Genomic DNA, 57,671 nt, shown 5'->3' with positions numbered 1-57,671 from the left:
CCTTGGTCACCTTTAAATCAGAAGCAAACAGTTCAAAGAGAAATACCGACAAATCTTCAAGGCGTTCCGGTGTCAGGTCATTGGTATCGCTAATATAAAATGGATTGATGCCCAAGTTTTTTCCGCTTTCGTAGCGGAGTACGGTGTATTGTTCAGGATAAAGTTTGGCAAATTTGGTATACGAACCACCCAAATCGATAATGACCAAGCGCACATCACTCTCAAAATATTGGCGCAGGATGTTATTAGCCAAAAAAGATTTCCCTTCACCTGTCGGGGCGAAAATGGCAAAATTTCGTGCCTTAATGCGCTTTTTTTGCTCGTCCCAGACATCTTTAAGCACAGGAATATTATGTTCCCTATCGTTAAATATGATTCCGGTGGAATCTGATTTGTAATTACTGTTGTTAATGAACAGGCAAAGTGCGTGTTTCAGGTCCGTTACATATAAGTCATTATTCGAAAAATTAGAAGAAAAACAGCAGTAGCTGTTCAGAATATAATTCTTCCGTTCCTCACCTCTTGGGTAATAAGGAATAATGTCCAGTTCCTTAAACTCCGTTTTAATTTTAGAGCTGATGCGGCTGAGGTTCGCGGGATTTTTATCCCAGAAAATGATGTTTAAGTGTCCGCGTATAATCCGGGCATTGTCATCGGCATTGATCTGATCCAAGATGTGCTGAATTTTTCCAAGAACCACTTTGTTTTGTGAGCCGAAATTCGAGCTCTTGTTCAGTTCCTCGACTTTCTTATCAAGCAACTTGCGCCACTTGTGTTTGTCATCCAGATACAAGATTTGGTTGACAATATGGTTCTCGTTTAGCGTTAGCCCTAAACCATCAATAAACCCTTGATGAAATACAAAATCGTCTGAAGTGAATTTATCATTGGTTTTGCTACTCTGTACACTTTCGCCAAAGCACAGTTCGCTGTTGATGGCCAGGGCATCAAAATAATTTTCGCCTATATTGACGTTTTTCTTGTCTAGTATGATATCGGTGTCAAAGCCTTCATTAAAGCCATTGAAGTATTCTTTGGTTATCGCTTGAATTTCTTTAGAGTCAAGTGGAACAAATTTCATTTTCCTACTATTATTGATAAAGGAAACTGAATCACTTACGGCATTTATAAAACGCTGTACATTATCATCCAATTCTTGTATGATACCCTTTGAAACCTTGCGGAAAGGATTGACATATTTAAGATTGTTCAGCGCTTTATTTTTGGTCAGGGTGAAGAAGAGATAGCATTTGTGGTCAATATACTCGCGGCCTTTAAAATGATCGTGTGTGGCCTTTTCCAAAAATGTTTTATTGGAAAGCTGTTCAGAGGTATAATGCTTTTTGAGATAGACATCTTGCTTGTGAACCACGGTACCAACAGGCAATGATTTCAATGCTTGAAACCAAGCACTGTGCATATCTTCAAAGTCCTTTTCCGATAAGGAATAAATTTCTGGTAGGTTTCCTTTATAGCATACCACTACATTGCCATTATTGGCAAATAGGATATTGTCTTGTATATCCCCAATGGGTTGATAGGTAGAAAGGTTAATCTTATTCATAATCGAGACCGGAATTTCTTTTGTTACTGATGCTTTTTGGGAAAGATTTTGCCATCTGGAATAGCTGCGGATTGCTTGTAATTCGGGTGAGGGCGATATATAAGACTGAATTGAGAATCAATACGCCAATGATCACTCCAAAACTGAACGAGAAGATAATGACCAATAAAGAAGTAATTATGGAAATGATCATCACCGCAAAGAGGGAAATAGGCAATCCAAAAATGACTGCCCTTTTCCTGATGTTTTTATAGACCTCGAACCGTTTCATTATACTACGATTCCAATGAGGTATGTGAAAATACCCACTACTGCACCGGCAATAAGGACAAAAACAAGCACACGGGTAATCCCTTTTTTTAGGTCTGCATTTTCTCCAAAGAAATGGCCTGCGTTAAAAAGAAAGCCGATTAAGAAAATTACCCCCAGGATTATGGGGAAAATGGTTCTAATGGTATTCGACACATCATCAACAGAATCTTCAATGCCGCCAATTTGTGCAAAAAGAGAACTTGAGAGAAGCGAAAGACAGGTCGCTAGGTAAATAGATTTTTTCATAACGGAACGGTTTAAATTTTTGATTCGTTTTCGTTATGAGAAAAGTACATATATTTTTGTTTAAATACCTGTAAATCAAATAATTGTGGATAATATATTATTTGATTTTTAATGACTTAATTTGATATTAGATAATATCAAATTCTATGGGATTTTGGATGGAGGCTGTTGATAACTCGAAATGTAGAAATGAAAAAGGTGCTCAAAAACGTCAGTTTTGTGATTTTGCTCCTTCAACTATGCATCATTTTTGGATAGGAAACTGGATTAATAAAAAGAATAGTAATTGATGTTGGCCACGGCGGAAAAGATTCCGGTGCTATCGGAATAAATGGAATTAAAGAAAAGGATGTTACGTTGAATATTGGTTTGGAAATTATAATGTTTAACGCAAAATCAGAAACACCATTGGATATTTACTTAACCCGTTATAGTGACGCTAATTTCATTATCGGATAGAACAAAGCTGGCCAAGGCACTGAATGCTGATTTGTTTATTTCCTTGCACTGCAATCATTCTCATAATCCTATTGCAAGAGGGATTGAGGTATATGTTGGCAAGAACGAATCTGGAAATTTAAAGGAGTCTGTTTGGTTTGCCTATCAATTGCAGAACCAAATAAAAAAGCAGTTAGGATTTAAAAGTAGGGGTGTTAAGTTTTCTAATTTTCAGGTGTTGAGGAAAGCTGGCGGTTTTTACCCTGAAGCGTTGGTGGAGTTGGGGTTTTTGTCCAACGATTATGAGTACGTGTATTTGTTGGATAACAGAAACACCAGAGAATTAGCATCGATCCTTTTGATGAGGATATATAGTGTCAAAAACTAATTTCTCATATCAATGTCAAAAGGTAGCCTGTCAATGCTCCACCAATTACAATAAATGCACTGTTCATTTTCTTAAAGACAAAAACAGCGATTATGCTTAAAACAGCAATTAAAATTGTCCGCCAATCGGTCAAGGTGTCTTTTCCCATCTCCACACAAACGGCTACAATTACAGCAACGGCTGCAATGTTCACTGCGTCTAAAAATGCTGCAATAATTTTCGATTTAGGCATTTTTGGAATAAGCGGATTGAGTATAGCAACAAAAATGAAAGAAGGAAGGAAAATTCCAACGGTCGCTGCGATTGCTCCCCAAAATCCGTTTAACTGCCAACCGATAAATGTTGCCGTTGATAAAACGGGTCCAGGTGTGAATTGTCCAACTGCTACGGTATCAATTAATTCTTGACGTGTCAGGAAACCTGTACTGACCAACTCTGCATCTAAATAAGCAAATAGCACCACCTACTTTTAAAAATGTTAAAAGTATTTTTAGGTTACTTGCTGATGCTGTTACTTGCAATAAAACGAGCGGAGTAAAACTGTTCAGGTTGTTTTTAGAGTTGCGAATAAAATACCAAACCAAGAAATCCACAAGCAAACAACGCCAAAATTTCGTGAACGCCAAGCAAACAGGCAGTCAATGTCAACGCTCCTAAAATTCTAAGTTCAATATTTTTGAGTACTTTTTTTCCAAGTCGATAAACTGCTCCAAGAATAATCAAGACCTTGAATCAACGTTTGTACAAATGGGTGCGCAACAAGTACAAACGGTTAAAGAAGAATCATTGGTATTATTCACTCAAACATTTACAAGGAATAGCAGAGAGCTATCCGAATATGTTTGAGCATTGGAAGTACGAAGGCTTCAGACCGTGACTTGGATTTTGAAAAGCCGTATGAATCGAAAGGTTCACGTACGGTCTGTGAGAGGCCTTATGTTTGTATTCGCACAATCTTCTATGTAAATGATTAAATTTATGTTGATAGAATCAATATTAACTAAAAATCATAAGCGTATGAAAAATATAAGTAAAGACCCGGATTTTTATGGGAAAAATATCTATACAGGTATTGATACCCATTTGAAGAATTGGAGAGTTACCGTAATGATAGAAGATTCTTATTACAAAACCTTTTCAATGAACCCGAAAGCAAAAGAGTTGTCATACTATTTAAAGAAAAACTTTCCTAATGGGAACTATTTTTCAGCTTATGAGGCAGGGTTTTGTGGATATAGTGTTCACAGGTCATTAATAGGGGAAGGCATACAAAACATAATAGTTAACCCTGCAGATATCCCTACCACAGATAAAGAAAAGAAACAAAAAGAAGATTCACGTGATAGCAGGAAGATTGCTCGCTCATTACGAAATGGAGAACTTGAAGGGATTTATATACCATCTCAGAAAACGGAAGAATTGCGAAGCCTAATGCGCTATCGGAAAACACTAGTAAGAGATATAGGTAGAAACAAAAATAGAATAAAATCATTTTTATACCGCCATGGAATTGAAGTACCCTGCGAGTTGGACACGGCTTCAAAATACTGGTCTTCTAACTTTACAAGATGGTTGAGAGATGTAAGATTAAGTACTGATTTTGGGCATACTATAATACTTAATATTTTAGATACTGTCACCTTGCTTAGGTTAAAGCTATTGGAAGTACAAAAAGAATTAAGACGAATTGCAAAGCAAGAGGAATATTCTCAACAAGTTAAATGGCTTACCGGAATTCCTGGAATAGGTTTAATAAGTGCCATGACCCTACTGTCAGAGTTAGAGTCCATTTTTCGGTTTAAAAATTTAGATAAATTATGCTCCTATATTGGATTAGTGCCAACCACCAATAGTTCAAGTGAAAATGAAAGAGTTGGCAGCATTACCCCAAGGAGCAATCAATATCTACGTGGAATGATAATAGAAAGTGCTTGGATATCCATAAGAAGTGATCCAGCATTGGCATTAGCGTACAGTAATTTATGTAAGCGTATGAAGCCCAACAAGGCAATAATTAGGATTGCGAAAAAGTTATTAAACAGGATAAGATATGTACTTAAAAATCAAACAGAATATGAATATGCAATTGTATAAAAACAGCTTTTACCGAAAGACAGCTATCTAAACCTTGCGGTACAAAAAAAATGTATCCGTTCTTGTGAGAGGCTGCTGCTTTCAATTATAAAAAATTAAACAAGGAAATGCGGCCTGATGGTCCGTTGATAGAAGGTTGTTTTTATAATTTGTATATTTTTAAACTCAGAAGAGAATATGCCGATAGGATTTAAAAATCATTCTTGGCTGAATCTCTCATGAATTTCATCAAAAAAAATCGAATCCAACACTACCCAATCGAAAAATTTGGTAAGAAAAATTGGATTACAACATAGAAGGTTTAGGGGTGAGATTCCCCTTTACCTACTCGACTTCGTTCTTGCTATCAAACTGTTGAAGCATTGTATCCAAACCTTTCTTTAAATGAGGTAGAAAAGTGAGAAAAATTCTCAAATCCAACTTGCAGATAAACCTCAGAAGGTTTCTGTTTTTTTTCTGAAATTAAAAAATGGGCTTTATCTAAACGCATATCTTTCAACCATTTTTCAGGTGTTTGGGAGAACGTTTTCTTGAAATCTCTTTTAAAAGTTGAAATACTTCTACCTGTTAGTTTTGCAAATTGTTTTATAGGCACATTGTAGGTAAAATGGCTTTTCATAAAGGCTTCCAAATCAATTTTAAAAGGTTCGCTAAAATCAAAAAGCAATTCTTTTAGTCTTGAATCGTATGCTAATAAAAGTTCAATTACTTCTTTGGTTTTCAGCTCTGACAATCGTTTAGTTAGCTGTTCGGGCTGCTCGAAATAAGGAACAAGAGAATCAAAAAATCCTGTTATAAAACGATTTTGATTAAGTTGAAACATCATTTTGCCTGTATAAGGCAATTTGGTGACAATTTCATTTTCTGTACTATATTGCTTTAATGATTCTTCGTCTAAAATAATACCAATAGACTTAAAAGGTTGTCCATCAGCTGAAGGAATTTTAATTGATTTGGCTAATTGGTTCCTTTTTAGAAATCCGATTGTTCCTGGAGTGTATATTTGTGTTTCTTCGTTATTGTAAACACGTCCTTCTCCTGATAGGAGAATAGACAATGTATGTTCTCCCCAAAAATGCTCCTGGCTAAACTGCTGCTTACTTGTACAGGAAAGCAATATGTTATGTTGAACAATATCGATCGTTTCCATTGTATTTGGTACTATTTTATTTGACTTGCAAGAATTTTGTCCATCAATTTATCTGAGGTTATTTTTTTAATAAAAAGAATGGGTTTGGCCAAGTGCCCTTTTGCATATCTTGCTCTCGGGTTTCTTAATTCAATAGCTTTCTTTATTAATTCCGCAATAACACTTGGAGCAGAACTCTTATCATCACTGTTTTTAATCACGTTTGCAAATTTTGATGCCATAGCTTTGTATGCTCCCCTACCTGATGTCTTTATCAAATTATCATAGGCAATTTTGCTCCATTCTGATTTAATGGCACCTGGCTCAATAAGGATTACATCAATCCCAAAAGGTCGGACTTCATTTCTCAAACTATCGCTTAAACCTTCCAATGCGAATTTACTGGCGTGATACCAACCGCCTAAAGGTCCGGCTAACTTTCCACCTACTGAAGATATGTTTACAATTTTTCCAAATTTGTTCTCACGCATAGAAGGTAGTACCAACTGTGTAAGTCTCATAGCTCCAAATACATTTACTTCTAATTGATACTTAGCGTCTTTTATCGGAACATCTTCAATAGCACCGTGTGAACCAAACCCCGCACTATTTACCAAAATATCAATATGACCGTTGGTTTCGTCTAAAATTTGTTTGACACAGGCAACAATAGTTTCGTCTTTTGTAATGTCCATAGCAATGGGCTTGACTCCAAATGCTTTTAAATCTTCCATTTTTTCAAGCCTTCGTGCTGCTCCATATACGTTATAATCATTTTGTGTCAATAATTTTGCAGTTTCTTTACCCATTCCTGCGGATGCTCCTGTGATTAATGCGACTTTTTTCATCTATTCTAAGTTTTACTTCCAACAATAGCACAAAGTTAGATGATATATAAGCTGTCTGTTTTGCTCACAGGTTCAAATATGTTTTGTCAAAAGCTCAATAATTGGGTTAAGGGAGGTCGTTTTTAAATAACAGATAGCGGTCTTGTATATGGCTCGTAGCGTGCAAATTAGAAAATTATTTTCGGGTTGAGCACAAGCCAGATTTTTAAATTTTTCTATTTATTTTTTTTATTGGAAATCGTCAAATTTAAAAATTGGGCGACTTTCCAAAAATGCTATAACTTCGTTTAAGCATCTAATTAGCTATGAGCTATATACGTCTTTGTTAGCCACTGGCTTTATTTTAGTAATGTTTTTAAATTTTCAAAACCTGTTTTAATTTCTTTGTTATTCATTAGTCGAGATAATTCTCCTTTAAAGTTCTCAATTTTTTCAATTAAATCTTTTACTGGTGGTGAAGTTATACTTGGCTTCACAATAGATAATAACTCACGAAATTTTCTTTGACATAATGAAAATTGTAATCTGCTGGAAATTCTTGTATCACTAAAGGATAATGCAGCTATGTTAGCTTGATGAGCATCTAAATTTGATAATATCTCCTCGTAAATTGGATTCGCACTCGAAGCAACACCGTTACCATTTGTTAGAAACACTTCAACTATAGCCATTACAAATTTTTTGTTGACCGCTTTTGGTACTTTGAGAGGCTCTCCAACAATTCGTTTTAATTGACGAGCAAATGATGGTTCATTATAAAAATTGTTGAAGTTACGATGAGCGCTTAGTAGGTTGTCAATTGCCGTTTCTATTTCGACAGCTCTTAGTTCGTCAGGTATATAGCTTTCCGCATCTACAATTTGCAAAAATTGACGAGCTAATTTTTTCTCTGCTTGACTGTTACTTGCAACGAAGTTTGCATATTTTAGTCCAAATGCGTCTTTATTGTCTTCATCAACTCTTCCCCAAATAAGTGGTAATAATCTATTGATATTTTGATGAGTTTGGCTATCTGTATCTTGTTTTACATAAATACCGAAAAATCCAGATGCTAAATTATCAATTTGTTCTTGTGTCAACTCAGTTGTAAAGACGGATATTTCTTCTGCATCTTGTTCGGAAATAGAAGTATTTTTGACTCCAACCAAAAGTTGCTTTATTCGGATTGTAATATTTGAAATAGGAAGAGTGATTACTTCCTTAACACAAGTTTCTAACCAAGAAACTAATTGTAAACCTGTTATTTCATTCTGATTCGGATGAGCAGCACTCGCCCAGTTTCTCATATAATTGATATACTCTAAGTGCTTGAATCCCAATTCTGAAATGAGACCTATTTCTTTAGCTCCTTTGATTAGGTCATAGTCATCTACTTTTGTTAAGTCACTTTCGTCTTTTAGTCTCTTTCGTCTATCTTGGTTAGTTACAGCATTATCATAAAAATATTCAATGTCGTATTGAATAACTCTTTTTCTAATTTGTAGAATAGTTTCGTCCCACAAATAATTCAGTGCTGCATCAAAAAGGCCAGAAGCAACTCCAGCGATAAATTTAGAGAGATAAATTGATTGTTCTTTTTCCGCATATCCAACTTGGTCTAAAACAGAGTCAACATTTTTAAAAACATTAGTTCTCTCTGGTATTCCAACAAATATTCCTTCGGTGGGCAAATTATGAGTTGCTAAAAATGTTTGAAGTCCATTTTCGAAGTCTCTCAATTGAGTGTCATAAGAGACATTTTGAACTTCACTTTCAGTTTTTACTATTTCAGTTTTCGGTTTTTCTTCCATTTAGATTGGTTTTTTTTTGGCTTGTGGCTAACTTATTATACTGCCTCTAAAATAAATATTTATCCTTTAAAATCTGGGATAACAGCAGTTTTTTCTTTCCTCAAAAGCTTCATAACAATCTGTTTCGGTAAAACATTCCAACAAAAATAACTGCTGCTAAAGGTGATTTTGTCACGGTTGTCGAACTTCATACGCTTATCAAACATCAATAATTGTAAATCTCTGTCTTTAAATAGGTGTTTTGGAGCGGCATCATTGAGCCAGGTATTGGTCATTAATAAAGCAAAAGGTTTGTTGAAGTGAAGGGCGCGTTTAAAAATCAAACGTTTGTTGGTAAAGGGTGGATTAGAGATAAGGATATCCCAATGCTTAGGTTCGTAGGTGTAAAAGTTCTCCCCTTTTGAAATATGGGAATATACTACTGGGTTTTGAAGAGAGATAAGTTTGACAAACCAACTTTCTTCAGTATCAAAAGGACACCAAATGGTTTTGCCTTTGGGGATGTATTCTAAAATTGGGAGTACACCATACGCCGGGGTATGGCATTCATCGTTTTTCCCTTGGGAATACAATATGTTTCCCGAACCTATCATACCCGTTTGTCATTGCTTTTTTTATCAAAAGCAATCAAATTAAAAAGTTCGCGCATCCGGCTTCGTACCCTGTTACCATAGCGTTCTTCAAGTTCATCAGCATTTAGATTTGTTGTGGCGTGAGTCTTGATTTTATGTTTGGTTTGCAAATACAGATCATAACGAGATAAAAGAACTTCCCCCATAACGTTTAGATCTTTTCCGTAAAACCTTCCAGCGGGTTCTACGCCCAAGTCGTCGAAACAAAAAAACTTCGAATTACCGTATTCTTCTATAGTTTTAAAACCTAAATGATTAAAGCTAAAGCTTACATTTCTGCAAGGAATCATTTCATAGGGTCGCTGGAAAGGAACTAGATGGCGAAGCAGTGTCATCAAACTGGTTTTTCCGCAGCCTACGGGTCCTGAAAGCAAAATTCCTTTGTCAACATCAATCTCATATTTTTGACAGTTTTCCTTGTCTTTAATGAAGTAGGAACAGAGTTTCAATAAAATATCTTTGTCCTCTTCATAAATTTTAAATTTCTTTCCAAAGAGTAGCTTCCCCTTGGCATTCAGGTAAATTAAGATTTTTGAAAAATCATATAGTACACTTTTGCCGTCGAATTTACCAAGCGAATATTCCACGCCACCTTCGGTTATTTTAGAGGGGTTGTCCATAATCTTTGTTTTTAGTGGTTCGTAAGTTGTCCTGTTTTTGGGACGGTTGTTTTTTGTTTGGTTTGTTTTCCTCGTCAAATATTTCGGTTCTGTCCATCCAGTTGATGGCTACGGCTCTCCAATCTCTGATTTCTTTTCCATCGCCTGTTTTCCAATTTCTGGTTTGGTAATGCTCAAAGAATTTTTTTGCTTCATCAGCATCAAAACCTTTTTCTTCAAAAAAAATAAAAACGGCCTGCCAGCCCTTTGGTTGTTTTATTTTGTTTTCTTGTTTGTTATTGTTTATAGTAGATACCAATGCTTGTCCACCTATGGGACGGTGCGAGTCCACAGCTTGTCCATTTGTGGGATGGTGGTGTCCCTCAAGCGGTACACTTCTGGGATGGTACTGTTCCGCAAGCTGTTCTAATTCGGGATGGTACTGTCTCATAACTGGTTCATCACTTGTCCCAATAATGGCCATCTTGATTTTGCTGCCTTTGTAGGGATTGTTGGAAGGGTAATAGGTTAAGTATTGCCAAGAATCTAACTCGACGATACATCTATGATAAGTTGATTTAGAACCTATTTTTGCACAGCGCATCAAATCCCTACGGTTCACATAGAATTCATCCAAAAAGCGACAACTGTTCCATTCTTGGAACAGCGCCATATACAGGCTGATATGCGTTGGATTAAGGCGGTCATCAAAATAGAACTTCTCAAAAGCCGAATTCAATAGCTTTATGTAGTTCATCTCTTATGAATTTAAATCGTGCTGTACACGATTGGTATCCATAACATTTTGAATCTCTTCCGCATCATAATAAATAATGCCGCCTACTTTGGTGTAGGGAAGAGTGCCATTAATTCGTAAATTTTGAAGTGTTCCTGGACTTATTTGGAGTAGATCCATAACTTCAGAGGATTTAAGATACCTCTTGATTTTTCCAGAAGATTGTTTGGTTAGAAGGTTTTTAATGTCATCGAGCAATTCCATTTTGAATTCCCGAAGATCGTCTGTGGTAATAATACTTGTTGGCATAATAGAACGATTTATGGAAAAGCCTCAATAAATTAAATAGTAGACTTTTACCTGATTTAACTTTCGTTCTACGAATTTGAAGAGTTTTATTGGGTTTTATTCACAAGTCGAACCCAAGTTGGGTGAAGATTTAACATTCTATTATTTAGCGTTTTTTGAGATGATTTAATTGATTAAAAGCTAACTCCATTATACAAAATGGGCTTAAATTTACTTTTAAAAGAAACACCCAAGTTGGTTGTAACTTGGGGATCTATTCTGTGAATGATTGCTTTTAATTTAGTTATCTGCTTCTTTAATTTTTTTCAGGAGGCTTATTTTCAATAAATCTAAAAATCTAGCGTAATCTTCTTTACGACCTCTGATTTCCAAAAAGCTTCGGTAGTAATTTCCTAAGTCAATGTCAAATATTTTTTCAAAAGCGGTCGCTAAATCCTTAATGTCTCCTTTTACGGCTCCAGATGCTATTAATGAATAAATAAGTTCAATTAAATCAATTTTATTTGAAGTCCAGGTAAGGCTCAAACTTTCTAATAATTTTTCATTGTTAGAAATTTTTCTTGTTGATTTTTTCAAGTCATTCAATTCGTTAGTGTAGTGGTTTAATAATAGGTCATATGCTAAAATCTTTGCAACAGCATTATCGTGGCTCGTAGAGAATTCAGCATCTGTATAAAAATGGGAAGTGTCGGACAGTAAACCTATGTTATCATTACCGCGTAAAAAATAAAACTCATCTAGAAAGGTGGCATTCTGTCTGTAATATTTAATAAACTCACTATTATAGTAGTAATATTCTTGTAGTTTTTTTATTTCTGTATCTAAGTAATTACGCTTTGACTTATCAGTGCCTCTTGGTTTCTGAAGTAGATACTTGTATAACTTAGCATAAAATTTAAGTTGTCCGTAGATAAATGGTTTTTGTTTTTTAAAAAAGAGGATTTCATTTTCTTTATTGATGAAATTTCTCTTGCGCAGTACAACTCTTAGTTGCTGTAGATATTTTCGAGATAATTTAATGCCTTTTTCGACGTTTGAAAATTCATTTAGGTTCTTATCGTTAACATCATCAAGAGCCAACTTACATTCATCAAGTATATGTTGTATTTCATTTGTCAAAATTAAACTCTGTTTCTAAATAATTTTTTTCATATTTTGCTTTCGTTCAATTATTGCTCATAAACCGATCATCACTAATGCGAGTATAATAAAACTGGCATAAGTCCAAGGATTGTATCAACCCTTATAAATAATAAATTGACCAATAGTTGCTCCCAATGTTGACACTTAAATTTCCGAATAAATTAGCTAAGCTATTGATAAATAAATTTTAGAACATTAGAAACAGTAAAAACCATATCTGTAGATACATTCAAAATGCCTACAATTTTGAATAGACTTTGTCCGAATGTATTTCTTAATCAAAATGGTTTGTAGTCTCATTGAATAATAGCAATATTGAGAGTTCAATAAAAATAGGAAATGGATTTTGCCGATGGTTTTGCAAAATTTTGAATTTCAAACTGACAAACATTTGTCTCAATATTATTCCAGTACTAAGGCTACTATTTTGAGCGAACAAAAATGAACGTCGAGTAGGTAAGGGGGAGTCTCACCCCCTAAACGCCCATACAACCGAAAGTGGACCTTAGAATTCATACGGCTCTTCTTGATCAAAACATTTTACTAAGGTCTCCAGCAGGGATATTTCCAATGCTTAAAGAGTCTTGGAAAATATTTTGAGTGTCTTCGGGGTTACTTGGTCGGTCTGCGTTGGAATCTGCGGTATTTATTCCGCAGCCATTTCCCAAGCTAAAAAAACCTTTGACAGAACTCTTAACCCTCCAGACTGATGCAAAACCGATGATATTACTAGCATTGCTTTAATTAGTTCTTACCATGGAATCTCCCCTGTTTCAGGATTATGAAATTCGCTGATAAATTTCCCATTTGGTCCGTCCTGACCAATGATGGCATATTTAGCAATGCGTCCCCCTGCATTTTCAGCTGTATCAGTGCCATTGTGGTTGTTGAAATCAGTGGCGATAAAGCCGGGGTCAACAGCATTTACTTTAAAGGCAGTTTCCCGTAATTCATAGGCAAGGCAGACGGTGTACATATTTAATGCTGCTTTGGAAGGGCCGTAAACCGCTGCCTTATGATGATAAAACTCCCAGCTTGGGTCGCTGTGTAAAGTGATGGAGCATCCGCTTGAAGATACATTGACGATTCGGGGTTCGGGAGATTTTCTTAGCAAATCAATAAAAGATTGGGTAACCCTTACCACTCCAAATAAATTTGTATCGAAAACCTCTTTATAAGTATCTATGCCTGAGTTAATTGATGTTTGGGGGAAACCTCCTCCGCTTATTCCTGCATTGTTAATGAGTGCATCCAGTACTTTGGTGCTTTTGCCTATCTCAATACGGGCAGCATTTATGGATTCCTGATCGGTGACATCTATTTGTATCGCTTTTAAATGGTCCAAACCTTCGGCTTTAAGTTTTTCTACAGCTTTCAGACCGTTTTCTATTTTGCGGCTGCCCAGGTACACAAATAGTCCTTTTTGCAATAATTGCCGTGCCGTTTCATAGCCCACGCCTTTGTTAGCTCCTGTGACTAATGCTGATTTCATATTTCTGATTTTTAAATTAATATTACAAAGCTGCATATTTCAGAAATGAAACCACTTGTCATTTGGCAAAAAGCGTTTTTATTGGATATTTTTTCTTATTCTGCTCAATGAAGAAGGTGTAATGCCCAAATAAGATGCAAGATGTGATAATGGAATGCGGTTGGCAAGCTGCGGGAATTTATCTATAAATGTCAAATACCGGGTGGTCGCATCTTGTTCGATCAACGGACTTCTTTTTTCCAATTTTTGCAGTAAGATTTTCTGTATCATCTTATTCACGAGGTTATCCCAACCGGGCATGCTTTGAGAAAATGCTTCCCAATCGGACTTCGATATAACGATTAGTTTGCAGTCCGTTACCGCTTGTATGTATTCGGAGCTTTCCATATGGCTCTCGAAGCTTTTCATTTCTACCACCAACTGGTTTTCATCAAAGAAATAGCGGGTTATATCTTCGCCTTTATTGTTGTAATAGCAAACCCGCACCACACCTTCGACAATAAACCCTACTTGTTGTGCAATTTTTCCTGCTTCTGAAAAGTACTCATCTTTCTTCAACTCTAACTCTTTTACCCTCTCGGAAATAAATGCTATTTGCTGTTCGTTTAATTGTCCGAAATGTAAGATATATTCGATAAATTCTTTCATAGCCGCAAGTTAGTGATTTTTATTCCTTTCGAATTTTACCTGTTTAAAAGTGTTCTTTCTGGGGGATAGTCCTTAGAAACCTCCAAATCCACGATTCTTGACCCCTCTATAATCACTCATACCAAGGTCGAAGAACTTTCGAAATAGATTAAAATGGCTAGCTATACTCATTAAATTTTGTGTCCTTTAAAAGTAAAGTTGTTCACTAGCCAACTAGAGGTCTTGCATCAGCGCATCAGCTTGTGTCAATAAAGAGATCAGTGGAAAGGTTCATTTACCGGTTCTCAATGCTGCATTAATTTTTCCCGCTGGCACTTCCACTTTCTCTAATGCCAAATGTGCTAAAGTCATCTCTGCATTTTTAATACTGTTCTATTTTGGAATCAGGCGTTCTTAACTGTATTTATCATAATGACTTCAAATGCTTATCCAAAAATTGATAAACAGCTTTTCTGGCTGCTATAGCCTCGGGTATTCCGGGATAGTATTGATAGGCGTGCCATCCTCCTTCTCCCACTAAGAGTTCAGTATTGATCCCACCTTCTTTTAATTTCCAAAAGGTTCGCACGGAAATGCTCAGAAAAAGATCCCTTGTTCCGGTAGATAAAATAGTGGGTGGAAAATTTCCTTTGTAATCTGCAAATACCGGTGATACCAACGGATCATTTACGTTTACATCCTCCGGTAAATATAAATTCTTAAAAAGTTTATCAGCGCTGTTTTTTAAAGCAATAACATCCCGGCCATCATTAAAATAATAGGAGTCATTTCCTGCAAAGTTAAGATCCAATGCAGGAGTGAACAATACATTCGCATCAGGCATCCTGAGATTTTCAGATTGTGCTTTGAGCAACATAGATTGTAAGATTTGCCCACCGGCAGATATGGACGAACTTACTATCTTTTTGTCCGGAAATTGTCGGGTTAATGCTTTATAAACCTCAAGAGATTCATTGATAGCCACTGGGTACTTTACTTCGGGCGACAATGAGTAATCGACCGAAAAAATAGGATAACCATATTCATTTGCCATCAACATGGCAGCTCTTTCGTAAGGCGTACCCATCATAAATCCTCCACCGTGTAGGTGGAAACCTATGGTGTTTTCGTTGCCGGGTTGAATGTGTTTGGGTTGGATGATAGCAACTTTTACATTGGCTATGGAAGTGTCTTTTGTTGTAAACTCAAAGCGTTTGTGCATATCTTCCAACATCCAGTTTTCATAAGCATGCCACTGTTCTCTGGCCATCAATTTTTGCTTGTCGTTGAGGTTGATGAGCGGAAATCGGTAATACTTGAATGACTTAATTGAATCCTGCGCTTGCTGACTCATGTGAGCCATTTGTTTGGGATCAGAGATTTTGACTTGATAAGCACAGCCAGATAACAAAAGCATCACCATCGATGATAATACAATTAATTTTTTCATTGTGGTTCTTTGTTTAATGAACAGCAAAGTTACAATAGGATGGAGGCTGGCTGTTTTCTTGAAAAGTCCTTATTTGTTTGTTGAAACGTTCAGATAAGGGTTAGGGAGATTATAATTGACGAATTGTCGCTATTTAATTGCACACCTCACTTGGCGGGAAACCATAGTGCTTTTTGAAGGCAAATGAGAAATGCGAAAGATTTTCAAAACCAACTTCCAGATAGACATCGGTTGGTCGTTTTTTCTTTTGGGCCATGAGATAATGTGCCATCTCTAAACGTTTCCTTTGTACCCATTTTTCCGGAGGTGAATCAAAAATCTTTGAAAAGTCCCTTTTAAAAGTAGAAAGGCTCCGCCCCGTTAGTTTGGCGAAAGTGCCTACAGGTACATTGTATTGATAATTCAGGTTCATAAAATTTTCCAAATCTACTTTATAAGGCTCCTTGAAGTCAAACAAAAAGTTTTTGAAAGAAGAATCGATTTGCAACAAAAGCTCAATAGCTTCCCTAGTTTTAAGCTCGCATATTTGGATTGAGAGCTTCTCGGGATGGCTTTCATAAGGGATGAGTGAATCAAAAAAACCTTTGATGACAGGATTTCCTGTAAGCTGGATGACTGCTTTTCCCCGATAGGGTTGTTGCTCCTCCATGGCATTTTCAGCAGCATATCGCCGAAGTGTTTGCTGGTCAAAAAACACACCTATCATTTTAAAGGGTTCTCCGGTAGCCGATGGCTTTTTGTATTTTTTGACCAATTGGTTCCTGCGCATCAAACCTATAGTGTCTGGCTTCACTATATAAGAACCTTCATTGGTAAAATATTCCGCTTCCCCTGACAATGTAATTCCCAGACTATGTTCTGGTAAAAATTGCTCAGAACTCTGCTCTTTTTGATAAGAACAGGAGTATAAAATGTTATGTTGTATTATTTGATGACTTTCCATAAGTGTTTATTTTGCCTGCCCCATTATTAATTTATCCATCATATTGTCAGACAAAATCCTTTTTAAAGTTAACAAAAATTTCGCGTCCCACTTTCCACTCACATATCTTGCCTTGGGACTTGTAGATTCTATGGCTTTAAGAATAAGCTGGGCAATGTTTTCAGGAGCGGAAACATTTTTGGCTACTTTTTCGAAAGTATTATACACTTTGCCAGCCAGATCTTTGTAATGAGTATCGCCCGAAACCTTCATCAGGCTGTCAAAAGCAATGTTGGCCCATTCCGATTTTGTCGCTCCCGGTTCTACCACAATGACATCTATTCCAAAAGGCTTAACTTCCATCCGCATACAGTCACTAAGGGCTTCCAGGGCAAATTTGCTCGCGTGGTACCATCCACCCATGGGCAATGCTACTTTCCCTCCAACAGAGGAGATATTAATTATTTTACCTTGGCCATGTTCCCGCATTTTGGGCAGCACCAATTGAGTTAATCGCATAGCCCCCATGACATTTACTTCCAATTGATAGCGGGCATCGTCCATACTTACATCTTCAATAGCACCGTAAGAACCAAAGCCGGCATTGTTTACCAACACATCTATACGCCCAGCTTCATTAAAAATTTGATCGACCGCAGTAATCATACTTTCATTCTTAGTAAGATCCAGAGCAAGAGGTTTGATGCCCAATTCTTTCAAATCATTCATTCTATCTAACCTGCGGGCGACACCGTAAACATTGTATCCTTTTTCTGCCAAGAGAATGGCGGTTGCTTTGCCAATACCTGCAGAAGCTCCTGTTATTAATGCTACTTTATTCATTGGCCTGGTTTTTTTACAAAGTTAGATGGCAGGCTTTTTAATCGTTTTGCTCAGGAGCTCAAATTTATTTGTTCAGCAGCTCAATATTAATGTATTCGTCAGTAGCGCTTAAAATGAAAGATAATCTTTATATCAGCCTCGTATTTTATGCCATGGTCATTATTTTAAAATAAATTTAGTCTCCAGTAAAAGTTGTTCACTATCTCGCCAAAGCTCCTGCATCAATGTGTCATTTTGTGCCAGTTTAGAAGGTAGTGGGAAAGTTATTTTACCAGCCCTTAATGCCACATAAATATTTGCTGCCGGCACCTCCACTTTTCCCAATGCCAAGTAGGCTAAAGTGATACCGGCATCTTGAATGCTGTTTGATTTTGGAAGCATGCGTTTGCGCAAAATGGGTATGGTAAAAACCTGCCATGCCAACCGCATAAATAATGTCCCTTTTTGAAGTAAACCTGTACCGGGAGTTGCTCCGGGATCGTAAGCGATGCATTGCCAATTGTTTTGCTTTGCCTCAGCTGTGGAAACAAGGTGTCGTATTGTGAGAATGGTGCATAATTTTGATGACGAATAGGCACGTTGTGCGTTGATGGTCATTTTTTCATCCAAAGTTTTATCCTTTTCAGGATATGCCAACCAAATCGCATTGGCGTGTTTGGGAGGCGCTACCATCGCATTTTCAGAAGGATCATGAGTGCCACTTGTAGTCATTATGATTCTAGCATTGGTATCCAAATAGGGCATCAATAATCTTAATAAGTAAAAATGAGCTAAATGATTCACCGCAAAAGTCATTTCAAAACCATCAACTGTTCTTGAATTAATATCAGGATGGTTCAAACCCGCATTGCAAATAAGTACCTGAATTTTTTTAGGTTTGATTTTTTTTGTGATTTCTGAAACGAATGAACGGACATTCTCCAAACTATTTAAATTCAGCGGAATGTGTTCTGCACCTTGGATTTCCTTGTTCCTATTTCCTAAAAACACCCTTGTATGCGGGTTGTTTATTAACTCTTTTGCAGTGATCCCCCCAAAACCAGAGGTGCCACCTGTCATAACAATGTTTAATTTTCCCATATCACTTTTTATTTAGGGTAAAGAAAGCAACAGGTTTTTTATCAAAATTGTACAGGAACGACTTCCTTATTAGTCATTTAATTTTGAAATGTACCTGTAAAAAGGGGCTTTCTCAAAAAAACTCTTGGGACTGTAAGCTGTAAACCGCTTAAATTCTCTTATAAAATGTGCCTGATCATAATAGCCTGCCTGATAGCCAACTTCGGTAAGGCTTATTGGTTGTTTCTCCATTAACAAGGACTTTACATTTTCGAAATGGCAGATTCTATTGAATGTTTGAATATTGACACCCATAAGTGCTTTAAACCTTCTTTCTATTTGGCGTTGGCTTAACGGTATTTCCTTTATTATGGATTCTAGCGAATTGCAGGTGTCCTTTGTTTTAATAATATCCGCTATCCTAAAGATGCGTTTGTCAATTTCATTTGGTTTGATGAATAGTTTCATCAAAAACGCTTCTGCTATTTCAATTTGAGTAGTAACATGTGCTGTTTCCATGAGTTTGTTTTGCGTTTTTCGAAAAGAATTTCCCCAAACTGAAGAAGCCGATAGTGCTTCATTGCCAAGATGTTCCATAGGAATATCCGTAAAGCGACTCAAACCGTAGGGAGAAAATTTTACTATAAGTCCCCGTGCGGTTGCCATTTCTTTCCAGTTTAAGATTTTGGAACCGTCGGATATACCTAAAAGCACCCCCGTTTCTATGGTTTGCTTGTTAGCGGAGAAAGGAATAGAAGATATCAACAGAGTGGCCCCGGGTCTCGACAAAAAGACCTTAGTATTTATTTTGGTCGTATGAAGGGCTAATATCACATAACTTTCAATGTAAGGTCTTAATTCCTGGCGGGTTGGGAAAATTTCAGTATAGTTTATCATATCAATTAAACCTCGCCCTAAATGCCATCGGGCTTTGGTTTGTTTTTTGCTTAAATAATTTACTGAAGGATTGCGGATATTCAAAACCAAGTTCATAGGCAATTTCACTGATCGAAAGTTCGTTGGTCGATAATTTTTCTTTGGCTTTTTCAATTATCTTGTTCTGTATGTGTTGTTGCGTGCTTTGGCCGCTAATTACTTTCAACATACTGCTTAAATAATTAGGCGAAAGGTTTAAATCGTTTGCTACTTGTGTAACCGTTGGAACTCCATTAATTAGAATATCACTACTATTAAAATAACTATCTAATTTTTCTTCGAGCTTTACAAGGATTTGATGATTGTTGATTTTCCGAGTAATAAATTGTCTTTCATAATAACGTTCAGCATAATTTAACAATAACTCTACTTGGGTAATAATTATATTTTCACTGAATTTATCAATATTTGCCTGGTATTCTCTTTGTATATTTTTTAAAATATCTATAATAATATTTTCTTCTTTTTCTGACAAAAAAAGAGCTTCATTCACAGCATAACCAAAGAAATCGTAATTTTTAATAATTTTGGCTAATGGGGTATTCCACAAAAAATCTGGGTGAATAAGTAGTAACCACCCAGACGACTTTACTTCTATATTTTGGTTTATTTGAATGTTTAGAATTTGCTGTGGTGCCACAAACGACAATACACCTTCATTAAAATCATACGGTTGCTGACCATAATTAAATTTCTCACTTACATTTCGTTTTAATCCAATAGAATAAAAATCTTGTACCCACTTAATTTCATCTGAATCTGTAGGGTAATTAACCTTACTATAATCTACTAAACTAATTAATGGATGTTCTGGTTTTGGTAAATTACTATACCTATGAAATTCACTAAGGGATTTAAATTGATACATTTTTTTTATTCAATAAATTTAAGCATTAATTTTCTTTGTACAGTATCATTCCTGCGTGATACAAAATTCCATTTTTGAATTCTCCATCTGCCGTAAATCCAGTATCATCTTTATAATCAATATGATTTCCAATAACCTTATAGTCGCCTTGGTAAGCACTTTTCTTATTTCCTCTTGCTTCGTCATAGCGCTTGTTAGGCAATAATTCGTGACGGATATTACCATCTTCTGTTACCCACATACCAATGTATGCTTTGGATTCTTCAATGGTTTCAATAATGTTGTTTGACATATCTTTTAATTTAGAAAGTTCGTAAGTGTCTAAAAAAGCGGTAACTTTTACAATAGAGTCGTTTTTGAAAATAAGCATCCAAGCATAATGATTTTCGTATGTTTCATCTGTTATCGTGGTTGCCGTTCCTTTCCAATTTAGCCAAACCACATCATCTTCTGCTGTAATTGCTATTAATGCTGGTTTTATATTGGTTTTTAATTTAGATGTAATTGGAATCACTGCTTTTTGAATGAAATCATTTTTGCCTTTATAAACTCCAGAATAAGGTGATTTCCCAGTCACCGTCCATTCTACATTATTGGTTAACAGGTCAAAAAAACTACTTTCTGAAGTTGTCCATTTCTCAAATGCTAATTTAACCGTATTTTTATTCCTCTCCGCTTGATTCATTTCTTGGCTACAGGCCGTGTTACCTAATAAAAGTAACATAGAGGTGAACAATTGTGTCGCTATTGAAGTTTTCATTTATTAAATCCTGTTGAAGTTGCTAAAGTTTTATTCTCTGCCATCGCATTTTGAATGGTTTCAATTTTAAGATTTGCATAATGATAGGCGTCTTCTCCCATAAAAAAGTGTACGGGGGGTTGCTCTTTTTTGCTTAAAGCGATAAAAATTTTAGCTGCTTTTTCTGGGTCATTGGGTTGATTCCCATTCATATCTTTTAAGTGTGCCTGTTCCATTTCTCGAGCAGTTTTATAAGCTTTAATGGGATTATCAGGTGTTTGAACAGAACCCTCGGCTAAAAAATTGGTTCTAAAATAACCTGGATAAACTAAAGTTGTGTGTACGCCAAACGGTTTCATTTCTTCAGCTAATGCTTCGGTAAAACCAGCAACCGCAAATTTTGTGGAACAGTAAATACCAAAACCAGCAAAATTACCTGTATAGCCACCAATGGATGCGATATTGAAAATATGTCCAGAATTTTGGTTGCGTAGATACGGTGTGGCATTTCTAATAACGTTTAATGAACCGAATACATTTACTATAAAATTCTTTTCTACCTCTTCTTCTGAAAGTTCTTCTAATGTTCCAATCTGGCTGTAGCCGGCGTTATTGACTAAAACATCTACCTTGCCAAAATGGTTAATTGTAACTGCAATAGCTTTTTTAACATCTTGGTTTTTAGTTAAATCCATTTCAATGGGTAAGAATGTTTTATTCTCTTCTCCAATAGCAGTAATTAAGGATTGCCTATTTCTTGAAGTAGCGGCAACACTGAATCCCTCTGCTAATAATTTTTTGACTAATGTTAATCCCAGACCTTTTGATGCACCTGTTATAAACCATACTTTTTTTGTGTTCATCTTTTAAGTTTTTTGTGTTAAAATATTACACTACAAAATTGGCATTTGATTAGGTATTACAAATATCCATATCAACGAATTACATAATCAAAACAACGATTTGATAAATTAAAACTATTGATTGCTTTTTTGGAAAGTAAGATATTAAACCGCTATTTTATTATTTTTTCAAAATAGGTAATGTGGTCAAAAATAGTTGGTAGCTTTTTTAGATATAATGATTATTTTATCTCTGATTCGAAGAGGAAATAGGCTTTGGTGGAGACCAACTTATAAGCAATAGAATCAATCTCATAAAATAAAGAGCAACCTTAGGCTTGCTCTTTATTAATTCCTATTGGTAAATTTTGTGGCTTAATAAGAATGGGGGAAAAGAATAACTAGGTCTTTTAAAAAAGAAGTGTTATTTCAAGAAAGATTTACATCACGACTATTTTATCAGGAACTTAATCTTTAATGGAACTCCTTGGATTTAAAAATCGATCACACTATCCAAGGCATCATCAGCATCCTTATTAATAAAATTCGCTTGATAATTTATAGTGGTAGTTACAGAAGAGTGCCTATAAAGTTTTTGAAGCATTTGAATCGGGATTTTATCACCTGAAATATTTCCAAAACTATGTCTTGCGATATGCATACTCATTTTTTTCTTGATGTTCAGTTTAGCAGCCACTTTTTTTAAGTGTCTGTTTAAGTTTCGTGTTATGGTCTGTGTTCTAACAGAAACCATTTGAGAATTATCTAAATCAGTGCCTTTTAGGTAATCAAAAATTAAGTCATTCTTAAGTGAATAATTCTGTTGATATATTTTAAGAATAGCATTAGCCTTGTCAGGTATTTTTAAGGTGACCAGTTTACTGTTTTTGTTCATCCGATACATCAACCTACCATCATTAAAGTCAGACCATTTTAATCTTAAGACATCACCGACCCTTATGCCAGCGAAATAAAAACTAATAAGCCAAACGTGTACAGCTTTTTGTTGAGCCTCAGTTAAATCAGTTGCATTCTCCAATTTCTGGATTTCCTCTATATTAAATCCGATTTTTTGAGTCTCAGGAATTTTAATTTGGACTTTTCCTTTTCCAAAAGGATATCTCCCCCTGTCAACTAAAGACTCTGATATGGCTAGATTATAAATAGTCCGTATTAAAATGAGATAATTTACTACCGTTCTTGGAGAACGCTTATTATCGTGAAGTAGATAGGCTTCAAAATTTTTGAGAAGAGGAACATTTAACTCGTTAAAGGACAACTCCTTTTTTCTAAGAAATGTTTTGAATTTATTTAGACGACCAACTTCAGTATCATATTGATGATGGTTTCCTCTATTTTTAAGATTTGTCAGGTGCATATCTGCAACTTTGAAAAAATCGACTTTTTTGTTCTGCCTAATTTTTTTCTTGATGGAATTGACTGTTTGATAATCTGTGCTGCTTTCGGCTTCGAGAACTTTTTTATTTGCTTCAGCAATTTTTATGATTATAAAATTATTGATAGTACTCGCGTTGGGATGGGATTTTCTCACGCATCTATTTTTTTCATCCCAATACTTTTCTTCAATGTACTGACCCGTTCCCAAATAAGAACTCTTTCTGTCCTTAGTGATTCTAATCGCAATTGGATATTGTCCTTCAGGATTATTTTTTTTACGGAGTACTGCTTTAACTGTTGCCATAATAATTACTTGAGAATATAAAAGTAATAAAAATAGGTACAACATAGGTACAACATTTGTTGATTTTAAACCCTGTTATTTGATACTAAATCTTATTATATGAAATATAAATAATTGATTTACAGTATATTTATATTCACTTATTGTAGTGTGGTAAAATACTCATAACCCGAAGGTCACTGGTTCGAGTCCAGTTCCCGCTACTAGCAATGACAAGGCTTCACAGAAATGTGAAGCCTTTCTTTTTTGCAATGGGTACAGAATAGGTACAGAATCATAGCATTTTCAATTTGACATTTCTCTTGATTTCAAATGATATCATTTTGTAGCAAAAAACAGTATTGATGAAATATTTTAATACTTAAACGCATTTTTCATTAATTCCATTTCATTTCTGGAGATACCCAAATCAATAGCCATTTGCTCCCATTGGGCCACATTCTGCTGAATTGTATTGATAACAGCATTGGCTTTTTTTTCTTTTAACCGAAAATAAGGAGCGACTTCTCTTACTAAGTCTAAATCCAAAGCATTTTCATTTTCCGAAATATTAAGTTTTAAACCAGTACCATTTGGAGTTGGATTGATATCATAAGCCGGCGAAAGTATCCAACCGGAATCCGTTAAAAGGAATCCGTGATTGCGAAGGTGATCATCCGTATTCGAAATACAAACATTAAACGCAATACGTCTCCATAACTTCTGGAGATCGTTATCAACATCAGCTCCATTCTGCATTAAAAATTCCAGAAGTTCCAAATAACTAACCCCATCTTGATAGTCCGTTCCATCAGTATATTCTAATAAGGTCATTGCAGAAGCAAAATGAATACGGGTGCCATCGTTTTTACGATCAAATCGTTGGGTTAGAAATGTATGTTGATGGTGTGAAAATTTTTGTATCCTTGACGGTGCCATATCAATACCGGATTGAATCGCAAGTCGATAGGCAAGCATTTCCCAAGCACCCATATCTTGCTGGTCATTTTGGCTTGGAAATTTAGCAATCCATAAACTTCCTTCTGTATCCCGAATATTTGCCTTGGGTCTTGCTCCTCCCAAGGAAGACCCTGGTGCCATTAGCATATTGAGCCATTTTAGGTATTTCGGATTGTCTGGGGCGTTTTCTTTTTCAAGTTGTAAGCTGGCAAATTCAAGGTCTCTAAGTGCAGCGAAAGGTGGGGCAGCCATCGCTTCATTATCATCTAAAAAAGCACCGTTCTGTACTGTTTTAAAACGAAGTCCTCCCATTCGGTTATTATCGTAAACCCCGAGTAGATAATCCGACTCCATTAAAGTTTTAGGCCGGCGTTCTTCTTTCCTAGCTTTAGCAGCCTCTTTACGCATCATTAGGACTCGACCCCACCGATCAGGTGAAGAATCTAAAAAAATACCGAAATTGGATTTCTCATTGTTGAGGTACTGGGTACCTTCGAATAATTGTAAATCTGGATCTATGATTTGGGCATAATCCGATTGTAACCACCCTTTATCATATTCAAAAGAAAATATTTCTTTCCCTCTAGATGGCGTTACATATAAACTCCCCATTAGGAATGGTGAGTCTATTCCATCCCAATGCGCATATACCAATATTTCTTTTCGTTCCTGTGTCATTATTTCTTGGTATTTTTTGGACCACGTTCCTTAACGGTTAGATCAGCATCCTGTATTTTTCTGCCCAATATATCATCGTCGGCCAAAAGCAATATATCCTTCTCCAGACCTAATACTAATAAAACTTGGAGAATAATACCTAAAGAAACTGAAGGACTCCCTTTTTCTAGGGAAGAAAGTGTGGGACGGGAAATCCCTGCTCGTTCTGAAACCTGATCCATCGTTAGTTTCCTGCGTAAGCGTGCCAACTTGATATTTTCTCCCACTGCTTGTAAAAGCTTCTTATTTTTAGGTAGTAATATAATACTGCTTCTAGACATAACGTTAAATATATTTTGCAAATATATGGAATAAAGTAAATAGTATTTTACGTTACGAAAAAATTTTTTGTTTCCATTGGATGTTTATCCAACTTTTTTGCAAATAATTTTAGAAAATTTTTCGGAAGGTGTGTCGCTTGGAATTTTTATGGGTTCATTTATTTCTTCAGCTTTAACCAATCCGTATGCTCCAAACTCTTTTTCCAATGAATGTGAGTCATAAAAGAATAGTTCTATCCCGTGTTTAGTGAGGTATGTATTTCTGCTGATTTACTCACCTTTTCCGAATCGGGCATCATTCGTAGAAAGTGCTATAAAAATCATAATACCTCTATTTTGATTTTATAATCAGGAACAATCCAATCAGAAGAATTAAAGCTCCTGGCCAAAACAAGAAATCGGGAATTTCATCTAGGAATATAATCGCTAAAAATGCGGCCAACAGTGGGGTAAGCAACCTTAATGAAGTAACTGTGACCGAAACCAAAACCGAAGAAGCGTAGGCATAACACAGTGTAGGTAAAAGGGTAGCTAAAATTCCTAAGGCCAAGAAGTAATATAAGGCATTAAAATCCAGAAAATTAATAATAGAACCCATATCTCCAGAAAAACCAATGATAAGGAGGCTTATGGCACTGCCGACAAAAAATGTAAAAAAACTTGCTAGTTGTGAGGAGGGTTTTTTCTCAATTGGAATGTTCCTATAAAAAATAGAATATAATGCCATTGCTGCCCCGGCAACTAATGCCATAAAATCTCCTAATAAATGCAACGTACCAGAAGAAAATTGGGGAGAGGAATTTCCTGAGATCACTACTAAAATCACTCCAATCATTCCCAAAGATATGCCCCATATTTCCTGAGACGAAATTGAAAGACCTTTACTTCTTTTGTAAATCAAGGCAAACAATGGAGTTGTATTAGTAAGTATGGAGACTTCTGCTACCGGCGCAATCTGATAAGAGGTCACAACCAGCAAAAAATAGCAGGCCATAAGAGTTCCCAATCCCCAGGCTTGTTTAGACTTCCATATTTTTTTGCCTAATGAGTTTTGGCGAATCAAGAAAAATAAAAGAATAAATATCAGACCAATAAAACAACGTCCAGCTATAATTTCCAAGGCAGAAAAATCCTTTAAAAATCGTACAAAGATACCTGTAGTTGACCAAGCCAATGCTGAGAACAAGGCAGCTAAAAAGCCTAATTGCTTGGTATTTTTAAAACTCATAACTTGTAATTGGTTTTATTATTAAGATATTATTTTGTCATGAGGTAGTTCTCAATTGCTAAAGTAATTCATAAAAAATACCCAGTCGAAATATTATCTAACTAATAATTGATAACAAATAGCTTTTATCAAATGATAAATGAACCAATTTTTTATTTCCTTTTTGCTATTATGAAATAATTTTCTATTATTTATGAACATATTTTGTCTTTAAGAATGTGTCATTCATAACCGTTTTGGTTTATAGAGAAAATTATATTCTGTACATTAATTAGCTCCTTCAACACGTAAAATGCTATGATCACAAGGATAGTTTGCTATGGGTGTCTCTATATCAAAGTCAATCTTTAAATCGGAGAAAGAGATTTTAAGGCATTTTATCATCTGGTTTCCAGACATTTGATTTGGAGTATTGGTGATGAATACTTCAATCATTATCTTAATTTTATTAAAAATGTTCTTTGGTCAATTCGGCGTTGACCATTGCGCCGGCGAGGTTTCCATTGGCCACGGCAGTAGCCACAGAACGCATCATTGTCGAATTATCTCCACAGACATAGATACCCTCAATAGTTGTTTGCTGAAATTCATTGACCTTGATATGGCCGTGCTCTGTCAATTCACAGCCTAAAGAAACCGGTATGTCGGAATGTTGAGTAGTTGGAAATCCTGCATAAACTGCATCGAAAACTACTTTTTCTCCAGTACTAAAGATTACCTTCTGGAGATAGCCCTCCTGATGTTCAAGTTCTGAAATTTCAGTTTCGATGATATTTATATTATGCGATTCCAGTTTAGCCAGTTGTTCGGATGAGAAATCTGCTTTGCCGGTCGTCAGGATGGTTAAATGATCTGTGAGGTTGTTCACTAGTGAAGCTAGGTGAAATGCACGCTCACCATTCGCCATAATACCTGTTTTCTTATTTCGAAATTCATAACCGTGACAATAGGGACAATGGATCATCGAAATTCCCCAACATTCTGCAAAACCCCTGATATTGGGAATCAAATCCTTTATCCCGGTAGCAAAGATCACCTTCTTGGTAGTAAATTTTTCCCCTGATTTAATAATAACTGAGAAGCCATTTTTACTTTTTTCCGCATTGACAGCAAGATCATTAACAAAATCTATTGTTTTGTATTTTAGAACTTGTTCTTTGGCTTTTGCCGCTATTTCTGCTGGAGGAATGCCATCCTGTGTAATAAAATTATGCGAATGCGGGGTCTGCCGATTACAGGGATGACCGTTATCAATAATCAACACTTTTCGCAGGGAGCGTCCTAATGCCATTGCTGCGGAGAGGCCAGCATAACTTCCGCCCACTATAATTACTTCAAAATTTTTAGTACTCATTGTTTTAAATTTAAACTGTCTCAGAAATGAGACATATTGATGTAAATTTTTTTAAGGTGCTATTGCTTTTATATAGGAAGTCCAGGCGAGCTCCTTGATTTCCTCAAAACTTTTAGTTGTGGTTTGCCTTGCGTTGACCGTACTTTCAATAATTCCGGAATGTAAAACCTGTATCCATTCTGGGGACATTGCTGGACTTATCTTACCCTCTTTCTGTAATTCGATGATAATACCTTGGAATTGGTTATAGATATGATCGTAATCCGCACAATTCTTATTTTGGTGGGTATGTTTATGATCTTTACTTTGATGCAGTTTATAAAAAACGGAATATTTTGCTCCACAATCAATTCCGGCGTAGAGCATCCGTTCTAATTGAATGAGAGCATCATCGCTGCTCTGAATAGCCGATATCATTGCTTTTTTGCAGCTTGATTCTATGGCTTGTTTGCAAACTGCTACAAGTTCATTCCGATCTTTAAAGTAACGATGCAATGTTCTTCTGGTCACTGCTGCATTATCCGCAACTTTTTGCAAAGGAGCAGATAGGTCTTCATTGAAGATCCTGATGGCAGATTCTATGATTCGTTTTTTTGTATGGGTCATAAGACAAGGCAAAGATATAAATATTTCTCAAATGTGTGACATTTGAATTTGGTACAATATTTTCCAATATAAAGTATAATTAGTCCAAAAGGCATTATTCTTTTATGGAGTTTACTCAGCACATTCCTCCATTTTAGAAAAAAGCCTGTCCTGAGCATAGTCGAAGGGCAATATTTCGAGCAATGAATTTTTTTACAAAGTCTCGAACACCAACCACAATTCAATTTGAATACTAAAATCCCTTATTTGATTACTTTTAACTTTTAAGCCTTCAATAAGTTTGTGTGTAAAAAAAACAATATATATGAGCACACAAAAAGTTTGGTTTATTACAGGAGCGTCCAAAGGGATGGGCCTTGAAATTACAAAAACAGTTTTAAAAAACGGAGGTAAAGTAATTGCAACTTCCAGAAATACGGAAACGCTTTTAGAAAAAATCGCGGATTACAAGGGCAATCTACTTCCCGTAAAGTTGGACATTACCAAAGAACATGACGTGGAAGAAGCTATTTCCAAGGGTATAGAAAAATTTGGTCAAATAGATGTCGTGGTCAATAATGCAGGATATAACCTGTTGGGGAATATTGAGGAACTAAGTGATACCGAGTTTAGGGAAACAATGAGCATAAATGTCTTTGCACTGGCCAATACCATCAGGAAAGTCTTGCCGCATTTACGCAAGCAAAAATCAGGGCATATCATTAACACTTCATCAATGATGGGCTATATGGGGTATGCGGGTAATGGAAGCTATAATGCGTCCAAATTTGCTGTGATCGGACTATCAGAGGCTCTTGCCCAAGAAGTTGCTCCTTTTGGGATAAAAGTAACGATTCTTGCACCAGGAACATTTCGTACAAATTTTATGAGCGAGGACAGTCTCAATGTGGCGAAAAATAAAATTGACGCATATAATTTAGATGAACAGGTTGAACAGTTTACGGGCTTTGATGGCAAACAATTGGGCGATCCGAAAAAATTGGCGGAAGTATTACTTAAAATTACCGAAATGTCAAATCCACCCTTACATCTTCCTTTAGGTTCCGACAGCTACAACGCTATTTTACAGGTACGCAAAAATGAGGAAGAAGAAATGGAAAAATGGAAAGCACTATCTTTATCTACTGATTTCAAATAATTATAAATTGAAAAAAGCTGCTCCATATAGAATCGAGTCCATTTCTGAACTCCACCGTTTATTCGGTTTGCCAAAGCCAGACCACCCACTGGTAAGCGTTATCAATTTTGAACTTTTGAAATTTGGAGATAGCGAAATCTGGAAAAATTTTTATTATGATTTTTATTGCGTTGCCTGTAAAAAAGGATCTTCGGGTAAGTTCAAATACGGGCAACGTGATTATGATTTTGAAGAAGGGATTATGAGTTTTACCAAACCTGGACAAATTTTTTCCGTTACAGATGTTACAGATGATCCTGTATCAGGATATATGCTAATATTTAAACCTGATCTTATTCGCCATTATGGATTAGGAAAAGTCATTGGGAACTATGGATTTTTTTCATATTCCACAGCTGAAGCCCTACATCTTTCGGAAAAAGAGGACGAGATAATTATGTCCGTTCTTAAGCAAATGCAGGACGAATTAAAAAACAACATAGATGATTATAGCCAAGGTCTCGTTGTTTCACATATTGAACTACTTCTCAACTATGCGGATCGTTTTCACAATCGGCAATTTCTTACTCGAAGCGCGGTTAATAACGATCTGCTCACCGAAATTGAAAGCCTGCTGACCGACTACTTAAATAGAGAATCGGCACTTTCAGGTCTACCAACAGTTCAATTTTTGTCGGAAAAGCTGAATGTGTCTCCTAATTATCTGAGTGATATGTTGCGTAGCCTTACTGGTCAAAATGCCCAGACCTATATTCAGAAATTTGTAATTGATAAAGCCAAAGACCTTCTTTCAACGACCAATTTAAGCGTAAAGGAAATAGCTTATGATTTAGGTTTCGAGCATCCACAATCTTTTAGTACAATGTTCAGGAAAAAGACACAACAGACTCCCCTGCAATACAGAGCTTCTTATAATTAAGCAACTACGATCGTTAAAATTGTGTACACGCAATAGCCGGGTGCAAGGCTAACTCAACTTAACTGCCGTCCAAGAACAATTTGACTACAACAAATACCAATCCGGTTAATTTTTACGAAATGACAATTAAGAGCTTTGCAACAGACTTAAAAGAAGAAAAAATATGCAGAATATTAAAGAAAAAGTAGTCGTTATCACCGGAGCCAGTAGTGGGATTGGAAAATCTATTGCCTTAAACCTGGCTGCCAAAGGAGCGAAAGTAGTTCTCGCTGCGCGACGTGAAGAAAAGTTAAAGAAAATTGTAGAAAATATTATTCAAGATGGCGGAGAGGCAAGCTACGTAGTTGCAGATGTTCAACATAGAACAGACCTAGCCAAATTGGTCAGCATAGCCTTAGCTGAATTTGGAAAACTTGATGTGATGATAAATAACGCTGGGATTAGTCAGTTAAGCAAAATTGATGAATTGGATGTGGAAGGTTGGGAGCAAATGATCAATGTCAATCTGAACGGTACTTTATACGGAATGGCAGCTGCGATTCCCGTATTCAAAAAACAAAAATCTGGACATATCGTGAATATAATTTCTACTGCTGGTCTTACCATAACACCTACGATGGGTGTTTATGCAGGAACTAAGAATGCGGTGAGAACAATCTCCGAAGCTTTTCGGCAAGAGTCGGACGGTTCTATCCGAATTACGGGTATTTCTCCTGGTTTTGTGGATACCGATTTTGCAGAAAACATTAAGAACGACCAAATGCGAACCGCTATTTTAAAAAGTCGTGATGAAATTGCCATAAGCGCAGAAGCGATTGCAGATGCCGTAATATATGCTATCAGTCAGCCCAAAGAAGTTGAAATTGGAGATATTGTGATTCGACCGGCGGTTCAAAACTAAAAAATTATTATCTTCAAAAGTTATGGGAGCAAGTGATTCAGAAATAAAACATTTTAAAAGCATATTTGCATTAATGCGTTATTTAGGGTTGCCCGCTCCACAACACCCGCTATTTGCGTTAGTAAATTATAACAAAATACCACAACAGGAAATAGACAGTGAGCAAAAATTAAGTATTGATTTTTATAAAATTTCCTTTAAAAATACATTCAGTGGAAAAATAAAATATGGGCAGGATTATTATGATTTTGAAGAAGGCGGAATGGCGTTTTTAAAACCCGGTCAAATTGTTACGCCTTATCAAAGTTCAGAAAGCTATGAGGGTTATGCGTTGTATTTTCATCCTGATTTTATCAGGAAGTATCCGCTGGGAAGTGAAATAGCGAGCTACGGATTCTTTTCTTATCATATTGCGGAGGCCTTACATTTGTCGGCCAAAGAAAAAGCACTTATCGATCAGTTATTACAGGCGATAAATGCAGAACTAAAAGAAAATATAAATCATTTTAGTCAGGAAGTTTTGGTCTCACAACTTGCCTTATTGTTGAGTTATAGCAAGCGTTTTTACAATCGGCAGTTTATTACACGGAAAGTTGTTAACCACGAAATTATTCATTCATTAGATGAAATTTTGGAGCAGTATTTTCAAGATAAAAGCGGACTGGATAATGGCTTGCCTTCAGTAACCTTTATTAGCAACAAACTCGGTCTGTCACAGCGTTACTTGAGTGATTTGTTACGTTCTCTTACAAGACTAAACACACAACAATACATTCAGAATGCTATCATAGAAAAGGCAAAAGAAAAACTATCTACAACCAACCTGTCTGTAAGTGAAATAGCTTATGAACTGGGTTTTGAACACCCCCAAAGCTTTAGCAAATTATTTAAGAACAAAACATATGTTTCTCCATTGAAATTTAGAGCATCATTTTAAATAATAGACAGCAGACAACTGATAGTGCTTGAATACCGATGCTCATATACTTTATCATCAAGAACAAAACGAATGACACAAAACAGTGAAACATACCACAATTTCAGAATAGCTGTTCCGGCAGACTATGAAAACGTATTTTCTCATTTCTATTTTGCCGAAAATCAAACCAACGAAAGGATAACAAAAACGTTATTACCTTCTTACCAAACCATTTTGATTTTCAGTTTCGGAACAAAAACATTACTCAATTCCGAAGAAAATACACAAATAGAAATTGACAAATGTCTTGTGCTAGGAACAATCAGGAAAGCGTTTGAATATTCGTTGCCACCGCAATCAAAAATTTTGGTTGCCAATTTCAAAGACGATGCATTTTATCGGTTCTTTGGTAATATTTCACTTACTAAACATTCACCAATACATCCTGATAAGCTCTTGAGAGAAAATTGCTTTACGTCATTGTGGTATGAACTCCATAGAATGGATAATGTTGAAGAACAGGTAAATTACATTCTTGAGTTTTGCAAACCCTATTTACTACAACGGGACAAAATAGCGGAACAATTAATAAAGTTTAAAGAACAGTCGCTAAATCCTATCAAAGCAATTGCTAGCCACAATAACCAAACAGAACGAACTATTCAACTCAAACAAAAAATACATTTCGGATATTCTGTAAAAGAAATTAACCGTTACGAAAGATTTTTAAAAGCCATTGAAAACATTGCTTCCAAGGCAACAAAAGAGGATTGGTTTACGATCATAAATGATTGTGGTTACTACGACCAAAGCCAACTTATTAGCGACTTTAAACATTACCTAAATCTTAGCCCCACAAAATATCTGAAATTCCAACAAGATATTTGTAATCCCATAAATTGATTTTCGTTTTCTTACAATTTTAGGGAAAAACAACATTCTACTTTTGTTATAACAAATTAAAAAAGTAGAAAATGAAACATTTAGTTATTTACGCTCATCCTAATCCCCAAAGTTTAAATGGTCGGTTAAAACAAGTAGTTTTAGAACACCTTACCGAAAGTGGGCATCAGGTAAAAGTTAGGGATTTATACCAACTGAATTTTAATCCTGTTCTTTCACTGGAAGATATGGAAGGCCAGCGAATAGAACGGGTTAATGAAGAGGTAAAAACTGAGCAGAATTATATCGTTTGGGCAGATTGTATTACATTTATACATCCGATTTGGTGGACAGGTTTACCTGCGATACTAAAAGGCTACATCGACCGGGTTTTCAGTTATGGCTTTGCTTATCGATATGACCAGGGTATTCAAAAAGGCTTACTGGTAGGCAAACAAACCGTCATCATTAATACACACGGGAAATCACATACCGAATATCACAATTTGGGAATGGACACGGCTCTATCGCTAACATCAGACAAAGGTATTTATACGTATTGCGGTTTAAAAGTCAAACAACATTTTTTCTTCGACAAAGCAGATAGAGCAAATACCGAAGTTATTAAAGAATGGACTCATCAAATAAAATCTCTATTTGTAGAATAATTTATGTCTTCAAAACTTCGGTTAGTACCAGTGAACTGGTGCATCTACTAAAGCCTCGACTGGATAAAATATGTTTTATGGAAAGGTTCTCAAAATTGAAGAAACTGTAACTAAAAAAATTACGTTAGGCGGACAAGAAAGCGACTTCAAAATCCCGAACTTAATATAACCAGAGTCGTTAGCAGTAATGTTTGCAAAAATAATAACTGAAATCATTGGCTAGAATTTTATTTTTCTATTTTTGTATCAAACATTACAAAAATAAATGAAAGGAAGACCGATAGTTTTTAAAAACAAAGAAATGGTGCTCAAAGCTCAAGAACTATTTTGGGAAAAAGGATATAATGCCACGTCTTTATCTGACTTAAGTACTGCGACAGGTGCAGGAGCAGGTAGTTTATACAACACATTTAAAGGTGGAAAAAAAGAACTTTTCAAAAAATCTCTTCAACAACGCAAAGAAGACTTAGAAGATTTCAAAATCAAACTAGAAAATAGCGATACTCCTATTGAATTAATTAAAGCCTTTTTCATTAGTGTGGCAACTGCATCAAAAAAATCTCACTTGAAGGGATGTATTGTCGCAAATACAATAGTTGAAATGACTTTTATAGATGAAGAACTAGAAAATGAAGCAATAGAAATTTTAAAAGAAACAGAAAAACTTTACACCACGGCTATCCTTGCAGAACAAAAAAAGGGAAATATAAAATCAAAAATACCGGCACATACTTTAGGAAAGCATTTAATTACCCTTTGGTGTGGAATTAATACATTACGAAGAATCTATCCGGACAAAGAAATTTTGAAACAACAAATTGAATTACAACTACAGATTCTCAAATAAAAATTTTAACTAATTATTTAATAATCACTACAAAAATAAAATGGATTTAAAATTAAAAGGAAAAAAAGCATTTATTAGTGGCTCAACACAAGGCATTGGTTTTGCCATTGCACAACAATTATTAGAAGAGGGAGCTTCTGTGACAATTAATGGACGACAAAAATCAAAGACGGAACAAGTAAAAGAAAAACTACAAAAACAATTTCCTAATACTAAGGTTTCGGCAATTTCAGCAGATTTTTCAAAGGAGGAAGAAGTCGAAAACTTACTTAAACAATTAACTGATATAGATATTTTGATAAACAATGTTGGAATCTTTGAAATTGAAGAATTTAAAAACATAACGGATCAAGATTGGTACAGATATTTTGAGATAAACGTAATGAGTTCTGTTCGTTTATCTCGAAAATTATTACCGAAAATGCAAAACAATAATTGGGGACGAATCATTTTTATCAGTAGCGAATCAGGTGTAAATGTTCCTGAAAATATGATCCATTATGGAATGTCAAAAGCGGCTATGTCTGCCATTGCAAATGGCCTATCTAAATTGACAAAAGGAACCGAGATTACGGTCAATACTATTTTGGGAGGACCAACCTATTCTGATGGTGTTGCAGCAACAGTAGAGCAAATTGCAGAAGCACAAAATCTAGAATTAGAACAAATGAAAACTGCAATTGTACAACAGACCAATCCACACATTTTATTGCAACGATTCATTAATCCAAGTGAAATAGCAAGTTTAGCAACATATTTATCAAGCCCTCTATCCATTGCTACAAATGGAGCTTCTTTAAGAGCAGATTCAGGAGTGTTAAAAACGATTTAACTTAATAACAAGCAAAATTATTTAGATTTTGATAGAGCTATTTATTTCCTAAAAAAAGTCTGTAAAAACCGTCACGCTTCATAGCAGTAGTTAAAACTTAATCTTCGAAATTTGCTCAGCACATTCCCCTCCATTTCGCGAAAAGCTGCATTCCGGGCGGCAGCGCTTCCCTACAAAGTCTTGGACACCATCCCCAATTTCTCCTTTCCATTCCGTTAAACCTTCCCGTCCCGATAGCTATCGGGACTGGGAAGGAACTCTCCATTCCCAATCCGAAATCGTGAACGGAGTCCGCCCCATCTGAATTCCATTATTCATTTGGTGCCCCTTCCTATGTATTGGTACTTCACAAAACCCTTTAGACCTACTCCCGCACCCTCACTGTCCCTCCCTTTTTCTGACAGCAAAATACCAACATTTGGAAGTTGAACGGACTGCATAACCGGTCGTGCCTCCCTTTTATAAGTCCTTATCAATTCCAAATATTGAAACTGTATCAGCAACAAAAAAAGGTAACAGCGAGGGCACTATGGGAAGTAAATCTAAAATGAATCTTATGAAATCGTACAAAAACATCAAAAAGGAAGCGGCATCAAAAAAAACAAAAAAGGAAAACGCTCGAGATATAATAAGTAAATCACTTCAAAAAATACAAACACAAACTGTCTGAATGGTTCGGATAGCATTATTAATCCTTAAATATTTTATTATGAGTACTTTAAAAAATCACGTACAGTTAATCGGAAACGTTGGGCAAGAACCAACCATCACCAACCTTGAAAGCGGAAAAAAAGTAGCCCGTTTTTCAATCGCCACAAATGAAAGCTACAAGAACAACAAGGGCGAAAAGGTGCAGTCCACAGATTGGCACACCGTTGTAGCTTGGGGCAAGACTGCCGAAATCATCGAAAATTTTGTAGGCAAAGGAAAGGAAATAGCCATTACGGGAAAATTGAGAACCCGCACCTATACCACCGATGATGGAAACCAACGCTATGTAACCGAAGTGCAAGCAAAGGAAGTGCTTTTACTCGGAAATAAAAATGATAAGTAATCTTTAAAATTTAAGAGGGCGTTCCCGTGGAAAGTAGCGCCCTCTTTTAATTATTAACCAATTAATAAGTTAACAATGAAAAGCAAAGTTAATGAAATAGCCATAAGTTACAGCGGAAGCACAAAGGCAAATTTGCTTCCCAAAGTAACCTGTTCCCAAAGTGCTGCCGATATAGCCTACAGCCAATGGAACAAAGAAACAATTGAACTGCACGAAACCTTTAAAATAATGTTGCTCAATAATGCCAATAAGGTAAAAGGAATTTATGAGGTTTCAAATGGAGGTATCACAGGTACTTTAGTGGATGTCCGCATTCTATTTGCCGTACTTTTAAAGAGCTTGACAACCGCAGTAATTTTACTTCATAACCACCCGAGCGGTACCTTAAGACCTAGTGAATCGGACAAGAGCCTGACCCAAAAGATTAAAAAGGCTGGCGACTTACTTGATATTAAAGTTCTAGACCATTTGATAATTTCTCCCGATGGCGACTATTACAGTTTTGCAGATAATGGAATCCTTTAAATTGAAAGCTATGATTTATCTAAATTTTACCGACTTGAGCGAAGAGACTCAAAACCGACTTATGGAAAATTCCAAGAAGGATGTGGAACGAAAATTTGGGGAGGACATCCGCAAATACGTAAGGAAAAATCACGCTTGTTTTGAAACGATGATAGCCGAAGAAGCATTACGCAATTTGTATTCCTATACGTTTGTATTCAACATCTGAATTTCTAAACTTCATAGTCAAGCACCTCTAAATTTTTGGAGGTGTTTTTTTGTTGCATCGATTTCAATTCAATAAAAATCACTATCTTTATTTCGCTGAAATTCAGCATTCAATTTCACGTAGGGTTATCCATTTTTTGACTTTCGCCGATAACCGTACCCATCGAAAAAATAACATATCGGAAAATTATTTTCCTTGAAATGGCAATTGGCTTTTTAGCCAGATTGTACGGAATTTTGTCCCGCTGCGCGAGACGAAAAGGAGTAGCAAGAGGGTAACACGCGATGCGATGTTTAGCACTCCTTTTAATTTTCAAATAACTGATATTCAGTAATTTGAAAAAATATAAAATTCCAGAACCTCTACAATTTGCGACAAATGCCCTGTGAACGCCCACTTTTAGGGAAGGATTTGCGACAAATCGGCGAATTATGGACTCATTTATAGGCATTAGGTTCAAAAAGGAAACGGCAAAACGTTTTCAGGAATTTTCACGGACCCACTTCAAATCACACACCGAAGCATTGGAAACAATGCTCGACTTTTTCTTCTACAACGAGATTTCCCCAAAGGAAAAATTGGGACCAACGGGAAGGACTATCGAAGCCTCAATAAAGAAACGTATCAATGCGGTCATCGCCATAATGAGGGATATGGAAAAGAGCCAGACCAAACCCACCGTAGCAATGTTGGAATCCCTTTTTCAGATGAACGAACCTTCAAAAAAACCCTTGATCTTGGAAAAGAAAGCGGTCGAAGAAAAGCCCAAAGTAAGATTTCAGGAAAGGCAGAACCATAATAACGAACCCTAATCTTTGAGCTATGTATATCACCATCACACCTCAAAAACTGGGAGGGAATTATTCACAAAGTTCAGGCGATTTTGTTGGTTATCTGGAGAAAGAAAACCAGGGTCTGGAACAGGAAGAAATGCAACACTTTTTCAATCAATATGGAGATGACATTTCCGCTGAAGAAGTGGTAAAGGATATCGATGGTAACGGCGCCAAACTCAAAAAGACTGAACCGAAATTCTATTCCATTACGGTCAGCCCTTCCAAATACGAACTGAACCGATTACAGAACAATAGCGAAGATTTAAAAAGATACACCCGTGAGCTGATGAAGGATTATGTGGCTTCCTTTAACCGTGAAATTAATGGAAGACCGATTACCATCGATGATATAAAATATTATGCAAAAATCGAATACCAACGAACCTTCAAGGGAACGGATTGGCAGATTAAAGAGAATCAGCCTTATGCCACCAAAATATTGCAGCTCAAAACCGAAATTAGAAGGATTGAAGAAGGTCGTGCTGAAGGAAACATCAAGCTGCTACGGCAAAAAATAGCTCGATTGGAAAAGGAAGCACCGCACCAACAGGACGGGAAGCGAATTGTCCAGGGGATGCCAAAGGCGGGAAACCAAAGCCATATCCATATCATCGTAAGCCGAAAGGATGCCTCCAACACCTTCAGTCTTTCCCCGGGGAGCAAGCATAAGGCATCGGAAGTGGAGATGCACGGTAAGACCATAAAACGGGGCTTTGACCGTGACCAGTTTTTTGAACGTGCGGAAAAGACCTTTGACAGGACTTTTGGCTATCAAAGAAACTTCGCCGAGACCTACAAAGCTCGAAAGGATTTTGTCAAGAATCCCAAAATCTATTTTGCATCGCTGATGAAACTGCCCACCAATGAAAAGGCGATCGCCTTTAAAATGATGAAGGAAAGTGGTGTTCCAATGCTGCCAAGTATTCCGGTAACACAGGCGCAACTGGCAATGAAGGTATTCAACCGACTGCGCCGTGGCGTAGAAGTGGCCATTAAATCAAGTTCTATAGGTATCTAATCCAAACGTATGCAAATAGACAATCTCTTTACCGCTCTTTTAACCATTGGTCTGACCAGTGCTTTATTTTATGGATTGTATCTGGTCTCCAAATATGCATTTCTTGCAAACAGCCTTTTGTTGTTTGCCCTGGCCTATTTTTTACAACCTTGGAACAATTTGGTTATAATTTTATTGAATGTGGTCTGTCCGCTTTTGTTGATCAATACGGCATTGTATGTTTTCTTGCATAAAAAGGAGGTGCCAAAAAATGGCGACCATAGGTATCAAGTCGATTTTGCCACTACCAAGGGAGACTTCAAACTGGACAATATCAAACGTGGCGCATCCATCATAGGTTCTGCGGGAAGTGGAAAGACCGAAAGTGTGGTGTATGGATTCCTGAAACATTTCCGGAAGGAAGGTTTTTGTGGCATTATCCACGATTACAAAGATTTTGAGCTTACGGAAATGGCGTATCCGCTTTTTAAGGATGGGGATATTCCGTTTAAGGTGATTTCCTTTGATAAAATCATCCATCGGGTAAATCCCATTGCTCCACGATATTTGGAGAACGAGGAAAGCGTAAACGAAGTTTCTCGGGTACTGATAGAGAACCTTTTGGAGCAACGGGAATCGGGAACAACCGGAACAACTAAATTTTTTAATGATGCAGCGGAAGGATTAATCGGGGGATTGATTTGGAAACTGAAAACGACCTACCCACAATTTTGCACCCTGCCGCATTTGATAGCCATTTATCAATATCTGGACACCGATAGCCTAATCCAGTTTTTGGAAACCAATACCACATCACGAGCTATGGCGGATGCTTTTATCAGCGGCAAGGATTCGGAACGACAAACCGCTGGTGTAAAAAGCACTTTGGCCAATGCATTAAAACGCATCAGTACGCAACGGATTTTTATGGCATTGTCCGCAGATGAAGTGCCGCTCAATATCAACAGTGAAGAAAATCCTGCGGTAATTTCAATCGTGAACAATCCAAAATTTGAAACATCCTATTCGCCAGTGATTGCCACCATTGTCCATACCATCACCAAACAAATGAGTGTGCGGAATTCCAAACCTTCATTCCTGTTAATGGAAGAAGCACCTACCATACGCTTATTGAATATGCACCGCATTCCGGCAACATTGCGGAGCTATAATATTTCTACGGTCTATGTGATGCAGGACAAGATCCAGAACGATATGATGTATGGTGATAAGGCGAGCAAGGCGATATTGAGCAATCTTTCCTACCAGTTTTTTGGAAAGGTCAATGACCCGGACACCGCAAAATATTATGAACGCTTTTTTGAGATTATTAAAGACCCGACAAAAAGTATTAGTCGTGGGCATAATCTGGATTTTGATACACGGATTACCACAGGGGAAAAGGAAATTCCAAAAATCAGGGCGGATGTTTTCTTTCGGTTGAAACAGGGAGAGTTTATTACGTATGCAGATGGAACTGACAAAAAAGTGCAGTTTAAATTAGCAAAGATTCAAAGGGGATTGCCGGAGGTATCAAAGCCGTTTTCTCAGGCTGATTTGGAGAAAAATTTTGAGCGGATTTATGAAGAAGCTAGGTCGATATTCAATAATCAATAGAATCTCCATTTCAAATAATTATAACTAAAGTTGTCATATTGACTACTTTAGTTTACTTTTGAAGGATGAATTGAAATTCTCGACAGCTTTTTTAAATGGATAATACGATTAGAGTTGAGAGGGCAAAACTTGATATTTCTCAGCAAGATTTAGCGGAAAAGGTAAATGTATCTAGACAAACAATACATTCAATTGAGCGAGGAAAAAAAATACCTTCTGTGGAATTAGCCATAAGGATTGCTCAATTTTTTAAAGTTTCTGTTGAGGAAATATTTTTAGTGAAATAAATTGAATTTAATATAAACCATTGGGTATGAATTATCAATTAAGGTTTGAAGAACTTGATGTAATAGAAGAGACTCCGCTTCTCGAAAGGATAAACAAACAAATATCTACTATACCCAGGCCTACTATGGATTTTATGCCAGGAATAAAATGGGGTAACTATGGAGAGCTTTTTACTCCAGCCTATTGGAAGGTTCAGTACTTAATGTATAGTGAAAATGAAAAATTCGATATTAATTATCGTCTAGGTGATAATATTCTTGAAGAAGTTGTAGCCTGTCTTCTTGGAGGTTTTGGACTCAAATCTGAAATAGGATTGGCAGCATTTCATAGATTGAAAACACGACGTCAAATAAAAGAAGCTATAACTCACGAAGAAATCCTTACAAGTTTAAAAGAGCCATTTGTTACTAATGAGAAGAGTGTTCATTATAGATTTCCAAACCAAAAAGCTAAATATATAACAGAATTTCTGAACAGAAATGATTTGAAGTTAATTCCTCTAGATAATGATATTGAATTAAGGGATTGGCTATTATCTATTAATGTTATAGGTCCAAAGACTGCGGCTTGGGTTACCCGTAATTATCTGAATAGTGAAAATGTAGCAATTATTGATATTCATATTTATAGGGCTTGTTTAATTATGGGTCTTTATAGTGAATATTATGATATTCAAAAAGATTATGTTAAATTAGAGAAAATATTTTTACAATTCTGTTGTGAGTTGGATGTGCAACCTTCTAAGATGGATGCACTTATTTGGCTGCAAATGAAAGAAGCTAATCGAAATGTTTTAAAACTAATTAATGATAAAAATTAACTCTTATGTCGGGAAGTTCAGGTGATGGGGGTATGCCATCAGTTAATAGACCAAATCAGAATGAAAATTGTGAAGGTTTAGTTATTAATACAAATTTGGCTTCTCCACAAGCAGAAGTTATAAGTGCTTTAAATCCGGGGGATCTCTTGGAGATTACAATTGCCTCAGATCAAGGACCTATACAGGCTATAAATCAAGCAGGTATTTTAGCAGGAAATATAATTTCTAGAGAACAAGTCAAGTTGCTTAATTGTATAATATCGGGTACAGTGTATGAAGCCGAAGTTCTTTCTATTAATGTGGTCAGTGTAATATCCAAATTCGCTCCATATGATTGTTGTTGGCGGAACTTACACGGAAATCTGTTTTGAGCCCATCTGGGAAAACATATATGGATCTGGTTTTCGAGCCGTTAATCTGCTAATAGAAAATGGGGGTTTTGAAGTAATTGACTTCTATACCTGTGCCGATGCAGAAATAAAAGCTCATTTAGATTATAACACAAAACTAAACACAAACCTTAATGTTCATATAACAGAAATTAAAAAAAGTCCAGAATTCCATTACGATCATCCGCTAAAAACCCCAAGAATTATACCAAGGCCGGATGTATATAATACCACTACAAAAACGATATCTGCAGAAGGGAATAATATTTTGGCATATGGATTATTAGAAGCTTCAATTATTGTAAGAGGCAAAAAAGTTGTGTATGACCCTCAATCCCCTGTTAATCCTATTCCATTTTCTGCTACCGAGTCTACTGCTGAAAAGCTTATCACCATTGTAAATCTTGGGGAAGCTGAAAAACTGACTGGAAAAACTGAGATTGAAGATATAAAAAATTACTTTTTTGATTCAGAAATGTGCTTTGGTCTGATTATAAAAATGGGGGCAAAAGGAGCTTTCCTTTTTGAATCAAACAATAATGATCCGGTTAAAATCCCGGTATTTGAAACTAATAAAGTTTGGCCAATTGGCTCTGGAGATGTGTTTTCTGCCTACTTTGCACAAAATTGGTTTAATGGAGCTAGTTTAAAATCCAGTGCGCTTCTTGCAAGTAAGGCAACAGCTATCTATTGTAATACTCAAGACTTGTCATTAAAAAAAGGTCTTGACTCTTTCACCTTCAAAAGTTTATTAATCGATAAAATTCCTTCTGAACAAATTTATTTGGCTGGACCTTTTTTTACTTTTAGTGAGCGATGGTTAGTCAATGAGGTGTGGAATACTTTTAAATCCATTGGGTTAAAAGTGTTTTCGCCTTTTCACGATGTAGGACACGGACAAGCCAATGATGTAGTTTGCAAAGATTTAGAAGGATTGGATGAATCGAAAATTGTATTTGCTATAATTGATGGATTAGATTCTGGAACCCTATTTGAAGTAGGTTATGCAATATGTCAGAAAAAGAAAGTAGTTGCATTTGTTCAAAAAGAAGGAGAAGAATCACTAAAAATGTTAGAAGGAACCAATTGTATTATTGAAAGAGATTTTACAACAGCTATCTATAAATTATACTGGGAACTTGCAAAAGAATAATCTAGCAATATTATTATCAGGGGGTATGGATTCCATTGCTTTGGCATACTGGAAAAAGCCTGCTCATTCTATTACGATTGACTATGGTCAGAAAGCAGCTAATGCTGAAATAAAAGCAGCTGCACAAATTTCAAAGTATTTGAATATTGAACACCATATACTAAAAGTAGATTGTTCGGCTCTAGGTTCAGGAGATATGAATGGGAGTAAATCCTTGGGTATCTCACCTATTACGGAATGGTGGCCATATAGAAATCAATTGTTGGTTACTTTAGCTTGTATGAAAGGTGTTAGTATAGGAATTAAAGAATTAATAATTGGTTCTGTTTCAACAGATAATGCGCATAAAGATGGGACTAGAACATTTTATGATTATTTATCTAAATTAATCGAATATCAAGAAGGACAAATAAAAATTACGTGTCCTGGTATTGAAATGAGCACTGTTGACCTAATTAAAAAAGCGAAATTACCTATATCACTTTTATATTGGGCTCACTCCTGTCATACCGCAAATGAGCCTTGTATGAATTGTAATGGATGTAAAAAATATCTTTATACACTTCAAATGTTAGGCTTAGATTAATGAAAAGTCCAAAACCTAAAAATATTAATGATGAGTTTCATCCTTTTAAATATCCATTTAGCACAAAAACTAAACTAAATCGAGATTTTAAAACAAGAGAGGGTGGTTTTTTAGATATTTTATTGACAAGGAGATCCTCGCAGAATTTGGGCCATATTTCGCTAGAAGATATTGCTGAACTGTTATACTACAGCAATAAAGTTCAATCCATAAATATTGATGATTCTGGATTTTTAATTTCCAAAAGAACTGTTCCTTCAGCTGGTGGTCGTCATCCAATAGATCTTCTAGTATCACTTCCATCAGAGAGCAAACGCTTTTTACATTATTATAACCCAATAGATCATTCTTTGAGTGAACTGTCAATTCCTAGAGAATTACAACAATCTTTTTTTGCAGAAGTAAATGAAAACATTCCTGTTGGGGACTGTTGTTTGATATGGTTTTCAATTCAAACTAAAAAAACACAATCCAAGTATGAATATGCTGAAAGTTTGTACTGGAGGGACGCAGGATCTTTACTCTATTGTATTCAAATAATATCAAACTATTTAGGCTTTAAGAGTTGCCCATTAGGAGGACTAGCGGTTAAATCTTTTGATAATCTCTTTCAAACGAATGATTTAATTTCAGGTGGGGGGATATTGGTAGGAAGATAAATAGTCTCTTTAAATTTTTATTTGTCATAAAACAAGACTTTTTTAAATGTAATTACTTGATCTAGAGGGTGATTTTTATTTAAAATCCTTTTTTATCACATTTTATATAAATGTAATCCTTCCCAGCAATTATGGTGGCCTTTGTTGATTGTAAAACCAAGAACAATTTCAATTTGTTAACAACTCGTTTACACAATTTGTATCTCCCTATTGGAATTTTCGCTATAATTGACAAATATTGTCAAGTTAATTTTATCAACTTAATGTTGTCAAATGAAAAAAAATAATTCCATTGGGGAAATATTGAGGAAGCGGAGAGAAGAAAAAGGCTTATTGCTTAGGCAAGTAGCAGCTCTTTTGGATGTTGATACGGCTATCCTTAGTAAAATCGAGCGTGGAGAACGTAAGGCAAAAAAGGAACAAATTGTTCAATTAGCTAAAATCTTAGAATTGAATCAGGAAGATTTAATCATTCAATTTTTAAGTGAAAGAATACTTTATGAAATTCAAGATGAAGAATTAGGAGAAAAAGCTTTGAAGGTTGCTGAGCAAAAAATAAAAAAGAATAATACTAAGCAGATTAAAGATTAATGGGAATTAAGTTAGAAGAATTAGCGTATCAACAAACAGCCATTAAATCGGTGGTTGATGTCTTTGACGGCACGATTAAAAATACCTTTGACAATTCCAGTAATGATGGTATTCGCTCGAATAGAATTTCACTCGCTGAGGAAGAAGTTCAAAAGAATATAAAATCAATTATTCAGGAAAATGGTATTGCTGAAGAAATCGCCAAATTAACTCCCGAAAACGAATTGACCATTGAAATGGAAACCGGGACCGGAAAAACCCTGGTGTACTTAAAAACCATTTATGAGCTTTACAAACAATATGGCTTTACCAAGTTTATCATACTTGTTCCTTCTGTTGCTATTCGTCAAGGAGTGCTCAATACTTTAGAGACTTTCAATACGCAATTAGAGGAAATATACGGTTTTACTCCAAAGGCTTTTGAATATGACAGTAAGCGTTTGAATAAGGTAACCAATTTTATTGAGGAACAACATCCTCAAATAATGATAATGACCTTGGCTTCCTTCAATTCAGAAGATAAAATTTTAAACCAAGCCCAACGGGAAGATTTATTTGCCAATATTCCTTTTATTGAAGCAATTGGGCGAACCAATCCTTTTATTATAATGGATGAGCCTCAGGAAGGAATGGATACCCCTAATTCTATTAAGCAGATTAAAAAGCTTAATCCCCTTTTCAAATTAAGATATTCTGCCACGCATAAGGTTTCCAAAAACAAAATGTATTGTTTAACGCCTTATGATAGTTACAAAGATGGTTTGGTCAAAAAAATAGAAGTACTTACTGTTACTGAAAAAAATGATGAAGCCACGTTAAAGCTTGAGTTTTCAGATGTTCAAAACAAGAATGGAAAAATTAAAGCGAAAATTAAAGCCTGGCACCAAATGGCCAGTGGGAAAATTCAATTTAAAAATACAGCCTGGTTAAAAGAGGGTGATAATCTTGGAGAGAAAACGAATAATCCAAGTTACCTGAACTACAAAATAGAGCGCATTCAAAAGAGCCTCCGCACCCAAAAATGGTCAACCACCTTTACTAACGGAACCGAGATATTTGAAAGGCAGACTTCCGGGAATATTAAGAGCATCTGGGAATTGCAATTGGAATGGCTCATCATTCGGCATTTTACGAAAAAGCAAAAACTACAGAAGCAAGGTATTAAATGTCTTTCCTTGATTTTTATTGATAAGGTCGCTAACTATGTTAGCGATGATCCTGTCATTAAAAGGATATTTATGGAAAAGTATAAAACGCTTTATCCTGAATTTCACAACAATCAAGAGCCTTCAGCCGAACATATCGAACATATTCAAGGTTCATATTTTGCTAAAACGGGTAAAGGTGAATTTACGGATAGCGAAAGCTCGATGCGTAAGAACAGTGATGTGTTTGATGCTATCTTGAAAGACAAAGAGGGTTTACTCAATTATGGTGATAGTGTGGCCAATAAAATCGAGTTTATCTTTTCTCATTCCGCTTTGGGCGTTGGGTGGGATAACCCTAATATCTTCAACATTGCTACCTTGAGCAATTCTTATTCTGAAATTAAAAAGCGACAGGAGATAGGTAGAGGCCTGCGTATATGTGTCGATAATAAAGGGGATCGTATTTATGACAAGCTGGATGTTTCAGACGCTGAACGTATCAATCAACTTACCGTGATTCCAAATGAAACGTATGAAACTTTTGTAACCCAATATCAAGAAGAAATAAAAGAAGTTTATGGAACACAAACTGCTGGTGCCGGAATGACACATACCCATAAGGGAAAACCGCAAAACGAAGTTCGATTTAAGCGGAATGAGAATATCAATAAAGCTTTCAAACGTTTTTGGGCTGCGCTCGCTAAAAAAACCAATTATACCGTAGCTTTTGACGAAGAAGCCCTTATTGAAAGGAGCCGGGAAGCGCTCAATCAAATAGATATTGCCGATTATATGGCAGAGGTGAATAGCCGATCTATTAGTGCTATTTCAGAGGAAGAATTGAAAGATGAATTTGGAGGAAGTGAAAGCTATAAACTGAAAGCGAGTTATACTGCGTTGGATTTGGTGGAAGAACTCAGCGAAAATACTGGATTGAGTTATCCCACTACTTTTGCCATTATTCGGGATATTGAGCACGACCATTTTGCCAAAAATCCACCTCAGTTTATCCACCGGGCTTCTGCACTCATAAAGAATATTGAACTCGAAGAAATGTTACGTGGTTTGGATTATCATCTAACGAATGAAACTTTTCCTTTTGATTTTGATGATTTTGTAAAACAACTGGATGATAAGCGTTATACATTAACTCCAAAACGTGGGGTTTTTGATAAAACTTTAGTAGATAGCGAAGTGGAACATAAATTTGCTTTGACTGCTGATAACGATGATGAGGTGGTCTGTTTTCTTAAACTACCTTCTTATTATAAAATCAAAACACCTATTGGTGAATACGAGCCAGACTTTGGAATTGTGATGAAACGTAAAAATTTAAAAGACGGTGTGGAAAGTGAATTTTATTTTGTAATTGAAACAAAGGGCACCAACAACATCAACGACAAGAAGTCTTTAAAAGAAAGTGAAGTTTATAAAATAAAATGCGCGCTTAAACATTTTGAGGCATTAGGTGTAGATGTAAAATACAAAGCTCCTGTAAAAGAGTATGATTATTTTAAAACAGAAGCTCAAAAGGATATTAATAAAGTGCAACAGGCCTAAAAGGATAAAAAGATTAATGAAACCCGGTAAATCACATAGCGCCCTTCTTCAAGAAATAAGGGATATTTTAAAACAAGCGCGTAATCAGGCTGCTACAGCGGTTAATTCCGCAATGGTATTTGCATATTGGAAGATTGGGCAACGTATTGTAGAGGAGGAACAGAAAGGTAGCGAAAGGGCGGAATACGGCACTTATTTATTAAAGGAACTAGCCCAAAACCTAAGTCAGGATTTTGGAAAAAGCTTTGATGCTCGTGAGTTACGCAGGATTCGGCAATTTTACCTGAGTTTTCCAATTCGGGACACAGTGCGTCCCGAATTGAGTTGGTCTCATTATCGCTTATTGATACGTGTGGAAAATGAAAGTGTAAGGGAGTTTTATTTGAAGGAATCCATAAGCCAGCATTGGAGTACCCGAAAACTTGACCGTAACATTAGCAGTCAATATTACCAGCGCATTTTATCGAGCCAGACCAAAGAGGAAATTACTTCAGAAAGGGGTGAATTAACCAAGTTAGATTTTATTAAAAACCCTTACGTACTCGAATTTCTTGATCTTCCCGCCAATTTAACACATAAAGAAAAGGACATTGAAAAAGGTATTATAGCCCATTTACAAACTTTTCTACTAGAACTAGGTAAAGGCTTTGCTTTTGTAGCGCAGCAAAAATTGGTGCGAACCGAGACTTCTGATTTCTTTATTGATCTGGTGTTTTATAATTATCATTTAAAATGCTTTGTAGTCATTGACATTAAGAGTGGAAAATTGAGCCATCAGGATATTGGGCAGCTGGATATGTATGTACGAATGTTTGACGAGCGTGAAAAATCTAAGACCGATAATCCCACAATCGGGATATTATTATGTGCCGATACCGATAATGTGGTGGCCAAATATTCAGTACTCAATGATAAGAAAAACCTGTTTGCATCAAAATACCAAATGTACCTGCCAAGTGAGGAAGAATTGAAACAATTTATTGAAAAAGATCTTGAAGAATAGTTATGAGCGATAGTAAAGAAACTATAGAAAACCCATTGGAAAAAGTACAGTCACACGACTGGAATAAAGAACGATTGCAGCAGCTAAAACAGTTGATGCCCGATTTGTTTACTAATGAAGGGAAACTAAATATAAACGAACTCAAAAAAGTGGTGGATTCCGAAAGTGTAAATGAAACAGAACGCTATGAATTTCGCTGGTTTGGAAAAAGCAAGGCAAAACGAGAAGCTTTTACACCCACTGATGCTACGCTTGTTTATGATGAAGAACGAAGTGTAAACCCCGAAAATAGTGAAAACCTGATTATTGAAGGAGAAAACCTGCAAGTGCTCAAGTTACTCAGCAAAAGTTATCGTGAGCAGGTTAAGTGCATTTATATTGATCCGCCTTACAATAAAGATAAAGATTTTGTATATCGAGATACTTGGAAACAAGATGTGAAGTCTTATTGGGAGGATTCCGAAATGACTGAGAATGGAGTAAGTATTGATACAAATTCAGAGAAAGACGGCCGTTTCCACAGTAATTGGCTGAATATGATGTATAGTCGTTTATTGATTGCACGTCAATTGCTCCGAGAAGATGGTGTGATTTTTATTTCAATTGATGATGATGAAGTAGTTCATTTGAGAAAATTGTGTGATGAAGTTTTTGGAGAGGAAAATTTTTACTCTCAAATTATAGTAAGAGCTAATAGTAGAGGTCAAACGTACAATCAAATTGCAAAAACTCACGAGTATATTCTAGTCTATACGAAATCATTTGACGGCGATTTGTTTGAATTGGAAAAGTCTAGTAAAAATTCAGATTTGAATCTTCAAGATAATATTGGTAATTATAATATTAGAGAACTTCGAAATAGAAATCCAAAATTTGGAAAACATAATCGTCCGAATTTGTTTTATCCAATATATGTAGATACAAATACTCAAGATAAAGATGGTTTTTATCCCGTTTCTTTTAGTAAAACAGAGAATTATAATCTTGAAGTTGAACCTTTTAATTCGAAAGGCATAGAATCTTGTTGGCGTTGGGGCGAATCTAAATTTAAAGATAACTGTAGGGAAAATACGTTAGAAAGTAATGTGATTGCCAAGAAGAAAGGTAATGGTAGCTTTGGGATTTATGAAAAATACAGGAAAACGACATTTAAACCTAAATCAATATGGAATGATAATTCTTTTTTAACAGAAACAGGAACAGTTCAGGTTAGGCAATTAGGATTTGATGGAGAATTTGATTTTCCTAAACCTGTAGAATTGGTCAAAAGATGTCTGAAATTAACAGTCGAAGAAAATGATTTAGTTTTAGATTTTTTTGCAGGTTCTGGGACTACTGGACAGGCGGTATTTGAATTAAATAAAGACAGTGATAAGAATATCCGCTTTATTAATATACAATTACCTCAAAAATGTTCTGAATCTGGAAAGGCTTTTCAAAACGGTTTTAAAAAAATTAGCGACATTACCATTGAGCGAAATAAGCGGGTTGTTGAAAAAATTATTGCTGAAAAGAAAAAAGAAGAACCGGATTTATTTTCTGAAAAGAAGGAGGAACAGGAGTCATTAAAAGGTCTGGGCTTTAAAGTATTTAAATTGGTAAAATCTAATTTTCCACGGGTAGAATACGCGCCCGATCCGGAAAAGTCGGAGGAAGAAAATGTGGCCTTGCTTAAAAAATACATTACCGAAAAAGAAGCTCAACTTGTTTCTGTTTTTAACCGAGAAGAACTCATAACCGAAATATTAATAAAGAACGGTTTTAAACTCAATTATACCTTAGAAAAACAGAAACAGTTCAAAGGGAACGAAATTTCTCTCGCAGCAGACGACGAAAAGGAGACCCTGATTTGTTTAGATGTAAGTCTAGCAGAGGAAACCGTGGAGTATTTTAAAACACATAGCGGAAAAAAATTAATTGTGTTGGAAAGAGCTTTGGATACTACCAAAAAATGGAATTTAAAGCATTATATGGGTGATAAATTTAATGCATTTTAATGGAACAAGATTCTTGGAAATACATAATAATTAATGGAAAGTCTCAATGGCTTAAGGTTAAGAACCCTACTTATGAGAAGGGTATTTTAAGCTCAATCGAAGACCTTAAACCCTTTGACAAAAAGAAGGAGGACGGTACTCCAATAGAACCAACTTTAGAGGATGCTCAGTTGGAAAAAAGGCGAATTTATAGTGATTTTTTTAAAAAAGCATTCAAAAATATTCTAGTTCTTTCAGGGGCAGGTTCATCTATGGATGTTGGCGGTCTCTCAATGGCACAACTTTGGAATAAAGCGGAAGAAAAGTACAACGAAAAAAATCCTAAGGGTTTTAAAACAATATGTGACGCAGTAAATTATAAATATGAAGATAAAGATTTAGAAAAACTTTTATCACAAATTGAGGGTTTTTGTAAATTTTCGAAAGATTCCAAAATAAAAGTCGCGGAAGATGATGAGGAAACCCCTCTTTCCGTAATTAAAGAAGAACTTTTTACTTTAATAAAAACTTTGTGTACTATTTCAGAACCAGAGAGCAATTTCCCTCATAAAATATTGCTTGAAAAATTATTACAGCGAAAGCAGACAAATCCAAGGGTTAAAATTTTCACACTCAATTACGATCTATTATTTGAAAAAGCAGCAACTGCTGTAAATGCTATTGTTATTGATGGTTTTTCTTTCACTTTCCCCAGAACATTTAGCGGAAGGTATTTTGATTATGATATAGTGCAAAGAGAGGGAAGTAAATTAAAAGAAGAAGATAATTTTATACATCGCGTATTTCACTTACATAAATTACACGGTTCTATTAACTGGGAGCGAAATGAAGAAAACAATTCAGTAGAAATCCACGCTAATCCTAAAAGGGCTCTTATGGTATATCCTCGTGAAGCAAAATATGAGGACTCTTATGAACAGCCTTTTTTTGAAATGATGGCTAGATTTCAACGTAATCTTAGACTGAATAATGATACATTATTAATTTGTGTGGGCTACAGCTTTAACGATAAGCATATTAATGCAGCAATTGAAGAAGCTTTAAATCAGAATCCTGGTTTCCGGCTTGCGGTTATTGATCCTGGTTTTGACAATGATAACATTTCAAATTCATCATTAGCAATCAAAAAGAGTGCTTTAGAATCAGAACGTATTTTAATGATTTCTGAAAGCTTTACCGATTTCGCAAAATTCTATCCCGAAATAAAAACCTATGAAATAAATAGCCTAGAACACATAAATTTAAAGAATGACTGAATCTAAGATTAACCCCTTCAAACACGAATATTTTCTTGGCTATATTAATCAAGTCTTGCCTCAATATGTGAAAGTACATTTTCCGTCATCAATTCTATTAAATGGCTTTACACACTTTGGCAAAGAATTTAAAGGGGGTTTAGTCGGGAGTTTTGTTGTTATCGAAGGAGACAAATTTGGATTTTTAGGAAGAATCACTGAATTACAGCTACCGGAATCTGAAAGATTGTCACTAAATGAGAAAGCATTTCAAACAAGTGATTTTCATCCAACTGGTAAAGTGGAAATTCTTTTATCTTTTGATTTATACAATCCTTTTGATGTTAAAAAAGGATTAACAGCCTATCCAAACATTGGCGCAAAAGTATTTGTAAGTTCCGGAGAATTAGTTCAACAATATATGTCAAAATTTGGTGTAAAGAATGGCGAAACCCCAAACACTATTGCAATCGGAAGTTTAGTTTCAAGTCCTGAAACGAGAGTTAAAATAAACTTACAATCTATTTTTGGACGTCATTGTGCTGTTGTTGGTACAACAGGTGGAGGAAAAAGTTACACTGTAAGCAAACTCATAGAATCGTTAATCGCAACTGGAAACAAAGCCATTTTAATTGATGCAACTGGAGAATATTCAAATTATGCTAACCAGCCATATTGTACATCTAAAATATTAGGTGATGATTGTTTTTTTCACTACAGAAATCTATCTGTATCAGATCTTTTCGTTTTATTAAAGCCATCTGGCCAGGTTCAGCAACCTATACTTCTTGAAGCGATTCAAACTTTGAAAATTGTTGAAATTGCGACAAAAAACAATAAACTTCCAACAGCTGTAAAAGATGGAGTGTATATCAAAATAAAGAAAGAGAAAAAACCTTATATAGATTTGTATAATGCGTACGCCAATGAGATTGAAAAAGAATATGCTGAGTTTAATATTCAAAATCTTGCTCAGCAATTAAGACGTGAGTGTGTATATGATAGTGATAAGTTTGGTGAAGTTTTAACTCATTGGGGAGATATAGATAAAAGGAAATGGGATAATAGTACAAGTTTGTTTCTTAGGACCGAAACTCTTATTCAATCAACACATTTTAAATCCATTTTTGGATTTGATAAAACAGGCAATGAAGAAACCGAATTAGTAAAAATTTTAGACACTTTTTTTAATTGTCCCGATAAAAAAATTCTAAGAATTGGTTTTGATAATGTTGGTTTTGACTTTCAAGCAAGAGAAATACTTGCTAATGCAATAGGAAAATATATGCTAAATAAAGCAAGAAAAGGCAATTTTAATCCGTCCAATAATGTAAAAAACAAACCTGTAGTTTTATTAATTGATGAGGCACATCAATTCTTAAATAAAAAAGTAAAAGATGAATATTTCGAGTCAGTAAACCTTGATGCTTTTGACTCCATAGCAAAGGAATGTAGAAAATATGGATTATTTTTGTGTATTGCCACTCAAATGCCAAGAGATATTCCCAATGGAACATTGAGCCAAATGGGTACATTTATCGTTCATAGACTTATCAATTATAATGACAAAGAAGCGGTAAGTAACGCTTGTAGTACGGCAAACAAAAACACTTTAGACTTTTTGCCAATTCTAGGAGAAGGAGAAGCCATTCTAACCGGTGTCGATTTCCCAATGCCTATCATAATGAAGTTTGACGAACCAAATATAAAACCAGATTCAAGTACGCCGAAATTATTTTGAAATTTTAATTAAAACGGCCCTCTATCCTGCGGCTCGTTATGCGTAACCTTCCATAGGTCATCTTCCTTGACCAATTTAAAGATACCTGGTTTCGGGTCGTAGGATGTTGAATATTTAATCCAGGTTATCTCACCTTCTCTTTGTTTATCCACGACCTTAAAATCAGATTCAGAATTTTTATCCTCGGCAAACATTTCTTGTATACTGGAAAGATTTGCATACCCGGATTCTGTAGTATATTTCTTTAAAGTTGCCTTATCACCGTGATAAAAACTTTCGGCGACGATTTTGGCGGTTTCTGAAGGTGATAAATCTTGCTTTCCAGCACACGACAGAACTAATACTACTAACGAAAAAACTGCTATTTTTTTCATAACAATGTTAATTTGGGTTATTAATAAATCTATGCGATATTTTTAATTTCAAATTACGTTCCCCGTTTTTCTCATTGAGTTCTAAAATCGCTCTGCGATCATTTCCTATTGAGAATTTTGGCAGTACATAAACCAATCTCACAGTTTCGTTTTCTTTTGCTTTTGAGGGCAAACTATATTTAAAAACCGGTTCTTGATAAAGACGTTGTAAGGACTTCTTTTTGCCCTTTTTTCTTGTCTCAACCGATAATTTCAGAAAGTTGAGGTCATAATCCAATGAAGATTTGTTTTCAACCTGAATCACGAAATAAAGTTCCTCCTTGTCAAAAACAATATTCTCAACACTCAATACGATGCCCTCGTTCCGTTTTTTGATTCGGCCAATCCGTTGTTTTCGACCAATTAGATAAGAACAAAATTTATAATAATAATAGGTTCTGTTATCTATTGTGTCTTCACGTTTAACAATAGTAGTTAAATCAAGAGCAATAGGCTTTTCATTACCGATGCTTTTAGACGTCGGTATAAAGTAATTCAGCCGATTTAGTTTTTTTCTATACTTTACAATATACGAAAAAACAGCGCCATTTTTATTGACTACCAGAAGATTACTTTCATTTCCGGGCTTTGCCTGGAGCAATCCAAAATATTGTCCTTTCTCACGATTATAGGTAAAGACATAGTTTTCAGACCCTGTTATCCCCTGCCGAATAGGCTCTGGGAAGAACAATGCTACATTTTTTTGATCATTCGCATAAATGGTATCGAGATCAAAAGATGTTTGTGCAGTAGTGATAACTGTACTAAACAGGGATAGTGAGATAAAAATTAAATTCTTCATAAGAATAAGTTTTAAGTGTTGTTTTGAGTCTATAACTTAGGTTTCAGGATGAGCCTGTAATTGTTAAGCACGGTAACCTTAATATTTCGGTTATTGCGTTGGAATATCTTTTTGAAACCCCCTACTTGTGGCACACCGGCGATATTGATATCATCCACCATATCACCGATGACCTCGGTTGATACTTGGGCGCGAAAGCTGTTTTCTACATAAACCCCTTCGCTTCCGTCTTGAAGGTCAAATGCTTTTAATTTGGTTGGATGATTCTTGACGTTTTCGATTTCTATCAAGACCCGGTTGGGCTGAAAACTAATAAAACCGTAAATAGGGGTGTTTTTTGGAATTTGTTTGCTGTTAATGGTAGCAGCTTTGGTTAGGCGCATCCGTAAACGGGAATTGGCTTTGACCACTTGGACGCCATCCACAACGGCGTAAATCAATGCATCGGTACTACCGGAAACTGAAATATCACTTTCTTTCGGATCTGAGGCAAAGAATAACTGGTGTTCCAGTCCCATTTCTTTAGCAGCAATTTTTTGTTCTGCTTTTATTTCTGAAGAGTCCACTACTTTTTCGGACTTCGGGGCAGTTTCCCTAGCACCAATATGCTGATAATTTCTTTCAGAATACTTGATTTTCCCTGCGGAGTAGATGCTATCCACAATACGTTCTTTTTCATTTTCGTCGAAGTCCTCATCGTAAAAACCAAGGGAATCAATCAGTTTTTCGTCATAGATGCTGGGAGCATTGGTTTCACGGACTTCTTTTAGATCGTTGATGGCATCCAGTTTAGAATCATATTCCTTTTGGTCTTCTTCCAGTGCGGGAACCGATGTTTCTTTAAGATTTGTAGGTTCACTTTCATCATCTCCCATTACTATAATAGAATAGGATATTAAGAAAATGACCACTACGGCGAGTACTGCCGCAAAAACTATTTTATTTTTTTCTATCTTCATAATCATTGGTTTTTTAAATACCCATTATCGGTTTTCATCGTTTAGTTTTTTAAGGGATTTTTCAAAGTAATCGGTGATTAGCAATCCGTGCGGATTATTGGGAAAATTTCGGTCTACGATAATCAGGTTTCCGGTAGAAACCAATTGATAAGTGTCGATGATCGACCCCCGGTTGATCTTAAAAATAGTAACCGTTTCGAAGGAATAAGTTCCATTTTGTTCTTCGATCTGAGAATCGATACTCAGTACTTTTTGAACTAAGGAATATTGTAGCAGTCGATTGTAAACTCCATCTGCCTTTTTTTGACGATATAAATTATCTACAGTACTATTGCCCAACCAAAGTGCCTTTTCTAAATTCTTTTCATAATTGCTTGCATCAATATTGTAGAAATAATTATGGAAAAGTTCTAAATGTGCTAAAGCCTCTACTTTAAAGTTTTCTTTTTGGGTAATAAGCTTTAGGGGGATGATACTGCCATCGGTGTTGATAGCAAAAGCATTGTTCAGGGCTTTTTTGTGGGTTGAGAATGCCATCCATAACGCAAAAATATTGGAAAGCAACGTGCACACGATCAAAGCCAAAACGATGAACCGGTTCATTTTCAAAACAGTATAGATATTTTTATAATATGTTTTCATTGAGCATTAATTAATTAGTAAATAATCTAAGGGTAAAAGAAGTCGCACGGCGGTACAATTTGAACTTCAGAAAAACAATGAACCCAATTGACCCGAGTTGTACCACAGGGGCAAAAATTCCTTGGCTGACATCTGAACCAAATAGGTTTGTCCAAAAATTAGTATTGATCTCGGTATAGAGTGCATTGACAAAAACATTGACCAGAAAGAAAGCAGGCACTAACATATAGACGGCGGCATAGAGCTTAAAAAATGTATAGGCTAGTGAGCGGAATTTTTCAAAAACGGCCAAGCTGATAACCAATGGGAAAAACGCCTGCATTATTCCGAGAAGGAAAAAGCGTTCAGCCAAGAATAATGGATAGATAAATAAATCAAGAATCCATAAAATAACACCTCCAATAAAGGCCATTAACTTGAAACCATATAATGGTGTAACCAGAGCTTCATAAAGCAATGTCATTGCATTTTTAGCAGCATCTATTAGATTTACATCTTCTTCAATGGGA

General features: G+C 35.8%; 59 protein-coding genes and 2 pseudogenes (1 of these 61 running past the window's edge). 28 read left to right on the top strand and 33 right to left on the bottom strand.

The features are described 5' to 3' along the window. The 3 genes in view from FVB9532_RS17785 to FVB9532_RS17775 are tightly spaced (each overlapping or abutting the next) and all read right to left on the bottom strand, a layout consistent with a single transcriptional unit that may run on beyond the window. Positions 1 to 1,564 carry the 5' portion of a TraG family conjugative transposon ATPase gene (locus FVB9532_RS17785; protein ID WP_150546528.1) on the bottom strand. Its footprint begins 839 nt before the window's first position, so only the first 1,564 of its 2,403 coding nucleotides appear in the window; the start codon lies at positions 1,562 to 1,564; its stop codon lies off the left edge, out of view. Further along, positions 1,557 to 1,835, bottom strand: coding sequence for a hypothetical protein (locus tag FVB9532_RS17780; RefSeq protein ID WP_150546527.1), 279 nt, complete (start codon positions 1,833 to 1,835; stop codon positions 1,557 to 1,559). Before FVB9532_RS17780 ends, FVB9532_RS17785 begins: the two co-directional genes overlap by 8 nt. Then, the gene (locus FVB9532_RS17775; protein ID WP_150546526.1) at positions 1,835 to 2,122 is read right to left on the bottom strand and encodes a hypothetical protein; all 288 of its coding nucleotides are present in this window, start codon (positions 2,120 to 2,122) and stop codon (positions 1,835 to 1,837) included. The genes FVB9532_RS17780 and FVB9532_RS17775 overlap by 1 nt, the downstream gene beginning before the upstream one ends. Positions 2,123 to 2,392: 270 nt before the next feature. On the opposite strand from FVB9532_RS17775, the pseudogene FVB9532_RS17770 reads away from it, so the two are divergent. Then, a pseudogene (locus FVB9532_RS17770) lies at positions 2,393 to 2,948 on the top strand (N-acetylmuramoyl-L-alanine amidase family protein). Between the two features lie 4 nt (positions 2,949 to 2,952). Here the strand turns inward: FVB9532_RS17770 and FVB9532_RS17765 are convergent. Continuing rightward, a complete protein-coding gene (locus FVB9532_RS17765) occupies positions 2,953 to 3,408 on the bottom strand; it encodes a chromate transporter (RefSeq protein ID WP_228482388.1) in 456 nt (151 codons plus the stop codon). Positions 3,409 to 3,965: 557 nt separating this feature from the next. Between FVB9532_RS17765 and FVB9532_RS17760 the strand changes: the two genes are divergently transcribed. After that, positions 3,966 to 5,042, top strand: a complete 1,077-nt coding sequence (locus tag FVB9532_RS17760; protein WP_194716576.1) for an IS110 family RNA-guided transposase — start codon at positions 3,966 to 3,968, stop codon at positions 5,040 to 5,042. A 346-nt stretch (positions 5,043 to 5,388) separates the two neighbouring features. Here the strand turns inward: FVB9532_RS17760 and FVB9532_RS17755 are convergent, their stop codons facing one another. From FVB9532_RS17755 to FVB9532_RS17640, 24 genes are all read right to left on the bottom strand, one after another. Continuing rightward, a complete protein-coding gene (locus FVB9532_RS17755) occupies positions 5,389 to 6,192 on the bottom strand; it encodes a helix-turn-helix domain-containing protein (RefSeq protein WP_150546524.1) in 804 nt (267 codons plus the stop codon). 11 nt (positions 6,193 to 6,203) lie between these two features. Next, positions 6,204 to 7,019, bottom strand: a complete 816-nt coding sequence (locus FVB9532_RS17750) for an oxidoreductase (protein ID WP_150546523.1) — start codon at positions 7,017 to 7,019, stop codon at positions 6,204 to 6,206. A gap of 338 nt (positions 7,020 to 7,357) precedes the next feature. Next, positions 7,358 to 8,809: a hypothetical protein gene (locus FVB9532_RS17745; protein ID WP_150546522.1), complete on the bottom strand. Its 1,452-nt coding sequence runs from the start codon at positions 8,807 to 8,809 to the stop codon at positions 7,358 to 7,360. Between the two features lie 59 nt (positions 8,810 to 8,868). Next, the gene (locus FVB9532_RS17740; RefSeq protein WP_150546521.1) at positions 8,869 to 9,402 is read right to left on the bottom strand and encodes a tRNA (adenine-N(6)-)-methyltransferase; all 534 of its coding nucleotides are present in this window, start codon (positions 9,400 to 9,402) and stop codon (positions 8,869 to 8,871) included. Further along, on the bottom strand, positions 9,399 to 10,061 hold the full coding sequence (locus FVB9532_RS17735; RefSeq protein ID WP_150546520.1) for a P-loop NTPase family protein: 663 nt from the start codon (positions 10,059 to 10,061) through the stop codon (positions 9,399 to 9,401). Before FVB9532_RS17735 ends, FVB9532_RS17740 begins: the two co-directional genes overlap by 4 nt. Next, entirely contained in the window at positions 10,045 to 10,797 is a 753-nt protein-coding gene (locus FVB9532_RS17730) for a hypothetical protein (RefSeq protein ID WP_150546519.1), read from the bottom strand. The genes FVB9532_RS17735 and FVB9532_RS17730 overlap by 17 nt, the downstream gene beginning before the upstream one ends. Before the next feature lie 3 nt (positions 10,798 to 10,800). Further along, entirely contained in the window at positions 10,801 to 11,085 is a 285-nt protein-coding gene (locus FVB9532_RS17725; RefSeq protein ID WP_150546518.1) for a helix-turn-helix domain-containing protein, read from the bottom strand. Positions 11,086 to 11,364: 279 nt separating this feature from the next. Beyond that, the gene (locus FVB9532_RS17720) at positions 11,365 to 12,204 is read right to left on the bottom strand and encodes an RteC domain-containing protein (protein ID WP_150546517.1); all 840 of its coding nucleotides are present in this window, start codon (positions 12,202 to 12,204) and stop codon (positions 11,365 to 11,367) included. Positions 12,205 to 12,979: 775 nt separating this feature from the next. After that, on the bottom strand, positions 12,980 to 13,720 hold the full coding sequence (locus FVB9532_RS17715; RefSeq protein ID WP_150546516.1) for an SDR family oxidoreductase: 741 nt from the start codon (positions 13,718 to 13,720) through the stop codon (positions 12,980 to 12,982). 78 nt (positions 13,721 to 13,798) lie between these two features. Continuing rightward, a complete protein-coding gene (locus FVB9532_RS17710) occupies positions 13,799 to 14,368 on the bottom strand; it encodes a Crp/Fnr family transcriptional regulator (RefSeq protein ID WP_150546515.1) in 570 nt (189 codons plus the stop codon). A gap of 406 nt (positions 14,369 to 14,774) precedes the next feature. Then, positions 14,775 to 15,797 (bottom strand): alpha/beta hydrolase fold domain-containing protein, encoded by a 1,023-nt coding sequence (locus tag FVB9532_RS17705; protein WP_150546514.1) that lies wholly within the window; start codon positions 15,795 to 15,797, stop codon positions 14,775 to 14,777. A gap of 133 nt (positions 15,798 to 15,930) precedes the next feature. After that, the gene (locus FVB9532_RS17700) at positions 15,931 to 16,740 is read right to left on the bottom strand and encodes a helix-turn-helix domain-containing protein (protein WP_150546513.1); all 810 of its coding nucleotides are present in this window, start codon (positions 16,738 to 16,740) and stop codon (positions 15,931 to 15,933) included. A 6-nt stretch (positions 16,741 to 16,746) separates the two neighbouring features. After that, complete coding sequence (locus tag FVB9532_RS17695) at positions 16,747 to 17,562, bottom strand: oxidoreductase (RefSeq protein WP_150546512.1); 816 nt, start codon at positions 17,560 to 17,562, stop codon at positions 16,747 to 16,749. Positions 17,563 to 17,721: 159 nt separating this feature from the next. Next, positions 17,722 to 18,642 (bottom strand): SDR family NAD(P)-dependent oxidoreductase, encoded by a 921-nt coding sequence (locus tag FVB9532_RS17690; RefSeq protein ID WP_150546511.1) that lies wholly within the window; start codon positions 18,640 to 18,642, stop codon positions 17,722 to 17,724. Between the two features lie 69 nt (positions 18,643 to 18,711). Beyond that, positions 18,712 to 19,518, bottom strand: a complete 807-nt coding sequence (locus FVB9532_RS17685) for a helix-turn-helix domain-containing protein (RefSeq protein ID WP_194716575.1) — start codon at positions 19,516 to 19,518, stop codon at positions 18,712 to 18,714. A 1-nt stretch (position 19,519) separates the two neighbouring features. Continuing rightward, positions 19,520 to 20,425, bottom strand: a complete 906-nt coding sequence (locus FVB9532_RS17680; RefSeq protein WP_150546509.1) for a helix-turn-helix domain-containing protein — start codon at positions 20,423 to 20,425, stop codon at positions 19,520 to 19,522. Positions 20,426 to 20,450: 25 nt separating this feature from the next. Further along, positions 20,451 to 21,185: an Atu4866 domain-containing protein gene (locus FVB9532_RS19785; RefSeq protein WP_228482387.1), complete on the bottom strand. Its 735-nt coding sequence runs from the start codon at positions 21,183 to 21,185 to the stop codon at positions 20,451 to 20,453. Further along, positions 21,182 to 22,027 (bottom strand): SDR family oxidoreductase, encoded by an 846-nt coding sequence (locus FVB9532_RS17670; protein WP_150546508.1) that lies wholly within the window; start codon positions 22,025 to 22,027, stop codon positions 21,182 to 21,184. Before FVB9532_RS17670 ends, FVB9532_RS19785 begins: the two co-directional genes overlap by 4 nt. 472 nt (positions 22,028 to 22,499) lie before the next feature. Further along, the gene (locus FVB9532_RS17665; RefSeq protein ID WP_150546507.1) at positions 22,500 to 23,708 is read right to left on the bottom strand and encodes a site-specific integrase; all 1,209 of its coding nucleotides are present in this window, start codon (positions 23,706 to 23,708) and stop codon (positions 22,500 to 22,502) included. A gap of 354 nt (positions 23,709 to 24,062) precedes the next feature. Then, positions 24,063 to 25,325, bottom strand: coding sequence for a type II toxin-antitoxin system HipA family toxin (locus FVB9532_RS17660; protein WP_150546506.1), 1,263 nt, complete (start codon positions 25,323 to 25,325; stop codon positions 24,063 to 24,065). Continuing rightward, the gene (locus tag FVB9532_RS17655) at positions 25,325 to 25,645 is read right to left on the bottom strand and encodes a helix-turn-helix domain-containing protein (protein WP_150546505.1); all 321 of its coding nucleotides are present in this window, start codon (positions 25,643 to 25,645) and stop codon (positions 25,325 to 25,327) included. The genes FVB9532_RS17660 and FVB9532_RS17655 overlap by 1 nt, the downstream gene beginning before the upstream one ends. Positions 25,646 to 25,976: 331 nt before the next feature. Next, the gene (locus FVB9532_RS17650) at positions 25,977 to 26,873 is read right to left on the bottom strand and encodes a DMT family transporter (protein WP_008610527.1); all 897 of its coding nucleotides are present in this window, start codon (positions 26,871 to 26,873) and stop codon (positions 25,977 to 25,979) included. A 448-nt stretch (positions 26,874 to 27,321) separates the two neighbouring features. After that, positions 27,322 to 28,227 (bottom strand): NAD(P)/FAD-dependent oxidoreductase, encoded by a 906-nt coding sequence (locus FVB9532_RS17645; RefSeq protein ID WP_008610529.1) that lies wholly within the window; start codon positions 28,225 to 28,227, stop codon positions 27,322 to 27,324. 51 nt (positions 28,228 to 28,278) lie between these two features. After that, entirely contained in the window at positions 28,279 to 28,833 is a 555-nt protein-coding gene (locus FVB9532_RS17640) for a TetR/AcrR family transcriptional regulator (RefSeq protein ID WP_008610530.1), read from the bottom strand. A gap of 304 nt (positions 28,834 to 29,137) precedes the next feature. Between FVB9532_RS17640 and FVB9532_RS17635 the strand changes: the two genes are divergently transcribed. The 26 genes from FVB9532_RS17635 (at position 29,138) to FVB9532_RS17510 (ending at position 54,346) form a co-directional block, all read left to right on the top strand. Continuing rightward, on the top strand, positions 29,138 to 29,971 hold the full coding sequence (locus tag FVB9532_RS17635) for an SDR family NAD(P)-dependent oxidoreductase (RefSeq protein ID WP_150546504.1): 834 nt from the start codon (positions 29,138 to 29,140) through the stop codon (positions 29,969 to 29,971). Positions 29,972 to 29,978: 7 nt separating this feature from the next. Then, positions 29,979 to 30,890 (top strand): helix-turn-helix domain-containing protein, encoded by a 912-nt coding sequence (locus FVB9532_RS17630; protein WP_150546503.1) that lies wholly within the window; start codon positions 29,979 to 29,981, stop codon positions 30,888 to 30,890. Between the two features lie 163 nt (positions 30,891 to 31,053). Further along, positions 31,054 to 31,791 (top strand): SDR family oxidoreductase, encoded by a 738-nt coding sequence (locus FVB9532_RS17625; protein ID WP_150546502.1) that lies wholly within the window; start codon positions 31,054 to 31,056, stop codon positions 31,789 to 31,791. Between the two features lie 22 nt (positions 31,792 to 31,813). Continuing rightward, positions 31,814 to 32,728, top strand: a complete 915-nt coding sequence (locus FVB9532_RS17620; RefSeq protein WP_150546501.1) for a helix-turn-helix domain-containing protein — start codon at positions 31,814 to 31,816, stop codon at positions 32,726 to 32,728. A gap of 72 nt (positions 32,729 to 32,800) precedes the next feature. Continuing rightward, positions 32,801 to 33,613: a helix-turn-helix domain-containing protein gene (locus FVB9532_RS17615; RefSeq protein ID WP_150546500.1), complete on the top strand. Its 813-nt coding sequence runs from the start codon at positions 32,801 to 32,803 to the stop codon at positions 33,611 to 33,613. Between the two features lie 71 nt (positions 33,614 to 33,684). Further along, on the top strand, positions 33,685 to 34,260 hold the full coding sequence (locus FVB9532_RS17610) for an NAD(P)H-dependent oxidoreductase (RefSeq protein ID WP_150546499.1): 576 nt from the start codon (positions 33,685 to 33,687) through the stop codon (positions 34,258 to 34,260). Between the two features lie 265 nt (positions 34,261 to 34,525). Further along, on the top strand, positions 34,526 to 35,107 hold the full coding sequence (locus FVB9532_RS17605; RefSeq protein ID WP_150546498.1) for a TetR/AcrR family transcriptional regulator: 582 nt from the start codon (positions 34,526 to 34,528) through the stop codon (positions 35,105 to 35,107). Between the two features lie 40 nt (positions 35,108 to 35,147). Further along, positions 35,148 to 35,939, top strand: coding sequence for an SDR family NAD(P)-dependent oxidoreductase (locus tag FVB9532_RS17600; protein ID WP_150546497.1), 792 nt, complete (start codon positions 35,148 to 35,150; stop codon positions 35,937 to 35,939). A gap of 709 nt (positions 35,940 to 36,648) precedes the next feature. Beyond that, positions 36,649 to 36,993, top strand: coding sequence for a single-stranded DNA-binding protein (locus FVB9532_RS17595; RefSeq protein WP_150546496.1), 345 nt, complete (start codon positions 36,649 to 36,651; stop codon positions 36,991 to 36,993). Positions 36,994 to 37,068: 75 nt separating this feature from the next. Then, positions 37,069 to 37,518, top strand: a complete 450-nt coding sequence (locus FVB9532_RS17590; RefSeq protein WP_150546495.1) for a JAB domain-containing protein — start codon at positions 37,069 to 37,071, stop codon at positions 37,516 to 37,518. Between the two features lie 10 nt (positions 37,519 to 37,528). Continuing rightward, positions 37,529 to 37,726, top strand: a complete 198-nt coding sequence (locus tag FVB9532_RS17585) for a hypothetical protein (RefSeq protein WP_040879834.1) — start codon at positions 37,529 to 37,531, stop codon at positions 37,724 to 37,726. A gap of 431 nt (positions 37,727 to 38,157) precedes the next feature. Then, complete coding sequence (locus FVB9532_RS17580) at positions 38,158 to 38,538, top strand: BfmA/BtgA family mobilization protein (RefSeq protein WP_150546494.1); 381 nt, start codon at positions 38,158 to 38,160, stop codon at positions 38,536 to 38,538. Positions 38,539 to 38,548: 10 nt separating this feature from the next. After that, on the top strand, positions 38,549 to 39,580 hold the full coding sequence (mobB, locus tag FVB9532_RS17575) for a MobB family relaxase (RefSeq protein WP_150546493.1): 1,032 nt from the start codon (positions 38,549 to 38,551) through the stop codon (positions 39,578 to 39,580). A gap of 9 nt (positions 39,581 to 39,589) precedes the next feature. Beyond that, complete coding sequence (locus FVB9532_RS17570; RefSeq protein ID WP_150546492.1) at positions 39,590 to 41,176, top strand: type IV secretory system conjugative DNA transfer family protein; 1,587 nt, start codon at positions 39,590 to 39,592, stop codon at positions 41,174 to 41,176. Between the two features lie 95 nt (positions 41,177 to 41,271). Next, positions 41,272 to 41,463, top strand: coding sequence for a helix-turn-helix transcriptional regulator (locus FVB9532_RS17565; protein ID WP_150546491.1), 192 nt, complete (start codon positions 41,272 to 41,274; stop codon positions 41,461 to 41,463). A gap of 26 nt (positions 41,464 to 41,489) precedes the next feature. Continuing rightward, a complete protein-coding gene (locus FVB9532_RS17560) occupies positions 41,490 to 42,284 on the top strand; it encodes an 8-oxoguanine DNA glycosylase (RefSeq protein WP_150546490.1) in 795 nt (264 codons plus the stop codon). A 5-nt stretch (positions 42,285 to 42,289) separates the two neighbouring features. Then, positions 42,290 to 42,655 (top strand): hypothetical protein, encoded by a 366-nt coding sequence (locus tag FVB9532_RS17555; protein WP_150546489.1) that lies wholly within the window; start codon positions 42,290 to 42,292, stop codon positions 42,653 to 42,655. Next, positions 42,615 to 43,826 (top strand): PfkB family carbohydrate kinase, encoded by a 1,212-nt coding sequence (locus FVB9532_RS17550; protein WP_150546488.1) that lies wholly within the window; start codon positions 42,615 to 42,617, stop codon positions 43,824 to 43,826. The genes FVB9532_RS17555 and FVB9532_RS17550 overlap by 41 nt, the downstream gene beginning before the upstream one ends. After that, positions 43,813 to 44,412, top strand: coding sequence for a 7-cyano-7-deazaguanine synthase (locus FVB9532_RS17545; protein WP_228482386.1), 600 nt, complete (start codon positions 43,813 to 43,815; stop codon positions 44,410 to 44,412). Before FVB9532_RS17550 ends, FVB9532_RS17545 begins: the two co-directional genes overlap by 14 nt. Beyond that, positions 44,412 to 45,071: a nitroreductase family protein gene (locus FVB9532_RS17540; RefSeq protein WP_150546487.1), complete on the top strand. Its 660-nt coding sequence runs from the start codon at positions 44,412 to 44,414 to the stop codon at positions 45,069 to 45,071. The genes FVB9532_RS17545 and FVB9532_RS17540 overlap by 1 nt, the downstream gene beginning before the upstream one ends. Before the next feature lie 273 nt (positions 45,072 to 45,344). Next, a complete protein-coding gene (locus FVB9532_RS17535) occupies positions 45,345 to 45,662 on the top strand; it encodes a helix-turn-helix domain-containing protein (RefSeq protein ID WP_150546486.1) in 318 nt (105 codons plus the stop codon). Next, a complete protein-coding gene (locus FVB9532_RS17530; RefSeq protein ID WP_150546485.1) occupies positions 45,662 to 48,370 on the top strand; it encodes a restriction endonuclease in 2,709 nt (902 codons plus the stop codon). The genes FVB9532_RS17535 and FVB9532_RS17530 overlap by 1 nt, the downstream gene beginning before the upstream one ends. 16 nt (positions 48,371 to 48,386) lie before the next feature. After that, complete coding sequence (locus FVB9532_RS17525) at positions 48,387 to 49,373, top strand: PDDEXK nuclease domain-containing protein (RefSeq protein ID WP_150546484.1); 987 nt, start codon at positions 48,387 to 48,389, stop codon at positions 49,371 to 49,373. Between the two features lie 2 nt (positions 49,374 to 49,375). Beyond that, on the top strand, positions 49,376 to 51,370 hold the full coding sequence (locus FVB9532_RS17520) for a site-specific DNA-methyltransferase (RefSeq protein WP_150546483.1): 1,995 nt from the start codon (positions 49,376 to 49,378) through the stop codon (positions 51,368 to 51,370). Then, complete coding sequence (locus FVB9532_RS17515) at positions 51,370 to 52,626, top strand: SIR2 family protein (protein ID WP_150546482.1); 1,257 nt, start codon at positions 51,370 to 51,372, stop codon at positions 52,624 to 52,626. Before FVB9532_RS17520 ends, FVB9532_RS17515 begins: the two co-directional genes overlap by 1 nt. Beyond that, positions 52,619 to 54,346, top strand: a complete 1,728-nt coding sequence (locus FVB9532_RS17510) for an ATP-binding protein (RefSeq protein WP_194716574.1) — start codon at positions 52,619 to 52,621, stop codon at positions 54,344 to 54,346. The genes FVB9532_RS17515 and FVB9532_RS17510 overlap by 8 nt, the downstream gene beginning before the upstream one ends. An 8-nt stretch (positions 54,347 to 54,354) precedes the next feature. On the opposite strand, the gene FVB9532_RS17505 is transcribed toward FVB9532_RS17510, so the two are convergent. The 5 genes and pseudogenes from FVB9532_RS17505 to FVB9532_RS17485 form a co-directional block, all read right to left on the bottom strand. Beyond that, positions 54,355 to 54,720, bottom strand: a complete 366-nt coding sequence (locus FVB9532_RS17505) for a hypothetical protein (RefSeq protein ID WP_150546481.1) — start codon at positions 54,718 to 54,720, stop codon at positions 54,355 to 54,357. Between the two features lie 7 nt (positions 54,721 to 54,727). Continuing rightward, positions 54,728 to 55,561 (bottom strand): DUF4138 domain-containing protein, encoded by an 834-nt coding sequence (locus FVB9532_RS17500; RefSeq protein ID WP_150546480.1) that lies wholly within the window; start codon positions 55,559 to 55,561, stop codon positions 54,728 to 54,730. Between the two features lie 29 nt (positions 55,562 to 55,590). Beyond that, on the bottom strand, positions 55,591 to 56,520 hold the full coding sequence (traM, locus tag FVB9532_RS17495) for a conjugative transposon protein TraM (protein ID WP_150546479.1): 930 nt from the start codon (positions 56,518 to 56,520) through the stop codon (positions 55,591 to 55,593). 24 nt (positions 56,521 to 56,544) lie between these two features. Beyond that, entirely contained in the window at positions 56,545 to 57,162 is a 618-nt protein-coding gene (locus tag FVB9532_RS17490) for a conjugal transfer protein TraK (protein WP_150546478.1), read from the bottom strand. 10 nt (positions 57,163 to 57,172) lie between these two features. Next, positions 57,173 to 57,671: pseudogene (locus tag FVB9532_RS17485) on the bottom strand (hypothetical protein); the annotation flags it as partial.

This window comes from Mesonia oceanica, from assembly GCF_902499555.1.
In the GTDB taxonomy this organism is placed as follows: domain Bacteria; phylum Bacteroidota; class Bacteroidia; order Flavobacteriales; family Flavobacteriaceae; genus Mesonia; species Mesonia oceanica.
This window is presented reverse-complemented; position numbering and strand designations above follow the sequence as displayed.

Excerpts from the sequence above, each read along its gene's own strand:
- FVB9532_RS17510 (WP_194716574.1), top strand. The coding sequence starts at position 52,619 with ATGACTGAATCTAAGATTAACCCCTTCAAACACGAATATTTTCTTGGC.
- FVB9532_RS17705 (WP_150546514.1), bottom strand. The coding sequence starts at position 15,797 with ATGAAAAAATTAATTGTATTATCATCGATGGTGATGCTTTTGTTATCT.
- FVB9532_RS17650 (WP_008610527.1), bottom strand. The coding sequence starts at position 26,873 with ATGAGTTTTAAAAATACCAAGCAATTAGGCTTTTTAGCTGCCTTGTTC.
- FVB9532_RS17760 (WP_194716576.1), top strand. The coding sequence starts at position 3,966 with ATGAAAAATATAAGTAAAGACCCGGATTTTTATGGGAAAAATATCTAT.
- FVB9532_RS17590 (WP_150546495.1), top strand. The coding sequence starts at position 37,069 with ATGAAAAGCAAAGTTAATGAAATAGCCATAAGTTACAGCGGAAGCACA.
- FVB9532_RS17740 (WP_150546521.1), bottom strand. The coding sequence starts at position 9,402 with ATGATAGGTTCGGGAAACATATTGTATTCCCAAGGGAAAAACGATGAA.
- FVB9532_RS17700 (WP_150546513.1), bottom strand. The coding sequence starts at position 16,740 with ATGGAAAGTCATCAAATAATACAACATAACATTTTATACTCCTGTTCT.
- FVB9532_RS17610 (WP_150546499.1), top strand. The coding sequence starts at position 33,685 with ATGAAACATTTAGTTATTTACGCTCATCCTAATCCCCAAAGTTTAAAT.
- FVB9532_RS17755 (WP_150546524.1), bottom strand. The coding sequence starts at position 6,192 with ATGGAAACGATCGATATTGTTCAACATAACATATTGCTTTCCTGTACA.
- FVB9532_RS17775 (WP_150546526.1), bottom strand. The coding sequence starts at position 2,122 with ATGAAAAAATCTATTTACCTAGCGACCTGTCTTTCGCTTCTCTCAAGT.
- FVB9532_RS17645 (WP_008610529.1), bottom strand. The coding sequence starts at position 28,227 with ATGAGTACTAAAAATTTTGAAGTAATTATAGTGGGCGGAAGTTATGCT.
- FVB9532_RS17620 (WP_150546501.1), top strand. The coding sequence starts at position 31,814 with ATGGGAGCAAGTGATTCAGAAATAAAACATTTTAAAAGCATATTTGCA.
- FVB9532_RS17530 (WP_150546485.1), top strand. The coding sequence starts at position 45,662 with ATGGGAATTAAGTTAGAAGAATTAGCGTATCAACAAACAGCCATTAAA.
- FVB9532_RS17555 (WP_150546489.1), top strand. The coding sequence starts at position 42,290 with ATGTCGGGAAGTTCAGGTGATGGGGGTATGCCATCAGTTAATAGACCA.
- FVB9532_RS17660 (WP_150546506.1), bottom strand. The coding sequence starts at position 25,325 with ATGACACAGGAACGAAAAGAAATATTGGTATATGCGCATTGGGATGGA.
- FVB9532_RS17635 (WP_150546504.1), top strand. The coding sequence starts at position 29,138 with ATGAGCACACAAAAAGTTTGGTTTATTACAGGAGCGTCCAAAGGGATG.
- FVB9532_RS17535 (WP_150546486.1), top strand. The coding sequence starts at position 45,345 with ATGAAAAAAAATAATTCCATTGGGGAAATATTGAGGAAGCGGAGAGAA.
- FVB9532_RS17525 (WP_150546484.1), top strand. The coding sequence starts at position 48,387 with ATGAAACCCGGTAAATCACATAGCGCCCTTCTTCAAGAAATAAGGGAT.
- FVB9532_RS17735 (WP_150546520.1), bottom strand. The coding sequence starts at position 10,061 with ATGGACAACCCCTCTAAAATAACCGAAGGTGGCGTGGAATATTCGCTT.
- FVB9532_RS17640 (WP_008610530.1), bottom strand. The coding sequence starts at position 28,833 with ATGACCCATACAAAAAAACGAATCATAGAATCTGCCATCAGGATCTTC.
- FVB9532_RS17750 (WP_150546523.1), bottom strand. The coding sequence starts at position 7,019 with ATGAAAAAAGTCGCATTAATCACAGGAGCATCCGCAGGAATGGGTAAA.
- FVB9532_RS17730 (WP_150546519.1), bottom strand. The coding sequence starts at position 10,797 with ATGAACTACATAAAGCTATTGAATTCGGCTTTTGAGAAGTTCTATTTT.
- FVB9532_RS17560 (WP_150546490.1), top strand. The coding sequence starts at position 41,490 with ATGAATTATCAATTAAGGTTTGAAGAACTTGATGTAATAGAAGAGACT.
- FVB9532_RS17595 (WP_150546496.1), top strand. The coding sequence starts at position 36,649 with ATGAGTACTTTAAAAAATCACGTACAGTTAATCGGAAACGTTGGGCAA.
- FVB9532_RS17570 (WP_150546492.1), top strand. The coding sequence starts at position 39,590 with ATGCAAATAGACAATCTCTTTACCGCTCTTTTAACCATTGGTCTGACC.
- mobB (WP_150546493.1), top strand. The coding sequence starts at position 38,549 with ATGTATATCACCATCACACCTCAAAAACTGGGAGGGAATTATTCACAA.
- FVB9532_RS17745 (WP_150546522.1), bottom strand. The coding sequence starts at position 8,809 with ATGGAAGAAAAACCGAAAACTGAAATAGTAAAAACTGAAAGTGAAGTT.
- FVB9532_RS17600 (WP_150546497.1), top strand. The coding sequence starts at position 35,148 with ATGGATTTAAAATTAAAAGGAAAAAAAGCATTTATTAGTGGCTCAACA.
- FVB9532_RS17565 (WP_150546491.1), top strand. The coding sequence starts at position 41,272 with ATGGATAATACGATTAGAGTTGAGAGGGCAAAACTTGATATTTCTCAG.
- FVB9532_RS17655 (WP_150546505.1), bottom strand. The coding sequence starts at position 25,645 with ATGTCTAGAAGCAGTATTATATTACTACCTAAAAATAAGAAGCTTTTA.
- FVB9532_RS17665 (WP_150546507.1), bottom strand. The coding sequence starts at position 23,708 with ATGGCAACAGTTAAAGCAGTACTCCGTAAAAAAAATAATCCTGAAGGA.
- FVB9532_RS17615 (WP_150546500.1), top strand. The coding sequence starts at position 32,801 with ATGACACAAAACAGTGAAACATACCACAATTTCAGAATAGCTGTTCCG.
- FVB9532_RS17490 (WP_150546478.1), bottom strand. The coding sequence starts at position 57,162 with ATGAAAACATATTATAAAAATATCTATACTGTTTTGAAAATGAACCGG.
- FVB9532_RS17520 (WP_150546483.1), top strand. The coding sequence starts at position 49,376 with ATGAGCGATAGTAAAGAAACTATAGAAAACCCATTGGAAAAAGTACAG.
- traM (WP_150546479.1), bottom strand. The coding sequence starts at position 56,520 with ATGAAGATAGAAAAAAATAAAATAGTTTTTGCGGCAGTACTCGCCGTA.
- FVB9532_RS17710 (WP_150546515.1), bottom strand. The coding sequence starts at position 14,368 with ATGAAAGAATTTATCGAATATATCTTACATTTCGGACAATTAAACGAA.
- FVB9532_RS17580 (WP_150546494.1), top strand. The coding sequence starts at position 38,158 with ATGGACTCATTTATAGGCATTAGGTTCAAAAAGGAAACGGCAAAACGT.
- FVB9532_RS17550 (WP_150546488.1), top strand. The coding sequence starts at position 42,615 with ATGATTGTTGTTGGCGGAACTTACACGGAAATCTGTTTTGAGCCCATC.
- FVB9532_RS19785 (WP_228482387.1), bottom strand. The coding sequence starts at position 21,185 with ATGAAAACTTCAATAGCGACACAATTGTTCACCTCTATGTTACTTTTA.
- FVB9532_RS17670 (WP_150546508.1), bottom strand. The coding sequence starts at position 22,027 with ATGAACACAAAAAAAGTATGGTTTATAACAGGTGCATCAAAAGGTCTG.
- FVB9532_RS17725 (WP_150546518.1), bottom strand. The coding sequence starts at position 11,085 with ATGCCAACAAGTATTATTACCACAGACGATCTTCGGGAATTCAAAATG.
- FVB9532_RS17695 (WP_150546512.1), bottom strand. The coding sequence starts at position 17,562 with ATGAATAAAGTAGCATTAATAACAGGAGCTTCTGCAGGTATTGGCAAA.
- FVB9532_RS17585 (WP_040879834.1), top strand. The coding sequence starts at position 37,529 with ATGATTTATCTAAATTTTACCGACTTGAGCGAAGAGACTCAAAACCGA.
- FVB9532_RS17715 (WP_150546516.1), bottom strand. The coding sequence starts at position 13,720 with ATGAAATCAGCATTAGTCACAGGAGCTAACAAAGGCGTGGGCTATGAA.
- FVB9532_RS17690 (WP_150546511.1), bottom strand. The coding sequence starts at position 18,642 with ATGGGAAAATTAAACATTGTTATGACAGGTGGCACCTCTGGTTTTGGG.
- FVB9532_RS17505 (WP_150546481.1), bottom strand. The coding sequence starts at position 54,720 with ATGAAAAAAATAGCAGTTTTTTCGTTAGTAGTATTAGTTCTGTCGTGT.
- FVB9532_RS17680 (WP_150546509.1), bottom strand. The coding sequence starts at position 20,425 with ATGTATCAATTTAAATCCCTTAGTGAATTTCATAGGTATAGTAATTTA.
- FVB9532_RS17540 (WP_150546487.1), top strand. The coding sequence starts at position 44,412 with ATGAAAAGTCCAAAACCTAAAAATATTAATGATGAGTTTCATCCTTTT.
- FVB9532_RS17515 (WP_150546482.1), top strand. The coding sequence starts at position 51,370 with ATGGAACAAGATTCTTGGAAATACATAATAATTAATGGAAAGTCTCAA.
- FVB9532_RS17500 (WP_150546480.1), bottom strand. The coding sequence starts at position 55,561 with ATGAAGAATTTAATTTTTATCTCACTATCCCTGTTTAGTACAGTTATC.
- FVB9532_RS17625 (WP_150546502.1), top strand. The coding sequence starts at position 31,054 with ATGCAGAATATTAAAGAAAAAGTAGTCGTTATCACCGGAGCCAGTAGT.
- FVB9532_RS17780 (WP_150546527.1), bottom strand. The coding sequence starts at position 1,835 with ATGAAACGGTTCGAGGTCTATAAAAACATCAGGAAAAGGGCAGTCATT.
- FVB9532_RS17605 (WP_150546498.1), top strand. The coding sequence starts at position 34,526 with ATGAAAGGAAGACCGATAGTTTTTAAAAACAAAGAAATGGTGCTCAAA.
- FVB9532_RS17685 (WP_194716575.1), bottom strand. The coding sequence starts at position 19,518 with ATGATAAACTATACTGAAATTTTCCCAACCCGCCAGGAATTAAGACCT.